This is a genomic window from Micromonospora haikouensis, from assembly GCF_900091595.1.
Classification (GTDB): domain Bacteria; phylum Actinomycetota; class Actinomycetes; order Mycobacteriales; family Micromonosporaceae; genus Micromonospora; species Micromonospora haikouensis.
In genome coordinates this window covers 110,370-167,429 of sequence record NZ_FMCW01000003.1, presented here as the reverse complement: position 1 = coordinate 167,429, position 57,060 = coordinate 110,370, and the positions used below count along the sequence as shown (strand labels likewise).

Sequence of the window (57,060 nt, the reverse complement as noted above, 5' to 3'; positions counted from 1 at the left end):
TCGGCCGCCGGCCGTCCCGGTGTCCGGGACCGTCGGGGCACGGCCGGAGCGCTCGTTGGCGATGAGCTCCTCCAGCCAGCGGACCTCGCGTTCACAGGCGTCGAGGCCGTGGCGCTGAAGTTCCAGGGTGTACGCGTCGAGGCGCTCGGCCGCCCGGCCCAGCACGTCGCGAAGCCCTTCGCGGCGTTCCTCGATCTTGCGGCGGCGGCCCTCCAGGATGCGCAGCCGGGTCGCCTGGTCGGTACGGGCGAAGAACGCGAAGTGCACGCCGAAGCCCGTGTCGTCGTACGTCTCGGGGCCGGCCTGCGCGATCAGCTGGGCGAAGCGTTCCTTGCCCTCCGCAGTGATCTTGTAGACCACCCGCCCCCGGCGGCTGGTCAGTGCGGGGACCTCCTCGGCGGTGGCGGGCGTCTCGTCAGCCTCGGTGATCCACCCGGCCGCCTGCAGTCGGCGCAGGGTGGGGTAGAGCGAGCCGTAGCTGATCGCCGCGCGGATCGCACCCAGCTTGGCCGCGAGCTCCTTGCGGAGTTCGTAGCCGTGCATCGGGGACTCCTGGAGGAGACCGAGGATGGCGAGATCGAGCACGGGCCACCCCTTCTTACCCCCCGACGCGGAGACTCAACCACCGCGATGTATCGGACCGATACATCGCACGTTAGCCGCTCACCAAGGATCAGGGCAAACCCCCACGCCGAATTCTCGGGGTCACCGATTGTGACGGTGGTCGCCTCGCCGCGCCGGACCGCGTACCCTTCTCCGCATGCGTACGCAGCGCCAGGTCGTCGACTACTCGCTCCGGAAGCGGGCGGTGCTGCGTGAACTTCTCGCCGGCCAGGTGGGCACGTACGACGTCTGCGACGCGTCGCCGTACCTGAAGAACGCCGCCCGCTTCCACGGTGAACCCACCGAGGAGCGCTGCCCGATCTGCCGCAGCGAGAACCTCACCCACGTCCACTACATTTACGGGGACGAGCTCAAGCAGTCCGCCGGGCAAGCGCGTACCCTTGCCGAGTTGCCCGTCCTGGCGATGACGCTGCGTGAGTTCCAGGTGTTCGTGGTGGAGGTGTGCCTCGGCTGCAGCTGGAACCACCTCGTCGAGCAGTTCCTGCTGGGCCGGGACGGTCTGGCCGGCGGCGCGGAGAACGGGTCGGACCAGGGCGCGGCTGACGCTTCGGCCGCCACGGCCCCGGGTGCCGGCCCGGCCGTTCGGCGGAGGCGAGAGGCGCAACGGTGAACCCAGCTGACTCGGTTGGCCCGATGTGGAGGAGGCGGGACGGCCGACAGCTCTCAGGACCGATAGGTCCGATTGATCCGGAAGTGATGCCCTCGGCCCGACTCGTTCGGGCGGCGGCGTCCTGTGTTTCAGCTCACGGCAAACCGGTGGCGGCGCGATCGCGTCCCACCGCGACCGGCAGGGTGTGAGGAATGAACTCGTACGGCGATCCCAGCTCCTCGCGCGGGCGGGCCCAGATACCGGGCGCCCACGGCGACCCGGGTGCGGGCCCGGCCGACGCGTACCGTCGCGGCGACGACGCCCGCGGCAGCTGGTCAGAGGGTATGGCACAGCCGGGCCGCGCCTCCGTGCCGCCCCGTGGCCAGGCTGCGGGTGGCCGCGCCTCGGTGGGTGGTTCGGCGGCGGTGCCGCCGCGCGGCACAGGCGCCGCCGGCTCCGCCTCGGTGGGCTCTGCCTCGGTCGGGCGCGCGGGGGCCGGCCGGGCCTCGGTGCCCGTTTCCCCGGCCCCGGGCGGGCCGGCAGCCGGCCGGGCCACCCCGGGCCGCGCCTCGGTGCCGGTCTCCCCGGCACCCGTCTCCCCGGCGGGCCGGGCCTCGGTCGGTGTCGGCTCCGCCGGACGAGCGAGCGTGGGCGCCGCGTCCGTGGGCGCCGCCTCGTACGGCGGCCCCGCCGGCCGCGCCTCCGTTGCCCGCGCGAGCGTCTCCCCGGCCTCCGGCATCGGCGCGCCGCCCGGCGGGGGTGACCGCGGCCCTGGCGGCCGGGGCCCCGATGGCCGGGCGAAGTCGGCGCGGGCCCGCAAGCGCCGGCGGGCGAACATCCTCATCGCCAGCTTCGCCGTCTTTATCATGCTCGCCGGCATCGGCGTGGTCGGCTTCACCTACTACTCGACCAACGTCGTGCTGCCCGAGGACACCACGCCGCCGCAGGCGACGACGCTCTACGCGATGGACAACAAGACCATCATCGCCAAGGTGGGCGAGCAGAACCGCACCCTGGTCACCATCGACCAGATCCCGCAGCACGTGCAGGACGCGGTGGCCGCAGCCGAGGACCGCAACTTCTACCGGCACTCCGGTGTGGACTACAAGGGCATCGCCCGCGCCGCGTGGAACAACGTCTCCGGCGGCGACAAGCAGGGCGCGTCGACGATCACCCAGCAGTACGCCCGCAACGCGTACGACAACCTGAAGGACGACACCTACGCCCGGAAGGTCAAGGAGGCGATCCTCGCCTCCAAGCTGAACGACAAGTACGGCAAGCCGCAGATCATGCAGCACTACCTCAACGTGATCTACTTCGGCCGGGGCGCGTACGGCATCGAGGCGGCGGCGCAGACCTACTTCGGCAAGCCGGCGAAGAGCCTGACCGTCGCCGAGGGTGCGGTGCTCGCCGCGCTGATCAAGCAGCCGGTCGCCAGCGAGACCCACAAGGGGTACGACCCGGCCGTCAACCCGGTCGACGCCAAGTCCCGCTGGGACTACGTCATCAATGGCATGGTCGAGGAGGGTTGGCTGAACGCCCCCGGCAGGCCGGAGCGTCCGACCGAATACCCGAAGAACATCAAGAGCCCCAAGAACGGCGGCGCCGGCATCGACTTCGGCGTGAACACGCCGTACGGCAACGTCATCAACTACGTCAAGGTCGAGATGCGCGAGAAGGGCCTCTGCGTCGACAAGGAGGCGGACGTCACCGACAAGAAGCCGCTCTGCTCGCAGGCGCTGATGGCCGGCGGCTACCGCATCCGCACCACCATCGACACCAAGATCCAGAAGGCGGCGGTCGAGGCCGCCCAGCGCAAGACTAAGGGCTCGGAGCTCGCCGGCCAGCCCAAGAACCTGATGGCGGCGGTCGTCGCCATCGACCCGGAGACCGGGCGCGTCGTCGCCTACTACGGCGGCGACAACGGCACCGGCACCGACTTCGCCGGCAAGAACACCGACCCCAACGGCACCGTCACCGGCGGCCACTCGCCGGGGTCGAGCTTCAAGATCTATACCCTGGCCGCCGCGCTGAAGGCCGGCAAGGCGCTGGAGTCGCGCTGGAAGGGCCGGGGCTTCACCCCCGAGGGCACGAAGTTCAAGGTCAGCAACGCGGGCGTCGACAATCCGTCCTGTGGCAACTCCTGCACCCTGAAGGTCTCCACCCTCAAGTCGCTGAACGTGCCGTTCTACCACGTCACCCAGGAGATCGGGCCGGACAAGGTCATCGACATGGCCAAGCAGGCCGGCGTCACCACGATGTGGCGCACGGACACCGACCCCGCCAAGGCGTACGACCTGACGAAGACCGACCCGAAGGACATCGCGCCGTCGCCGTTCTTCCACGTCGTCGGCTACGGCCAATACCCGATCACGGTCCTCGACCACGCTAACGGCGTCGCCACGTTCGCCAACGAGGGCGTTTACAACAAGGCCCACTTCCTCTACTCGGTGGAGAAGCAGAACGAGACCACCGGCAAGTGGGAGAAGGTCAGCAGCGAGAAGCTCGACCCCAAGCGGCGGATCGACAAGGACGTCGTGGCCGACGTGACCTCGGTGCTGAAGGAATACCCGGGCCAGGTCAACCACCGGCTCGCCGACGGCCGCGAGGCCACCGCCAAGACCGGCACCTGGGAGCTCAAGTCCGACAGCTCGGAGAACGGCGACGCCTGGATGATCGGCTACACGCCGCAGCTCGCCACGGCCGTCTGGGTGGGCAACGTGCAGAAGCGGCTGCCGCTGAAGCTGAAGGACGGCACCAGGGTCAGCGGCGCGAACCTGCCCGGCGGCATCTGGGAGCGGTTCATGAACGACGCCCTCAAGGGCGAGCCGAAGAAGAGCTTCCCGCCAGCCGCGAACATCGGCGACCCGGAGGCGGGCAACGGCGACCCGCCGCCCCCGCCGCCCACCCCGGACCCGCCGGCGTGCAACCCGCTGGACATCTTCTGCCAGAACCCTGGCAACACCCCGACCAACCCGAATAACCCCAACAACCCGGGCGGCGGCCCCGACACGCCGACGAACCCCGGGCCCGGCAACGAGGGGGGCACCGGCGGCGGCCTGCTGCCCACCATCGTGCCCCGCATCCGGGAGTAGCCAGCGCATGTGATGCGAACGGCGGTCGGGCTGGTTGCCCGGCCGCCGTTCGCATGACCCCAGTTTCCCGGTCACCTCGACGATAGGAGCATGACGTGGCAGGTTCAGCACAAACTGCATCGATGATGAACCATGTCACCGTCGGTGTGATGGGCCTGTGACCCGAGTGGACTGGCGGCGTCCGTGAGGAGGGTTCTCCTCGCGGGCGTCGCCCTGCTCTGCCTCACCAGCTGTGGCCTCGACTCGGAGCAGCAGGCGAGAGACGAGGCGACCACCTCGGTCCGGGAGCGCGCCCTGAACGCCCGGCAAGCGGATATGAAACTGCTCACCGATCCGCCCTTCGCGGCGCTGAGCACCGAGAAGCGGTTGAGCGGTCTCGCGGCGGCGGCCGGTGGCGACCGTTACGGAATGGTGTTCGGGCAGCGCGTCACGCAGGGCGGCCGGCTTGAGGTCGATGTCGCCTACGATGCCACCGGTAACGGCGGCGGGTACGTCGCGGCCGTGGTCCACGCCCGGCTCTGCGTCCGGCTGTCGGGCGTGGTGGGCGCCGACCCTCAGGTCGAGATAGCGGACACCCCCTGCGCCGCGTCCTTCGACAGGCAGCTCAACCCGCCTGACCTGATCGTCACCCTGGAGGACTGACCGTTTCGCGTACCGGAATGTTTTGCCCAGGGTGGGACGTGAGGGCCATCGGTACGGGATGATTCCTGTCCATGAGCACCCAGTCGACGGCAGACATGGACGACGCCGGGCCCGGTGACCACCCGTCCCGGTCGGACGGGTTCGTCCGTGGCGCATCCGAGCTGATCGGTGGCCCGCTGGGCGACCACGCGGTGGCGCTGGACCGGCCCGCCGACCGGGAGAGCCGGTTCTGGACGGCCGCCCGGATCGTGCTGGCCCTGGCCTGCCTGACCCTCGCCCTGCACTGGGTGCAGAAGTCCCCCTGTCAGGACGGCGCGTGGCAGAACAACATCCAGTACACGCGGATGTGCTACACCGACGTGCTGGCGCTCTACTACGCCGAGGGGCTCAACGAGGGCAAGGTGCCCTACCGGGACCACCCCGTCGAATACCCGGTGTTGACCGGTTACTTCATGGGTGCCCTCGGGCTGCCGGTGCACGCCCTCGGCGTCGACAACCCGGAGATCAACCAGGGGCAGTGGGCGTACAACGCCAACGCCCTGGTGCTCAGCGCCCTCGCCGTGGCGACCGTCGCGGTCATCCTCGCCCTGCGCCGCCGACGACCCTGGGACGCCGCCCTCTTCGCGCTGGCCCCGGCCCTGTTCCTCACCGCCACCGTCAACTGGGACCTGCTCGCCGTCGGGCTGGCCGCGTTCGGCTTCCTCGCCTGGGCCCGCAGCCGGCCGGCACTGGCCGGGGTGCTGCTCGGCCTGGCCGGCGCGGCCAAGATGTGGCCGCTGTTCGTCCTCGGGCCGATCCTCGTGCTCGCGCTGCGCGCCAACCGGATCCGCGCCGGCCTCACCGCCGTCGGCACGGCGCTCGTCGCCCTCGTCGCGGTCAACCTGCCGGCGGCCGTGCCGTACCGCGACAACTGGGACCGCTTCTTCGAGCTGAACACCACCCGGCCCATCGACTGGGGCACGCTCTGGTACATCGGGCGCTACCTCGACGGCAAGGTCAACACCGGTGGCCCCGGCTCGATGGGGCCCTTCGAGTGGCTCAACGCCAACATCCCCACCCTGAACTGGCTCTCGTACGCCCTGTTCGGGCTGGCCTGCCTCGGCGTCGCGGTGCTGGCCCTGCGTGCGCCGAAGCGGCCCCGGCTGGCGCAGCTCGCCTTCCTCGTCGTCGCCGCGTTCCTCATCTTCAGCAAGGTCTGGTCGCAGCAGTTCGTCCTCTGGCTGCTGCCGCTGGTCGTCCTCGCCCGCCCCAAGTGGGGTGCCTTCATCGCCTGGCAGGTCGCCGAGATCGGCTACTTCGCCGCCTTCTACGGGGAACTGCTCGGCTCGGCGACCAGCCGCCCGGTCTTCCCCGAGGGGGTCTTCGTGCTGGCGGCGACGCTGCGGCTGGGCACCGTCGCGCTGCTCTGCGTGCTGGTCGTGAAGGAGATCCTGCACCCCGAGCGCGACGCGGTGCGGGACACCTACGCCGACGACCCCGACGGCGGGGTGCTCGACGGCGCGCCGGACGCGCCCTGGGTGGACCGGTGGCGACGGCGACCCGAGCCCAGCGAGCCCGCCGCCGTGCCCGCCCCGACGGCGGCCTGACGGCGCTCGGCACGGCCCGGGCTTCCGGCCCGGGCCGGCCGCGTCTCGGGCCCGGCGAGGCAGCCGGGTCCGCCGTCAGAGGCGGAAGACCACCGCGTTGTCGACCTGCTCGCGGGTGATGCCGAGCGCATCGACCGGGGCGTCGATCGTGGTGGCCCACGGCGTGTCGGCGATCTGGTCGCGCAGCACCACCACGTTGCGTACGCCCAGGGCACGCAGGTAGGTCACGCTCGCCTGGTCCGGGAACGTCTCGGTCGCCTTCCGGATCTCGGTCTGCCGCTGCGGGGTGAAGCCGCTGCCGCCGTTGACCACGTCCTGGAACCGACTGGTCGACCACAGCATCACCAACTGGTCCGGGCCCTGGTCGCTGGGCAGCACGAGCAGCGGGCCGTCCACCGACCGCATCGCGGCGGGCTGGACCGGCACCACCGGGTGCGGGGTGACGTTGAGGCCCTCGGCGATCACCAGCAGCAGCGGCAGCACGGTGGCCAGCCGCAGCCACGGGCCCGGCCACGGCGGGACCCGCTCGGCGGCCCACTCGCGCACCCGGATCGCGAAGGCGCTGACCGCCCCGGCGGCGAGCAGCCCGAGCAGCAGCGTCGTCCAGAGCATCATCCGCCCCGGCGTGCGCAGGCCGTTCCAGCCCGGCAGATACTCGAACAGCAGACCGTAGGTGAAGGTGCCGCCGAAGAACCGGGTGCCCATGGCCAGGATCGCCGTCACCACCACCCCGGCGAGCAGCAGCAGCCGGTGCCGCAGCCGCCACACCGAGAAGAACAGCCCGCCCGCCGCCAGCGCGTAGAGCACGAAGCCGGGCAGCAGGGTCATCTCCGGGGAGTTCCAGGGCAACCCGGCGCGCGCCCCCTCGTGCAGCGTGCCCCAGACGCGGGACTCGGCCGGTGCGGTGAAGAAGCCCGCAAGCGGCGGCGAGTAGATGCCGACGTCGTCGAGGGTGCGGGCCGCGTTCGGGTGCAGCTCGGCGACCTTGAAGTAGGGGACGGCCAGCAGGGCGCCCACCCCCGCGAAGAGCAGCGCGCCGACGACGTCGGCGACGAGCAGCCGCACCCCGAACGGCCGCCGCACCGACCGGCGCCGGACGAACCAGGTCACGGTGGCGACGAGCGTCACCACCGCCAGCACGTACGCGAACGGCAGCCCGATGCCGAAGCCCAGGCTGAGCTGCCAGGCGGCCACCACCCACCCGGCGTACGCCCACCCGGCGTGCCGCCGTTCGGGGCGGTAGCCGTCGCGCAGCGACCAGCCGTGCCCGCGGGCCAGCATGGCCAGCGCCAGCGGGATGCCGCCGTTGGAGATGATGTGCAGGTGCCCCGCCTGGGCGAGCAGCCAGGGGGCGTACGCGTAGCCGACCCCGGCCACCGCCGCGCCCGCGCGTCCCGCCCCGAGCTGCCGCGCCAGCGCGTACGCCCCGAGCGTGGCGAGCGCGTGGGCCAGCACGAACATGATGTTGTAGCGGAGCAGGGCCGCCTCGGGACCGGTGCCGATCATGCCGGCCGGGGCGTACCCGAGCAGGGTGTCGGAGAAGGCGAAGCTCCACGGCTCCGGGAAGAACGTGTTGGAGTGCCACAGCTGCGCCGGGTTGGTCAGCAGGATGTGCCCCGACCAGGCCATCTGCCAGGTCTGGAGGCTCGGGTCCCAGTAGTCCTGCGGCAGCGTGTGGCGCGGGTAGCGCAGCGTCGGCCAGGTGAGCGCGACCGCCAGCGCCAGCGAGCCCAGCACGGCCAGGGTCCACTCGTGGACGCCGAAACGGCCGACCGCGCGCAGCCCGCGCCGCAGTCGACCCGGCACCGGCTCCGGGGCGGGGGCGAACGCCTCCCAGCGGTCCGGCTTCCCGCCCTCCTTGCCGCTGCTGTCGTCCTTCGTGCCGTCGCCGTCCCTGGAACCGCTGGCGTCGGCGTCGGTGCCGCCGCCCTTCGCGCTGCCGGCGTCCTCGGTGCCGCCGTCCTTCCCGGGCTCGCCGTCCTTTCGGGCGTCCTGGTCGCCGGAGTTGGTGGCCTTCCCGGTGGTCTCGCCGACGGCCGGCTCGGTCCCGGCTGTCTCGCCCGCGGCCGGCTCCGTGCCGGTGGCGTCCGGCCCGGCCGCGTCCGCCGCGGGGACGCCGGCCGTGGTCGGCTTCGTCGCGGCGGTGGCCTCGTCCGTGGCACCGGACTGCTCGGTCGTCATGCGGTCGGGCTCCCCACGGCGAGTCGGTCGCGTAGGAAGGTGATGTCCGCACCCTGACCGTCCACGCCGCCGGGGGTCTCCACGATCGCCGGGGCGCCCGCCGCGCGGATCACGGCCACCACCAGCTCCGGATCGATGGTGCCGCCGTCGAGGTTGTCGTGCCTGTCCCGCCCCGAACCGAACGTGTCCTTCGAGTTGTTGGCGTGCACCAGGTCGATCCGCCCGGTGATCGCCTTCACGCGGTCGACCAGGTCGAGCAGCTCCTCACCCCCGGCGTGCGCGTGGCAGGTGTCGAGGCAGAAGCCCACCTCGTAGTCGCCGAGCGCGTCCCAGAGCCGGGCCAGCGCGTCGAGGCGTCGGGCGCAGGCGTTGTCCCCACCTGCGGTGTTCTCGATCAGCACCGGCAGGGCGAAGCCCCCGGCGTCCGCCGCGTACGCGAAGGTCTTGCGCCAGTTGTCGAACCCGACCGCCAGGTCGTCGCCCGCGTTGACGTGCCCGCCGTGCACGATCAGGCCCTTCGCGCCGATCTCCGCAGCCGCCGTGGCGTGGCCGAGCAGCAGCTTCCGGCTCGGGATGCGAATCCGGTTGTTCAGCGTCGCCACGTTGATGACGTACGGCGCATGGACGTAGAGGTCGACCTCGGCGGCGCGCAACCGGTCGGCGTCCTCCCTGGGTTTCGGGGCCTTCCAGCCCTGCGGATCGGAGAGGAAGAACTGCACGGCGTCGGCGGCTCGGGCGGTGGCCTCGGACAGCGGGTCGGCGGAATCGACGTGGGCTCCGATACGCATGCAGGCGAGCCTACGTCGAGGCACCGACGTGCGGGGCGACGGAGCGGCCGGGTCGCGGTGTCGGTCGGGTCGCGGTGTCGGTCGGCGGGTCGACCGGTCGTCACCCGGCCGGCCCGCCGGTCGTTGGTCCGGGTGGGATCGACGACGGGCCTTCTGCCGCTCATCGGGCAAAAGTGCTGATTATCTCCACACGTGACGAAATCGTTGTACGGTCGGATAACAACACAAGAAGCTCCGCGGGGCGTTTCGGTCCAACCTCATCGGTGTGGTCGTTCCTCCCCAGGTCCCACCCAAGGAATGCGGACGGGACGCCCCGCGGCCTCGTGACCGGGGGCCAGGGTCGACGCGCGTCGTCGGCCCGGCCCCCGGTTTCCGTATGCGCGCCCCTGCCCGCTGCCGGGTCGCGTCCCGGCGGCGGCGCGGGAACCGCCGACGTCGACCTGCCCGGGCATGATCGTCCGGGCCGGGTATCCTGGTCCGGTTGTCCGCGTCCGGCCGGGTTCCCCCGGTCCGGAGCGGTCACGACGCCAGACCTCCTGCCACGGAAGGACCGTGGCCGCCTAGCCCACAGGAGGTGAGCACGTCTTGCGTCATTACGAGATCATGGTGATCCTCGACCCCAGCCTCGAGGAGCGCACCGTCGCCCCGTCGCTCGACACGTACCTGAACGTGATCCGGACCGCGGGTGGCTCGGTCGAGAAGACCGACGTATGGGGCCGCCGGCGCCTCGCGTACGAGATCAACAAGAAGGCCGAGGGCATCTACGCTGTCGTCGACCTGCAGGCCACGCCTGCGGCGGTGGCCGAGCTGGATCGTCAGCTGCGGCTCAACGAGTCAGTGCTGCGCACCAAGGTCATCCGGCCGGAGACGCGCTAACAGTCCACCCGGTTCACCACCCGGATCAGCCTCATCGAGGTTGTCGTAGGGCCCTGAGAGCCTGTACGGCGAACGATGAGTGCGCGAGGAGATGGTCATGGCAGGAGACACCACCATCACGGTCATCGGCAATCTGACCGATGACCCCGAGTTGCGTTTCACCCCTTCGGGGGCCGCGGTCGCCAAGTTCCGGGTCGCCTCGACGCCCCGGTTCATGGACAAGGCGTCCGGCGAGTGGAAGGACGGCGAGCCGCTGTTCCTCGCGTGCACGGTCTGGCGGCAGGCCGCCGAGCACGTCGCCGAGTCGCTGCAGCGCGGTGCCCGCGTGATCGTGTCGGGCCGGCTGCGTCAGCGGTCCTACGAGACCCGCGAGGGTGAGAAGCGCACCGTCATCGAGCTGGAGGTCGACGAGATCGGCCCGTCCCTGCGCTACGCCACGGCGAAGGTGCAGAAGATGTCCCGCTCCGGTGGCGGCGGCTTCGGCGGTGGCGGTGGTGGCAACCAGGGCGGCGGCGGAGGCAACTTCGACGACCCCTGGGCCTCGGCTGCGCCGGCTCCCTCGCGCGGTGGTTCGGGTGGCGGCAACTTCGACGAGGAGCCTCCGTTCTAATGGCGCCGAGCGCCCGCGATCGCAAACCAGGAGCCCGAGCAATGGCCAAGGCCGCTGCACTTCGCAAACCTAAGAAGAAGGTGAACCCGCTCGACAAGGACGGGATCACGTACATCGATTACAAGGACACCGCGCTGCTGCGCAAGTTCATCTCCGACCGCGGCAAGATCCGCGCTCGGCGGGTGACCGGCGTGACCTCGCAGCAGCAGCGGCAGATCGCCCGCGCGGTCAAGAACGCCCGCGAGATGGCGCTCCTGCCGTACACGGCCACGGCCCGCTGAGAGGAGGCACCGATATGAAGATCATCCTGACTCAGGAGGTGTCCGGCCTCGGTGCCCCGGGCGACATCGTCGAGGTCAAGAACGGCTACGGCCGTAACTACCTGCTCCCGCAGGGCTTCGCGATCGCCTGGACCAAGGGCGCGGAGAAGCAGGTCACGGTCATCAAGCGGGCCCGCTCGGCCCGCGAGATCCGCGACCTCGGCCACGCCAACGAGGTCAAGGCCCAGCTCGAGGGCCTCAAGGTCAGCCTGAAGGCCCGCGCCGGCGACGGCGGGCGGCTCTTCGGCTCGGTCACCCCGGCCGAGATCGTCGACGCCGTCAAGGCGGCCGGCGGCCCGGCCCTCGACCGTCGTCGGCTGGAGACGTCCGGCCACATCAAGTCGCTCGGCGCGTACCCGGTCAGCATCAGGCTGCACCCCGAGGTGACCGCCAAGTTCGACCTGAACGTCGTCCAGGGCTGACACCCGACAGCACCACGCGAAGGGCCCGCACCGGATCGCCGGTGCGGGCCCTTCCGCCTTCGACGGGTGGACGATCCCGCTCGGCCGGCGGACGCAGGCGGACCAGACCGGCCCACCAGGACCGGCGGGCCGCGCCCGGACCGGCTCGACCCGGCGAGCGTGAGCAGACGAACGGCCCGCTCTGCGGCGGAGTGTCGCCGAGGGCCGCGTGCGGCCTCGGTCAGCCGATGGGCTGGCCGGTCACCGCGCTGATCATCACCGTCGACAGCCCGCCGCCGACGACGGCTGCCGCCAGCGCCACCGTCGCCGACCGCCATGTCGTGCCGACGCGCCGCAGCAGCAGCGCGACCAGGAGGCTGCTGGCCAGCGCCAGGCCGAACCGGGGTGCCCCGTTCACCAGCGAGCCGAGGGCGTGCGACCGTGGCGAGTCGCAGCCGCCACCGCTGATGTCCGTCACGCAGCCGGCCGGCACCTGCCCGTCCAGCGTCAGCAGCCAGACGAAGACCAGCACGGCCGGCAGCAGATAGCACGCCGCCGTGTAGACCAACGGCCGGAACGGCCCGCCCGGATCCGGGTCGAGCAGGTCGTCCTCGAGACGACGGCTCCAGGACCTGGCGGGTGCCGACTCCGCCCGCCGACGGGACGGCACGTCCACCGTCCGCGCGCCGCCGACCGGCTCGCCCCTCCGCCGGGCCGGCTCCGCCCGGCGCCGTGGCGCCGACCGCGGCCGGGGGGCGGTGTACGGCACCACCGGTGACCGCGGCGCGGACGCCGGCGCGTCCATCCACCGGGGATCGTCGCCCGCGAGCCGGGTGCCCGACCAGAACCCCTCCACGTGCTCCGGCCAGGACCATCCCTCGATCGAGCCGTCCCCGGACCGGGGCTCCACCGCCCGATCCCACCGCTGCCCGTCGTCGACCCGGCCCCACTGCCCCGTCTCGGTGGTCGACCGTTCCCGCCGCCCGGTCTCCCCGGCCCGGTCCCAGCGGCCGATCTCCCCGGTCTGGTCCCACCGGCCGACGTCCCCGGTCTCCTCCCACCGCCCGGTCTCCCCGGTGCGGTCCCACCGCCCGATGTCGCCGATCTCGCCGGTCTGGTCCCAGCGGGCCGCGCCGTCGGGTGACTCCCACCGGCTCTCGACCGCCGACCGGTCCCACGCGTGCACGCCGGAGGCGTCCCACGGGTCCACCGCCGGCTGATAGGACGGCGCCTCGCCGCTGGTCTCCGGCGCGTCCGCGGAGCCCCGCTCCCACGGATCCACGGCCGGTCGGGCGGACCAGGAATCCGCGCCCGCCCGGCGGCTGCGGCGGGTCCGCCGCCCTTCGCCCTCCGTCGCGTCCGCGCCGGTCGCGGTGCCCACGTCCTCCAGGCCCGACCAGACCACCTGGGGACGGCGCGACGACGACCGACGGGGGCGGGCCGCCCGCGCCGCGCCCGACACCGGATCGTCCTCGTCGGCCCGCCTGCTGCCCACGTAACCCTCGTTGCGGGAAGCCTCGTCGCGCCAGCCACCGGGCCGCTCGGGTTCCGGGGCCGCGCCGATCGCCGGCACGTCCCGCCATCCGCCGGGCCGCTCCCGCTCGGGGGCCGCGCCGATCGCGGGCACGTCGCGCCAGCCACCGGGCCGCTCCCGCTCGGGGGCCGCCTCGATCGCGGGCACGTCCCGCCACGTCGTCTCGCTGACGCGCCGCCAACTGGTGGTCGTCTCGGTGGTGCGCCAGCCCGAGCCCGAGCGGGGCCGGACGTCGTCGTCATCGTCGTCGGGGGCCGCGTGTCGACCCCCGCCGTCGGCCCGCTCGACACCCGAGTCCAGCGCCCACCGCGGCAGGTAGGTCTCGACCGGCTCCTGCTGACCACGGCGCGCGGCCCGGCGGCGGCTCGGGGTGCGGTAGCGCTCGACGGCCGAGCTGGGCGGGTCGACCGGAGGCTGGTCGCCGGAGGCGTCCCACGGGCGGCTCGCCTGCCACTCGCGCGGGCTGCCCTCCCCGCGTCCCCAGTCCCGGTGTCTCACGGCCGGAGCGTGACCCTTCTGAACCGAAAGTGCAATCCGCTGTCCAGGTGTAGCCGTTTGCAGGAGATAGTACGGGACGAAGCGCCCGGGAAGCTCACCAGAAATTTCTCCTCCACAGGGTGGGGACGACGTTCGTGCAGGTCACGGCGTTTCGCGCCAGAATTCCCCAACAGTTATCCACAACCTGTGCACACCCTGCGCACATGTTGTCCACCGGCGTCCACAGGTTGTCCCAAGGCTCGTCCACCGGCCTGGTTGAGTCGCTGACCTCGGGTTCCGTATGGTTGCCTCTCGGCCGACGGTGCGATGACCCCCCGATCGACCCGACCGGTCCGATCGGACGTCGTCGTGCCCGGCGGCGGAGCGGTAGTCCATGCCGACGCAGCGGAGGGGGGATCCCGTGTCGGTCACCGACGACATGCGGACGGAACCACGGGGCGGCGGCCAGCCACCGGCACCCGCGCAGCGGGACGGCCAGTTCGAGAAGACCCCACCCCAGGACGTCGCCGCGGAGCAGTGCGTCCTCGGCGGCATGCTGCTGTCCAAGGACGCCATCGCCGACGTCGTCGAGATCCTGAAGTCCACCGACTTCTACCGACCGGTGCACGCCACGATCTTCGACGCCATCCTCGACATCTACGGCCGGGGCGAGCCCGCCGACGCGATCACGGTGGCCGCCGCCCTGGCCGACTCGGGCGACCTCGCCCGCATCGGCGGCGCGCCCTACCTGCACACCCTCATCGCGACGGTCCCCACCGCCGCCAACGCCGCCTACTACGCCCGCATTGTCGGGGAGCGGGCCGTGCTCCGCCGCCTCGTCGAGGCCGGCACCAAGATCGTGCAGCTCGGGTACGGCACCGGCAACAACGGCAGCCGCGACGTCGACGACATCGTCGACCTCGCGCAGCAGGCGGTCTACGAGATCACCGAGCGCCGGGTCAGCGAGGACTTCGCCATCCTCGCGGACATGCTCCAGCCGACCCTCGACGAGATCGAGGCGGTGGGCGCCCAGGGCGGCGTCATGACCGGCGTGCCGACCGGCTTCACCGACCTCGACCGGCTGCTCAACGGCCTGCACCCCGGCCAGCTGATCATCGTGGCCGGCCGGCCCGGTCTGGGCAAGGCGCTCGCGCTCGACACCCCGCTGCCCACCCCCGACGGCTGGACCACGATGGGCGAGGTGACGGTCGGTGATCGGCTTCTCGCCGCGGACGGCACCCCGACCACCGTCACGGCCGCCTTCGAGGTGCGGCACGACCGCCCCTGCTACGAGGTCGAGTTCTCCGACGGCTCGGTCGTCGTGGCCGACGCCGAGCACCTGTGGCGGACCACCGCCGCCCAGGACGCGGTGACGACCGCCCGGATCGCCGCCACGCTGCACACCGACGCGGCGGGCCGGCAACCCCGCCACGCCGTCGACAACTGCGCGCCGCTGCGGCTGCCCGAGCGGGATCTCGCCGTCGCGCCGTACCCCCTCGGGGTGGGCGTCGGCGAGGGCAGCGCCGAGCCGCACCTCCCGCCGGAGTACCTCCGCGCGTCGGAGGACCAGCGCCGGGAACTGCTCGCGGGCCTGATGGACGCCGCCGGGACGGTGCGCCCCGACGGGACCCTCCGGTACGTTTCGACCTCCCGTCGGTTGACCGGCTGCGTCCGGGAACTCGTGGTCGGCCTCGGCTACCAGTGCACCGTCGACGAGCAGCCGGCACGGGAGGGCTCGCCCGCCGCGTACACCGTGGACTTCTCGACGCCCGACACCGTCTTCCGCCTGGCGGACAGGCGGGCGGCGCACGCCGCGCGGCGGCGGACGGCCCCGGACGCCCGCGCCCGGTTCATCGTCGACGTGCGGCCGGTGCCGAGCGTCCCGGTCCGCTGCGTGACGGTGGACAACCCGGACCACCTCTACCTGGCCGGCCGGTCCATGATCCCGACGCACAACAGCACCGCGAGCATGGACTTCGCCCGGAACGCGGCCATCCGGGCCAACCAGGCGTCGGCGATCTTCTCGCTGGAAATGAGCAAGGTCGAGATCGTCATGCGACTGCTCTCGGCGGAGGCCCGCGTCCCGCTGCACGTGCTGCGCAGCGGCCAGCTCTCCGACGACGACTGGACCAAGCTGGCCCGCTGCATGGGTGAGATCAGCGAGGCGCCGCTCTTCGTCGACGACACGCCGAGCATGAACCTGATGGAGATCCGGGCGAAGGCGCGTCGGCTCAAGCAGAAGCACGACCTGAAGCTGATCGTCGTCGACTATCTCCAGCTCATGACGTCGCCGAAGCGCACCGAGAGCCGGCAGCAGGAGGTCGCGGACCTGTCCCGTGGCCTCAAGCTGCTGGCCAAGGAGGTCGAGTGCCCGGTGATCGCGGTGAGCCAGCTGAACCGTGGCCCGGAACAGCGTACGGACAAACGACCGCAGCTGTCCGATCTGCGCGAATCTGGGTCAATTGAACAAGATGCTGACGTAGTAATACTTTTGCACCGGGACGACTACTACGACAAGGAGTCGCCGCGCGCCGGGGAGGCGGACCTGATTGTTGCTAAGCACAGGAATGGTCCTACGGACACCATTACTGTTGCTGCTCAGTTGCACCTCTCGCGATTCGTTGATATGGCTATAGTGTGACCGAGTTGATTGTCCGCCTGACCGAGTCGCAGAAGGTCGAGTTGGTCAATAGGGCGGCTTCGGGTGAGAGTCTCACAAGCCTGGCCGAGTGCTATGGCATAAGCCGGCAGGCGGTGCGAGGGATTCTCCGGCGCCGGGGCGTGCCGCCCCGGGTGGTCGGCAAGCTCAGTGAGGCTCAGCGAAGTGAGGTCGTCCAACGGTACCTGGACGGCTCTTCAATTGCGAATATTGCAGCTGCTTTCGGTGTGAGTGAGCCTGCCGTGCGAGGGCTGCTGGTTCGCCGCAATGTATTACTTCGCAAGGTTGTGCATGCGCTTCGACACGATGCTTTCGACTACCTGAACCCGGATGCTTGTTACTGGATTGGGTTTATCTTTGCTGACGGGTCGGTGGGATACCGTCCTGGCTACTTGCCTCAAGTCTCGGTGGGACTTGCTGAGCGCGACCGCAGGCACCTGGTCGCCCTGCGTGAGTTTCTCGGCTCCACCGCCAGCATCTCCGGACCCAGCATCACGCATGGATCGTGCCAGTTCTCCGTTCGGTCGGCTCGACTGGCGGATCGTCTCATCGAGCTCGGCAGGTATCAGGGAGGTGTTGATCAGCGTCTGGTTGAATCCCGTGACTTCTGGCGGGGTGTGGTTGATGGGGACGGTTCGATCGGAATCTATCAAACGGCACGGGGTCCCTTGGCTCAGTTTAGGTTGGTCGGATCGCGCCGAATCCTCGAACCGTTCACGGAATTTGTCCTGTTGCGAGGGTTGAGCCGTCTCTCCGTGCGACCCCATAAGGCGATCTACACGGTTGGCACAACTCGCGGAGGGGCTGAAAGGATAATCCGCCTACTGTACGAGGATGCAAGATTGGCGCTTCATCGTAAGGCGGAGATGGCTGCCCGGATTTTGGACGGAAGATCCCGGAGTGAGTGAGCGGCGAATCGCCGCTGTGTAATGAGCAGGGGGCTTCTTGGAATCGTCGGACGGGCGTGTTCGGCGGAGCGGGGTCACGACACGGTGATCCCCGCGCACGCCTGCGCCAGCGCCTCGGGGGATGAAACGGCCGTCTGACGGCAGCCTCGCACGCCGGGCGGTGAACGGCAGGTCGGCGACGTGGGGCGCTCACCGGGATCGGATCTGCCCCCCACGCCGCCGACACGGCGGTCGCCTGAACGGGTCAGTCGAAGAGTTCGCCGAGGAAGCCGCCGTGGTGCTTCTTACGGCGGTAGTGGCCGTGGTAGCCGTAGTGCGGCTGGGCGTGCCCGCCGTACGCGGGGGCGGGCGGCGGGTAGCCGTGCGTCGGGGGCGGCGGCGGGGGCGGGGGCACCGCGCCGTAGCCCGGCTGGGGGGCGGGAGGTGGAGGCGGCGGGTATGCGCCGGGCGCCTGCGCCGGCCGGGCCTGGTTCGGGGCGCCCGCCGACTGCTGCCGGTTCCAGTTCGCCTCGGCCTCGAACAGCTTCTCCAGTTCGCCGCGGTCGAGGAAGATCCCCCGACATTCGCCGCACTGGTCGATGACGACTCCGCTGCGCTCGTACTGGCGCATGTCTCCGTGACACTTGGGACAGGTGAGCTGCATTACCCGAAGGTACCCGGTCAGGTCACCCGATCGCCGCTAGCGCGTTGGTCACCTCGTCGTCGGACACCTCGTGGAAGTCGAAGTAGTAGGCGCCGACCGCGCCGAAGTCGGCAGGCCGCTCGGCGCAGACGACCTCGTCGGCCTCGGCGGCGAGCATCTCGTACGCCTGCTGCGAGCCGACGGGCACCGCGACGACCACCCGGCGGGCGCCGAGGTGCCGGGCCACCTGGACGGCGGCGCGAGCGGTCGCCCCGGTGGCCAGGCCGTCGTCGACGACGACGGCGGTGCGGCCGGTCAGGTCGAGCGGGGGGCGCCCGGCCCGGTAGCGCTGCTCGCGGCGTTCCAGTTCCGCCTGCTCACGGCGCTGCACCTCGGCCACCTCCCCGGCGTCGAGCCGGGCGGCCACCGTCTCGTTGAGCACCCGCACGCCGTTGGGGCCGAGCGCGCCGAAGGCGACCTCGGGGGCCAGGGGCAGGCCGAGCTTGCGGACCACCAGCACGTCGAGGGGGACGCCGAGCCATTCGGCGACCACCCGGGCCACGGGCACGCCGCCCCGGACGAGCCCGAGCACGGTGACGTCGGAGTGCCCGACGAGGCCGGCGAGCCGGTCGGCGAGGACCCGGCCGGCGTCTTCCCGGTCGTGGAAGGTCTTCGTCATACCTCAGGTGTACGCCGTGCCGGTCGACCGCGCGGGCCGTCGGGGCGAAGCCCCCCGGTCAGGGGGCGGCGGGGCCCGGCTCGGGGCGGGCCAGGGCGGGTGCCCAGGCGAGCAGGGCCACCGGGTAGAGCAGGTAACCGAAGCGGGTGGTGGGCATCAGCAGGATCGCCGCGAGCAGCCCGTACCCGCAGATCAGGGCGGCTGCGGCGGCCGTGCGGGGCGGGCGGCGCAGGAGCCGGACGGCGATCGCGGCCCCGGCGGCGACGAGCAGCGCGGCGGCGACGACCCGGCCGGCGGGCAGGGCGGTGGCGATGAGGTGACCGGGGAACGGGGACTGCGCCGGGCTGGTCACCAGGCCGTGGCCGAGCGGGAAGCGCAGCACGTTCTCGACCAGCGCGTCGCGGTCGACGAGCAGGGCGGGGAGCAGGGCGAGCGCCGGCACGCCGAGCGCGCCGGCGGCGAGCCGCCCGGCGCAGCGGTGGGTGGCCGCCCAGGCGATCAGCACGAGGGCGACCGGCCAGGCGAAGAGCTTCAACGCGCCCGCCACGCCGATCGCGAGGCCGGCGCGGCCCGGCCGCCCGCTGGCGGCGAGGGCGAGGGCCAGCAGGCAGGCGGCGAGCACCGGCAGGTCGTCGCCGCCGGTGGCGAGGGTGAGGGCGCAGACCGGCAGCACGGTCGCCGCCTGGATCCCGCGCAGCACGGCCGCCGCCCGGTCGCCGTCGCCCGCCGGGCCGCCGAGGGCGGCCGGGGCTCCGGTGCGCAGGGCGGCCACCGCCAGGGCGAGGAGCAGCGCGGTGGCGACGGCGAACCAGACCCGGGCGTCCGTCCACCAGCCGTCCGCGACGGCGCGCGGCAGGCCGAACAGGGCCATGCCCGGCTGGTACGGGGTGTAGCCGAGCAGCCGCTCGTCGGCGGGGAGCGCGGCGATCGCGTCGTGCCCGAGGTAGGGCGTGCCGGTCTCGACGAGGCGGTTGCCGCTGTGCTCGACGACGACCACCTCCTCCTGCGCCCGGTCGGTGCGGCCGGCGGCCCGCTGCGCGCTCTGCGCCAGCAGCGGCAGCAGCGTGGTGGTGACCCAGGCCAGCCCGGTGACCGCCCAGCGGGCCGGCAGGGCGGCGAGCGGCGTGGCAGGGTCCCGGCGGCGGGCGGCGAGTTGGCCGGCGACGGCGAGCGCGGCGAGCAGGTAGCCGAACGCGGCGACGGTGCCCCAGGCGCGGTGCGGCGGGAGGGTGGAGGTGCCGGCGGTGACCGCCGCGAACGCGGCGGACGCACCGTAGAGGCCGAGGTCGAGGGCGAGCCCACCGGCGGCCCGGTCGATCCTGCGCCACAGTGCGGGTGCGCGGGTGGCCCGGTCGGCGGCGGCGGTCACGCGGGCAAGTGTGGCAGACGCTCTCCCCGGCCGCGGCTGCCCTGCCGCCGCCCGGCGGGGAGCCGGACCACGGTGCCCGCGTCGTGCAGCGGCGGGGCGAGGGTGCCGGTGCGACCGCCGAAGCCGCGGTGCAGGGTGGACAGGAGCGTGCCGGCCGGCACCGGCCGGCCGAAGAGGTGGCCCTGCCCGGCGGTGCAGCCCAGCTCCCAGAGGGCGCGGCGCTGCGGTTCGCTCTCCACCCCCTCGGCGACGACGGTGAGCCCGAGGCTGCGGCCGAGGTCGAGGGTGGACCGGATGACGGCGGCGGCCTCGGCCGACCCCTCCATGGCCGACACGAAGCTGCGGTCGATCTTGAGCTCGTGGACGGGGATGCGGGAGAGCAGGGACAGCGACGAGTAGCCGGTGCCGAAGTCGTCCAGGGCCAGCCGGACGCCCTCGTCGCGCAGCCGGCTGAGCACCCGGTCGACCACGTCGAGCTGGCTGAGGGTCAGCGTCTCGGTCAGCTCCAGGACCAGCCGGTCCGGCGGCAGGTCGTGGGCGCGCAGCCGGGCCAGCACGGAGCCGGGGAAGCGGGCGTCGAGCAGGCTGCGCGGCGACACGTTGACCGCCACGGGCAGGTCGAAGCCGGCGTCGCGCCAACTGTTGGCGGCGATGAGCGCCTGGTCGAGGATCGCCTCGGCGAACGCGGGGAGCAGGCCGGAGCGCTCGACGGCCTCCAGGAAGCGCAGCGGGTCGATGATGCCGTGCACCGGGTGGTGCCAGCGGGCCAGCGCCTCCGCGCTGGTCACCTCGCCGGTGCCGAGGTCGACGATGGGCTGGAAGTTGACGGTGAACTCCTGGTCGGCGACCGCCCGGGGCAGCTCACCGCCGAGGGTGAGCCGGCCGAGGTCGGCGGTGTCCCGGGCTGGCGCGTAGGTGGCGATCCGCTGGCCGGCGCGCTTCGCCTGGTACATCGCGACGTCGGCGCGGCGCAGCAGCTCCGGCATTCCGCCGCTGGCCGGCGCGATCGCGATGCCGCCGCTGGCCTCCACGCTGATCCGCATGCCGTCGACGTCGAGGGGCTCGTGCAGCGCGGCGAGCAGGGCCTCGGTGCGGTGCGCGGCCACCGCCGGGGCGGGCAGGCCGCGCAGGAGCACGGCGAACTCGTCGCCGCCGAGGCGGGACACCAGGTCGCCGCCCTGGGCGGCGCCGCGCAGCCGGTCGGCGACCTGCAGGAGCACCTGGTCGCCGGCGGCGTGGCCGAGGGTGTCGTTGACCTCCTTGAAGTGGTTGAGGTCGATCAGCACGAGCGCGGTCACCCCGTCGGCGTGCCGGGCGTTGAGCTGTTCGCTGCCCTGGTCCAGCAGGTGCCGCCGGTTGGCCAGGCCGGTGAGGGTGTCGTGGGTCGCCGCGTACGCGTGCTCGTCGGCGACGCGGGCCAGCTCGGCGTACGCCTGGGCGTTGCGGACGGCGGTGCACAGCGCCGAGGTGAAGGTGCGCAGGGTGTACTGCTCGCGTTCGGAGAACTGGACGGGGCCGTGGAACCGCAGGCGGAGCGTGCCGACGTCGACGGTGCGGTCGTGCCCTTCCAGGCGGGCGGAGATCACCGACCCGTGGGCCGTGCCGCCGGGGCCGGTCGGCCCGTCGTAGGTGAGGGTGCCGGCGGAGCCGCGGACCGTCCGGCCCGTCCCGCGCAGGAAGATCTCCACCTCGTCGGCGGAGAACAGCTCGGCGGCCTGGGTGACGGCGGTGGTGAGGACCTTGTCGAGGTCGACGACGTTGAGCGCGTCGGTGGTGCGGGCCAGGCGCTGCCACGCCTGCTGCTCGGTGCGGGTGCGGACCCGGTTGCTGTAGAGCAGGTGCAGGCTCAGCACCAGGGGCGGGACGGCGAGCAGGAGGCGGCTGTCGGCCCGGAGGATGAAGACGGTGCCGATGATCACCAGGAGCCGGGCGGCGGCGGTGGCGGCCCGCAGGCCCCAGTCCTCCCGGAACAGGTCCCGCAGCCGCTCGCCGGTCGCCATCGCGATGACCGGGAGGGTGACCAGCTCGTCGAGGACCACGGCCGCCAGGTAGGCGACGGAGAGCGGCAGGACGAGATGGACGATCAGGTCGTCACCGGTGCGCCAGCCGGCGGCGTGCAGGGTCGCCCCCGCGACGGCGGCGACCAGCGTGTTCTTGCCGATGCCGAACAGCGTCTTGAGCGTGGTCTTCCGGTCCAGCCAGGTGGTGATCGCGATGCCGAGGGCGGTGGCGAGGACCACCATGGGGGTTGAGGCGACGGCCAGGCCGATGAGGATGGCGGTCTCGGTCCAGGCGATGTCGTGGTTGGTGGCTCTGATCCGGACCCGGACCTTCACCGTGACCCCGATGGCGACCAGCGAGACGAGCGCCGCCCAGAGTGCCAGGTTGCCGGGGTCGCTCCCGGCCAGGAGTTGGTCGGTGGAGACGACGAGGGCGGCGGACGCACAAACGACGACGAGACCGACTAGCGACTGGAGTCGCCGATCGGTCTCGGTCCGTCGATTCGTCGGAGCGGCCACCCATCGTCCTCGCGTTGTCACCGATGGCTATGCGTTCCTCAGGGTACTGGCCTTTATCCGCTCCGAGAAGTGCTCTCAACTCCACTCGTGCGACTTCATCACAGCCCCCAGCCTTTCTGCCGTTCCTGTCTGACGGAGGAAAGCTTAAGGCCGGTCCCGTCCAATTCTGTACTGATAAATGTCGGTATGCGCAATATAAGCCAACCCGGGGATGATTTGTCACGGTGTGTTTACGGAACCTGTGCGGAGCGCTCTACAGGGAATTGCGTCGCGCTTGTCGTTTCTGTGTCGCGCGGCTACGTGGTCGGCAAAGAGTACGGCTCGTCCCCGTACCCAGTCTGGCGAGGTCCGCCTCTCGGCTCATCCGCGCTTCGGGTGTTTCTTTCCCGCTCGCCCCGGAAGTGGCGGTGTCTCCCGTCGCAGCGTGACGCACCGGGACGGACCGACTCCCGGCAGTCGCGCCGAATGCCCCCGGCGGGGAAACGCCGTCTCGTCGATGCAATTCCTTTGTCCGCCCGGACGCCCGTCCACGGGACCGCCCCGCGCCGGGGAAGGCGGGAACCGGGGCCGGGCGTACCGGAGGATAGGCTCGCGACCGTGACGGATCCCGCCCAGCTCACCCATGTCGACGCGGCGGGCGCGGCTCGCATGGTCGACGTCTCCGCCAAGGCGGTCTCCGGCCGGCTCGCGGTGGCCGCCGGCCGGCTGCGGACCACCGCCGAGGTGGTCGACCTGCTGCGCCGCGACGGGCTGCCCAAGGGCGACGCGCTCGCCGTCGGTCGGCTCGCCGGCATCATGGGGGCCAAGCGGACCCCGGACCTGATCCCGCTCTGCCACCCGATCGCGCTGCACGGCGTGACGGTCGACCTGGCGCTGACCGACGACACCGTCGAGATCACCGCCACGGCGCGGACCGCCGACCGCACGGGCGTGGAGATGGAGGCGCTGACCGCCGTGGCGGTCGCCGGCCTCGCCCTGGTCGACATGGTCAAGGCGGTCGACCCGGCGGCGTCGGTCGACGCGGTGCGGGTGCTCCGCAAGGAGGGCGGCAAGACGGGCCTGTGGCAGCGGCCGGCGGACCGGCCGTGATCCGCGCCCGGGTGGTGGTCGCCTCCAACCGCGCCTCGGCCGGGGTCTACGCCGACACCAGCGGCCCGCTGCTCGTCGCCGGCCTGCGCGAGCTGGGCTGCCAGGTCGACGACCCGGTGGTGGTGCCCGACGGCGAGCCGGTCGGCGCGGCGCTGCGGGCCGCCCTGGCCGACGGGGTCGACGTGGTGCTGACCAGCGGCGGCACCGGCATCACCCCGACCGACCGCACCCCCGACGTGACCCGCGCGCTGCTCGACCACGAGATCCCCGGCATCGCCGAGGCGATCCGGGCGCACAGCCGGGACCGGGTGCCGACGGCGGCGCTGTCCCGGGGCGTCGCCGGGGTCGTCGGCCGGATGCTGGTCGTCAACCTGCCCGGCTCCACCGGCGGTGCCCGCGACGGGCTCGCCGTCCTCGGCCCGATCCTCACCCACGCCGTCGACCAGCTCCGCGGCGGCGACCACTGAGCGACCGGCACCCGGGACGGCCCGCCACTGGCCGGGTGGGTCCCGCCGGCCGACGATAGGCTCGGCCGGTGAGCACGGAAACCGCGTCCGCCGCGGAACAGGTCGCCGTACCGCCGCCGGCCGGCTGGGAGGAGGCCCGCTCCCGGGTGTACGCCGTCGGCCGCGCCGCCGCGCTGCCCGCCGTCGGCCGGCCGCTCGCCGACACCGACGGGCACACCCTCGCCGAGCCGCTGACCACCCGCACCGACCTGCCCGCCTTCCCCACCTCCAGCGTGGACGGCTGGGCGGTGCGCGGGGACGGTCCGTGGCGGGTCGTCGGCCGGGTGCTGGCCGGTGGCAGCCCGGCCCCGTTGACCGACGACGGCACCACCGTCGAGATCGCCACCGGCGCGATGGTGCCCGAGGGGGTCACCGCGATCCTGCGGGTCGAGGAGTCCACCCGCACCGCCGACGGCCGGGTCGCCGGCACCCCCCGGCCGAGCCCCGAGTGGCGTGAGCCCGGCGAGGAGGCACGCGCCGGTGAGGAGCTGCTCCCGGCGGGCACCCCGGTCGACCCGGCGGTGATCGGCCTGGCCGCCTCCTGCGGCTACGACACGCTGCGGGTGCGCCGGTCGCCCCGCGCCGCGCTGCTGGTCTTCGGCGACGAGCTGTTGACGTCGGGGCCGCCGGCCGCCGGCCGGGTGCGGGACGCCCTCGGGCCGGCCGTGCCGGCGTGGCTGCGCCGGTACGGCTGCCAGGTGCGCCCGGCCGACGTCGTCGGCCCGGTGGCCGACACGCTGCCGGCGCACGTGGCGGCCCTGCGCGCGGCGCTGGCCACCGCCGACCTGGTCTGCACCACCGGCGGCACGATGCACGGCCCGGTCGACCACCTGCACCCCACCCTGGAGGCGCTCGGCGCGGACTACGTGGTCAACACGGTCGCGGTCCGCCCCGGGTTCCCCATGCTGCTGGCCCGGCTGGTCGACCCGGACGGCCGAGTCCGCTTCGTCGCCGGCCTGCCCGGCAACCCGCAGTCCGCGATCGTCGCGCTCGTCTCGCTGGTCGCGCCGCTGCTGGCGGGCCTGCAGGGCCGGCCGATGCCGGTGCTGCCGCACGCCACGCTGGCCGAGGCCGTGCCGGGGCGGGGCGACTACACCCACCTGGCCCTGGTCCGGCTGGACCGGGTCGCCGGCACCGCCCACCCGGTCCGGCACGTCGGGTCGGCCATGCTGCGCGGGCTGGCCGGCGCGGACGGCTTCGCGGTCATCCGCCCCGGCAGCACCGGCGAGCCGGGCGCGCGGGTGCCGGTCGTGCCGCTGCCGCTGCTGCCCGGGGAGCGGTCGTGTCCGTGAGAAGGGTGCACCCGGTGACGATCGAGGAGCCGACCGTCTTCGGCACGGTCACCACCGAGCCGCTGGACCTGGCGGCGCACGAGGCGGCGGTCGCCGACCGGCGGGCCGGGGCGGTGGTGTCGTTCCAGGGCGTGGTCCGCGACCACGACCACGGTCGCGCGGTGCTCAGCCTGGAGTACGAGGGGCACCCGAGCGCCGCCGCCGTGCTCCGGGAGGTCGCCGCCGAGATCGCCGCCGACCCCGACGTCTACGCGGTCGCCGTGTCGCACCGCGTCGGCCCGCTCGTCATCGGCGACGCGGCCCTGGTGGCGGCGGTGAGCACCGCGCACCGGGCCGCCGCGTTCGCCGCCTGCGCCCGGCTCGTCGACGAGGTCAAGGCGCGGCTGCCGATCTGGAAGCGGCAGGTGTTCGCCGACGGCACCGAGGAGTGGGTCAACTGCCCCTGACGGCGCTCGCGGCGCGGCCGAACCGGTCGGCGTAGAAGGCCGGCTCGGCGCCCGGCCGCCACGGCAGCGCGGCGACCAGCACGATCAGCGCCACGGCCAGCGAGTTCTCCATCAGCGCGCCGAACAGGCCGTCCTGGTAGTGCGACACCTCGGGGAGCTGGTGCTCGTACGGCCAGATGGGCGAGATCAGGAACAGCAGGTAGAGCCCCACCGCCGCCACGCCGTGGCGTAGGCCGGTCAGCGTCGGATACCAGATCGGCGGGCGCAGCCCGTTGACCCCGGGCAGCCCGCCGTAGGACGACGCCTGGCCGGGCCGCTGCGCCACGCCCCGGCTCGCCTCGCGGCGGCGCAGCGCGGCGTCGGCCAGGACGATGACCGCCGGGATGACCCAGACCAGGTGGTGCGACCAGGAGATCGGGCTGACCACGTTCGCGGTGAGCCCGACCAGGGTGAACGCGGTCAGCTCGTCGCCGTCGGCGCGCGCGCTGACGGCCCGGGACAGCCCGAGCGCGAGCACCAGCACCGAGAACGACAGCCAGAGCAGCCCCGGGGTCTCGATCGAGTCGTAGAGCCGGGCCAGCAGGCCGGCGAGGGACTGGTTCGGGGTCATGTCGGCCGCGCCGACCCGCTCGGTCTGCCAGAGCACGCCGCCGAAGTAGGCCCGCGACTCGGTGCCGACCAGCGCGAAGCCGGCGAGGGTCACCCCGATCGTGGTGCCGACCGCCGTGGCCGCCGCCCGCCACTGCCGGGTGATCACGAGGTACGCGACGAAGAGCGCCGGGGTCAGCTTGACGGCGGTGGCCAGGCCGATGCCGACCCCGGCCCACGCCCCGCTGAACACGAACCGCCGCAGCGGCCCGGCCGCGTCGTCGAACCGGGTGCCCCGCCGGGCCCGCCAGCGCAGCCCGATCAGGTCGGCCATGATCAGGGCGAACAGCAGCAGGTTGACCTGCCCGTAGCCGAGGGTCTCGCGCCCCGGCTCGATGGCGATCGCCATCGGCGTCGCGATGCCCACCGTGTACCACAACGGCCAGCCCAGCCGGTCGACGATCGGCCGCAGCAGACCGGCCAGGACGAGGGCCAGCGCGCCGATGCTGGCCACGGCGTTCAGCCAACCGGCGACGTCCACGGGCACCAGCGCCATGGGCAGCATCACCAGCGCGCCGAACGGGGGGTAGGTGAAGCCGAGCGTGGTGGAGGGGGCGATGAACTCGTACAGCTCGTTGCCGTTCGCCCACCACACCACCGCGCCGTGGTAGATCTTCATGTCGAAGAAGTTGTACGGCCGCCCGAAGGCGCCGATCGCGAGCCACGCCGCGTACGCGACGGTGGCGATCACACCGGCGCGCACCGCCGTCCTGCGGTCCACCCCACGGGTCGCGCGACGGACCGGAGCGAGGCGGTCCATCCGTCGTCCGACGGTCGCCGGCACGTCGTGGCCACCCCCATACCAAGGTCGTCCTGCCCGTCCAGGTCCAGCACGGAGCCTAGAACGGCGCCTCACGTTGATGCCTCCCGCGTTATGCGACCGTGTCCGATCCCACACTGGTTTTTTACATTTCCACCGCGTTAACGCCTACCGGGCGGTTCAGGTAATTCGTGGCGTTGGTGGGGGCGGGCCAACGCCGGGAGGGGTCGCGCCGCAGGTCAGCCCGGCAGTCGACGGGCGGTGGCGGCCGAGCGTACGGCGATCCGGGCCTCGCGGCGGGCCGTCCGGACGGCCCGGGCCACCGACCGTCGCGAGTGGCCGAACCGGTGACCGGCGCGCCACCGCAGGCCCGGCTTGCCCTCGGTGTCGGCGGCGGCCAGCAGCAGCCCGCCGAAGAGCCCGAGATTCTTCAGGAAGTGGACCTGGTTCTGCATGCGTTCGGCCGGGTCGGTGCTGTTCCAGAAGGGATGGCCGGCGGCCGTCGTCGGGATCAGCGTGCCGGCGAGCAGCAGCGCGGCCGGGCGGGTGAACTTCCCGGTGGCCAGCATCAGCCCGCCGACGAGCTGGGTGGCAGCGTTGGCGCGGATCAACGTCTCGGTGTCGGTGGGGATGCGCGGGGAGACCTGCTGGAGCAGCGGGGTCACCCGGTCGGTGACCGGCTTCGCCGCCGGCACCAGCCGCCCCGGATGCTGAAAGTTGCGGGCGCCGCTGACCACGAAGATGCCGCTCAACATGACGCGGGCGAGGGAACGCACGGGTGTCATGGGTCAGTCATACCCCGTCGCGGGCACCGCTACCCCTGCAACGGCCCGATCCGATCGGTGAACGTGGACGTCGCCGCCGGGCCCGTGGCCCGCGGGTCGGCGCGTCGATCGAGGCCCGTCGCGCAAGGGAACGCCACGCCGATGCGGGCCCGTCGCGGCGGGCAGCGCCACGCCGATCGGGGCGACCGTCGGTGGTGGAACCGGCCCGGCGGGTAACCTCGCCCGGGTGACGACTCTGCGGCTGCGGCCCGAGGGCCCGGCGGACACCGGCCCCGTCCGGCGGGTGCTGACCGCCGCGTTCGCCCGCCCGGACGTGTCGACCCCGCCCGAGGTGGGGCTGGTCGAGGACCTGCGCGGCACCGACGCCTGGATCCCCGAGCTGGCCATGGTCGCCGAGTACGGCGGCGAGGTGGTCGGCTATGCCCTGCTCACCCGGGTCCACGTCCGCGACGACGGCGGGAGCGCCCCGGCGCTGGCCCTCGGCCCGGTGGCGGTCGCCCCCCACCGGCAGCGGGTCGGGCACGGCACGGCCGTCGTGCAGGCCGCCCTGGACGCCGCCACCGAGCTCGGCGAGCGACTCGTGGTGGTGCTCGGTGACCCGGGCTACTACCGGCGGTTCGGCTTCACCCGCGCCGACCGGATGGGGCTGACCAGCCCGTGGTCCGGCCTGGGCGAGCCGTGGCAGGCGCTGGTCCTGCCCGCCAGCACCAGCGGGGACGGCCCCGTGCCCCGGGGCGAGGTGCTGTTCCCGCCGCCCTGGTCGAAGGTCTGACCACCCGGCGCGTGCTCAGGCCGGCTGGGTGCGCAGGTAGCGGCCGAAGTGCGGGACGGTGAACGCGACCGTGCCGCGTTCCCCGGAGTAGATCAGCCCCTTCTTGATCAGCGCGTCCCGCGCCGGGGAGAGGCTCGCCGGCTTGCGCCCGAGCGCGCGGGCGATCTCGGCGGTCGGCACGGCCGCGTCCATGTCGTCCCGGCCGCCCGCGTCCCCCTCCACCAGGGACAGGGTGGCCATGGCGCGCATGTACTCGCGCTCGGCCGGCGTGGCCCGCTCGAACCGGGAGCCGAAGAAGCCCACCGCCAGCTCGGCCTCCGCCTCGGGGGCGGCCACCCGCACGTCCGCGTCGGTGATCGGGGACCGCGGCGCGTGGTCCCAGGTGGCCTTGCCGTACGCCTGGACGAAGTACGGGTAGCCGCCCGACTTCTCGTAGAGCAGGTCGAGGGCCTTCGGCTCGTACTCGACCTCCTCGCGCTCGGCCGGCGCGCAGAGCGCCTGGTCGGCGGCGATCCGGTCGAGCCGGTCGATGCGCTGGTAGCGGAACAGCCGCTCCGAGTACGACTTGGCGGCGCTGAGCACGGCCGGCAGGTGCGGCAGGCCCGCGCCCACCACGATCAGCGGCGCGCCGAGCTGCGACAGCTCGTGGCAGGCGGCGCAGAGCGCCGAGACGTCCTCGGGGCCGAGATCCTGCATCTCGTCGATGAAGACGGCGATGCCGGTGCCGACGTCGGCGGCCACCGCCGCGGCGTCGCTGAGCAGCTCCACCAGGTCGATCTCGATGTCGCCCGAGTCGGCCCGGCCGGTCGCGGCCGGCACGTCGATGCCCGGCTGCCACCGGTCGCGCAGCTTCGGTGCCGTGCCCGCCCGGCCGGTCGGCGCGGACCGCTGGGCGAACGCCTTGAGCACCCCGAGGAACGCGTCGATCCGGTCCGGGGCGCGGTGCCGGGGGGCCAGCTCCCGCACCGCCATGTGCAGCGCGGCGGCGACCGGGCGGCGCAGCGACTGGTCGGGTCGCGCCTCGATCTTGCCGGTGCCCCAGAGGCGGGTGATCGCCTGCGAGCGCAGGGTGTTGAGCAGGACGGTCTTTCCCACGCCGCGCAGGCCGGTGAGCATCAGGCTGCGTTCGGGGCGGCCCCGCGCGATGCGCTCCAGCACGACGTCGAAGACGTCCAGCTCCCGCCCCCGCCCCGCGAGCTCGGGCGGGCGCTGGCCGGCGCCCGGGGCGTACGGGTTGCGGACCGGATCCACGAATTGCACAGTATCGGGCCGTCTAGCTGCGGGGCTAGACATCCGTAGAGGACCCTACCGGCGTGTCGTCGGCCGTCGAGGCAAAACTAGGGCTGTCTAGCGTCCACGCTAGACAGCCCTAGTTTCGGGTAGCGGGCCCGCTCTCAGCGGGTGCGCTTCTTCAGGCAGAGCACGTAGTCGAGGGCGTTGACCGGGTTGTCGCTGACGAAGTTGGCGGTCGCGTCCGGCGACGCCGTCTTGCACCGGTCGCCGTCCGTGGTGCCGGGGATGCGCAGCAGGACCTCGTACGTGTCCGGTCCGCACGGGACCTTCCGCAGGTCGGCGTTGGCGTCCGTGCCGTCGTTGACCACGCAGTCGCCCCTCGCGAAGTCCCGGTCGTCGTCCTCGGTCGGGCTCGGCTCGGCCGTGGTCGGTGCGGCCGTCGGGACATCGCTCGGCTCGCCCGTCGGCACCGTCGGCGCGGCGGAGCCGCCGTCGTCGTCGGCCGCCTGCCAGATCCCCCACCCGGCCAGGGCGAGGCAGGGGCAGAGCAGCAGCACGACCACCAGGGCGATGATCAGGGCGATCCGGCCGCCCCGGCGCGGCGCGGGCGGGACGACGGGCGGTGGCCCGTACCCCGGGGGCGGGGGCGGGCCCCACGGCCCGGCCGGCCCCGGCTGGTTGACCGGCGGGAAGGGGCCAGGGGGCGGGTACCCACCCGGCTGGCCGCCGGGCGGGAACGGGCCGGGCGGCGGATACCCCGGCTGCTCCGGCGGGTAGCCCGGCTGGCCCGGCGGGTACCCCGGCTGGTCACCGGCGGGTGCCGGCCCCCACTGCGGCGGGGCCGGGTCGACCGGAGGGCCGGCGGGCGGCCTGGCGTACGGGTCGTCGGGTGCGCCGGAGCCGGGTGGTCCGAAGGATGACATCTCTCCCCCAGGGGTGTGGCGGACGGAGGGCGTGGCACCGGATGAGCGGCGTCAGCGCGGCTTCGGCGCGGATCAGCGGAGCTTCAGGCAGAGCACGAAGTCCAGGGTGTCCAGCTGGCTGTCGAAGAAGTACCAGTTGGTGTAGCCGGTCACCTTGGCGCACTTCGCCTCGGCGTCCTTCTCCCCGCTGGTCTGCCCGTCGAACCGGCGCAGCACCTCGTACGTCTTCGGGCCGCACGGGCTGATCAGCAGCTTGGGCTTGCCGCCCGCCGGCCCCTCGTTGCGGACGCACTGCCCCACCTTCACGAACCGGGGATCCGCCGACGACTCGGGTGCCGGGGCGGTGGGCGCGGTCGTCGGCGCCGCCGGGGTGTCCTCCGCCGTCGGAGCGGCGCTGGGCGCGGCGGGGCCCGCCGCGGGCGGCGGATCGTCGTCCTGCCGCAGCAGATACCACACGGCCGCGCCGCCGACGAGCGCGAGCACGACCAGGGTGGCCAGCACGGCGGTCAGCGGACCGCGTCCGCGCTTGCGGTCCGCCGGCGGCCCCGCCTCCCCGGGGTACGGCGGCAGGGGCCGCCCGGGATACGAGGGCGCACCCCCGGCGGGGTACGGGGGCGCAGGCTCCCCCGGGTACGGCGGCGCTCCGCCCGTCCTCGGGTACGGCGCGGGGGCCTGCCGGTCGTCGGCGTACCGGTCCCCGGGGTGCGCCGGGCCGACCCCGGCCGGCCGGTAGGCGTCGGTGTGCCCCGGATCGTGGGGACCCGGCCCGCCCCACGGGCCCGGCTGCGGTTCCCGGGCACCGGCCGCGGACCGGCCGGGGTCACCCGGCCACGGTGCCCGGTCAGCCGGGTGGGGCCCGGGCTGCGGGGGACCGTACCGCCCGGCGGGACCCGGCTCGGGCGGCTGCCCGGCATACGTCGGATACGGGCCCGGCTCGGGCCGATAGCCCGGATACGGGCCCGGCTCGGGTGGACGGCCGGGGTGCGGGCCCGGCTCGGGCCGGTGGCCGCCCTGCGGGTAGGGGGCTGGCTCGGGCCGGTGGCCGCCCTGCGGGTGGGGGGCCGGCCCGGGACGGTAGCCGCCCTGCGCCGGGTACCCCGGCTCCGGCGCGCCCGGGCGGCGGGATGGATCCGCCGGATCCGGATCCCCCCAGGCTTCGTCCGCCCACGGCTCGGCCGGCGTGCCGTACCCGTCGTCGGGCCGGCGCCCGGGCCACGCCCCGGCGGGACCCTCACCCGGTGGTCCGTAGTTCGACATGCACACCCTCCTACCCCGAGCGGTGAGGCCGGCCACCAACCAGGGACGCCGACGCCGTGGTCACCGTAGCGTGGCGAACCGATGACATCACCACCCCGGCGGGTTACGCCACCCCTACCGAACGTGCCGGAGCCGACCGGCGCAGCCGCCGCGCCGTCGGCCCGACCGGCGCTGATCTGGGCGGCGCTGGCCGTCGTCTACGTCCTCTGGGGCTCCACCTACCTGGCCATCCGGGTCGCGGTGGAGTCGCTGCCGGCCCTCGCGTCGGCCGGCCTCCGGTTCGGCGCTGCTCGTCGCCACGGTTCCGCTGCTGGTCGTCCTGCTCCGCACGCTCGGCGGCGACCGGCCCCGGGTGTGGACCTTCGCCGGGGTGACGCTGGGCTTCCTCGGCCTGGTCCTGCTCGTGCTGCCGACCGGCGGGTCGGGCGCGGCACCGCTGGCCGGCGCGCTGACCGTGGTCGCGGCGGCCACCTGCTGGTCGGTCGGGTCCTACCTGGCCGGGCGGCTGCGGATGCCCACGGATCCGTTCGTCGCCACCGTCTACGAGATGGTCGCCGGTGCCGTGGCGCTGACCGTGCTCGCCGCCGCCCGGGGCGAACTGCGGGACCTCGACCTCGGGCAGGTCACCGGCCGGTCCTGGCTGGCCCTCGCGTACCTGATGGTCGCCGGCTCGCTGGTCGCCTTCACCGCGTACGTCTGGCTGCTGCACCACGCGCCGATCTCGCTGGTGTCCACCTACGCGTACGTGAACCCGGTCGTCGCGGTCGCGCTCGGCGCGCTGCTGGTCGCGGAGCCGATCACCGCCCAGGTGCTGCTCGGCGGCGCGGTGATCGTCGCCGGGGTCGCGCTGGTGGTCAGCACGGAACGCCCCGGACGGCGCACCGGGACGGCGACCCGACCCGCCCGGCGGTAGCGTCCGGCCGGTGCCCACCACCGGCGTGCTCGTTCTCGCCCTGACCAGCCGGCCGACCGTCGGAGTCCTCGCTCTCGCCCTGACCGGAGCGGTCACCGGGGCGTTCGTGCCGTGGCTGGCGGGGCGCTTCACCGGCGTACCCCGGCCCGGTCCTGCCCGGGTCGGTGCTGGTCGACCCGCTGCGGGCCGGCGCGGGGCGGCCCGGGGGAGGGCGGTGGCCTGGGCGGCGGTGGCCGCCGTGGTGTTCGGCGGGCTGGCCGTCACGCCCGGCGTCGGCCCGGCGCTGCCGGCGTTCCTCGCGGTGGCGGCGGTCGGTCTGGTGCTCGCGGCGGTCGACCTGGCCTGCCTGCGGCTGCCGGACCCGCTGGTCGGCCTGGCGGCGCTCGGCGCGGCGGCCGGACTCGTCGCGGCGGCGGCGGTCGACGGCCGGCCCGGCCGGCTGCTCGCGCCGCTGGCCGGGGCGGGGCTGTCGTTCCTCGGGTACGCGCTGCTCGCCCTCCTGCCCGGCTCGCGGCTCGGCTTCGGCGACGTGAAGCTGGCCGCCGTGCTGGGGCTGCCGCTCGGCTGGCTGGGCTGGCCGGCGCTGCTGACCGGGCTGGCCCTGCCGCACGTGCTGCACGGGCTGGCCGTGCTCGGCCTGCTGGCCGCCCGCCGGGCCCACCGGGACACGCTGCTGCCGCTCGGGCCGGCCCTGCTCGCCGGTGCCTGGCTGGCGGCCCTCACCGCCTGACCCGCTCCGCCCCGCCCCCGTGCCGTGAGAAGGGGACCCTTCTCTACCTCAGGCGTTAATAAGGGGCCCTTCCTTTCACAGCAGGCGGAGCTGGCGGTCCTTCGGGCGGCGGGGCTCCGCCTCGCCCAGGCGCTCGAACAGCCCCGGGTCGATCACGTCGAGGAACGGCGTCGGCCGGCAGTCCCGCTCCGCCCCGTGCCGCGTACGCCGGGCCGCGTGGCTGACGTAGAGCCGGTCCTGGGCGCGGGTGAGGCCGACGAAGAACAGCCGCCGTTCCTCGGCGATCGCGTCCTCGTCGGGCGTCGAGCCGGGCCAGCGCAGCGGGAGCAGCCCGTCCTCGCAGCCGACGAGGAACACGACGGGGAACTCCAGCCCCTTCGCGGCGTGCAGGGTGAGCAGGGTGACCGCCTCGGCGCGCGGGTCGAGGGCGTCGACCTCCGCGCCGGTGGCGAGCTGGGACAGGAACAGCTCCAGGTCGTCGCCGCAGCGGCGGGCCAGCGGGGTGAGCAGGTCGACGGCGGCGCGGACCTCCTCGGGGCGTACCACGCCGGAGCCGTCGAGGGTGGGTGCGGCGAACCGGTCGGCGACCACCTGCGCGGCGAGGCGCAGCCGGGCGGGCAGGCCACCGGAGCCGTCGGCGTGCCGCAGCTCCCGGGCGATCGCGGCCACCCCGGGCCGGTCGCGCAGCCGGTCGTGCGAGCGCTTCTGCACGGGCACGTTGGCGCGGGCCAGGGCGTCCACGATGGGGGCGGCCTGCGCGTCGGTGCGGTACAGCACGGCGATGTCGGAGAAGGACAGCGAGGTGGACCGGCCGTCGATGCGCCCCGAGTCCAGCGACCGGTGGGACAGGCCGCCGACGAGGTCGTCGACGGTGCGTACGACGAAGTCGGCCTCGTCGGCGACGGACGCGGCGGCGTACCGGCCGACCAGCGGGGCCTCGGGGTCGAGCCGGGCCGGGTCGAGCCGACGGCCCCGGACCAGCGACGACGGCGCGATGGCCTGGACGGCGGCGGCGAGGATCGGCGCGGACGAGCGGTAGTTGCGGTTGAGCCGCACCAGCCGGGCGTCGGTGAAATCCTGCGAGAAGCGCAGGAAGTAGCCGACGTCCGCGCCCCGGAACGAGTAGATCGCCTGGTCGGGGTCGCCGATCGCGCACAGGTTGCCGTCGGCGGGGCTGAGCAGCCGCAGCAGCTCGTACTGGACGGCGTCGACGTCCTGGTATTCGTCCACGAAGATCCACTGCCAGCGGTCCCGGTAGCGCTGCACCAGCTTCCGGTCCGCGCGCAGCAGCTCCACCGGCAGCGTGAGCAGGTCGTCGAGGTCGACCAGGTCCCGCTTGCGCAGCAGCGCGGTGTAGGCCGCCTGGTCCTCCCCCGCCTCCGCCTTGGCCGCCGTCCGCTCGGCGTCGTCGGCGATGCGGAAGTCGGCCGGCAGCCCGGCCGTGCCCGCGTTCTCCCGCAGGATGGTCAGGCCCAGCGAGTGGAACGTGCCGACGGTGATGTCCTCGGCGACGGGCCCGAGCAGCCCGTCGAGGCGGTGCCGCAGCTCCTCGGCGGCCCGCCGGGTGAAGGTGATCGCGAGGCAGCGCTCCGGGAACACGTTCAGCTCGGCGCACAGGTAGGCGATCCGGTGCGTCAGCGTGCGGGTCTTGCCGGTGCCCGGGCCGGCGACGATCAGCAGCGGCCCGCCCGGCGCGGACGCGGCCACCCGCTGCATCGCGTCCAGCCGGTCCAGCAGCCCGGTGCCGACCTCCTCCATGCCGGCGAGCATCGGCTCGAACGGCTCGTGCGGGGAGGGCTGCGGCGGGATCGGCGGCGGCGGGGCCGGCGGGGCGGGCTTCCGCTTCGGCTCGGCCTTCGCGGCGGCCGGCCGCTTCGCCTTCGCCGCCGGCTCCGCGGCCGGTCGCTGCGCCGGCACGGGTACGTCGAACAGCGTCTCCGCCTGCGCCCCCGTCCCCTTCCCACCCAGCTCCGCCGGGTCGAAGAGGGTGATCACCCCGTACTCGCCGTCGTAGCCGGGCACCCGGCGCACGTCGCCCCGGCGCAGCCGGCCGATGCCCTCGGCGAGCAGCTCCCCGCCGACCCGGCCGATCTCGTCGAGCGGGGCGCGGGTCAGGATCTCCAGCTCCGGGCCGAGCGCGGCGACGAGGTCGTTGAGCTTCCCCTCGACCTTCTTGGACTTCGGGCCCACGTGGTTCAGCTCGCCGAGGATCTCCGCCAGCGGCACCAGGTGGGTGACGTCGCGGGCGTGGGCCGGCCGGTGCCCCTCGGGCCGGTCGGCCAGCTCCTCGACACGGCTGAGCACCCCGACGGTGAGCGGCTTGCCGCACTCGGGGCAGCGACCGCCGGCCGCCCGGGTCCGCTCCGGCGACCAGTTGACGCCGCAGAGCCGGTGCCCGTCGGCGTGGTACTTGCCCTCCTCGGGGAAGAACTCGATGGTGCCGGCGAGCCCGTCGCCGGTGCGCAGCGCCTCGCGGATCGCGAAGTAGTCGCGGCCCGTGGCGAAGACCGTCGCCTCGCGGGCCAGGGCGGGCGGCGAGTGGGCGTCCGAGTTGGACACGAGCTGGTAGCGGTCGAGGCTGCCGACCCGCCAGTTCATCTCCGGGTCCGACGACAGCCCGGTCTCCACCGCGAAGACGTGCCCGGCCAGGTCGGCGTAGCAGTCGGCGATCGCGTCGAAGCCGGACTTCGAGCCCAGCGCCGAGAACCACGGCGTCCAGATGTGCGCCGGCACGAGGTAGCCGTCCGGGCTGGCCTCCAGGGTGATCTCCAGCAGGTCCCGGGAGTCGAGGCCGAGGATGGGCCGCCCGTCGGAGGCGATGTTGCCGATCCGGCCGAGGGTGGTGTTGAACCGCTCCACCGCGTCGAGGTCGGGCAGGTAGACCAAGTGGTGCACCTTGCGGGTGCGGTCGTCCCGCTTGTAGATCGTGGAGATCTCCACGCTGAGCATGAACCGGACCGGGTCCGCCTCCGCCTCGCTGGCCAGCCGGGGCGGCAGCCGGCGGGCGACGTCCCGCTCCGTCTCGGGGGAGAGGCGGTACAGGCCCGGCTCGGCCGGGTGCAGCGTCTGGCGCAGGTGGTCGTACCAGGCGGGGTGGGTGAAGTCGCCGGTGCCGAGCACCCCGATGCCCTTGCGTCGGGCCCACCAGGCGAGGTTCGGCGTGGTCAGGTCGCGGCTGCACGCGCGCGAGTACTTCGAGTGGATGTGCAGGTCCGCGACGAACGGCGAGGGGCCGGCCGGGGGTACGGCGCTGAACGGGAGCACGCCGCATCCTGTCACGCCCGCCCCGACGCCCGCCCGCCGCCACGCGTACGCGTGACCTGAGCAATCCTTGTCTGGACACCGGGGCGAGGGCGCGCTAAGCCCTTCAGGGGGTGCGCAGCTCCACAAGGGTGATCTGCGGGTTCGCCCCCACCCGCACCGGCGGCCCCCAGAAGCCGGCGCCGTTGGTGACGTACACCTTCGTGCCGTCGACCTCGCCGAGGCCGGACACGACCGGCTGCTGGAGCCGGACGGCCAGGTTGAACGGCACCATCTGGCCGCCGTGGGTGTGCCCGGACAGCTGCAGGTCCACGCCGAACTTCGCGGCCTCGACGGCCGCCACCGGCTGGTGGGCCAGCAGCACCACCGGGCGGCTCGGGTCCCGGCCGCCGAGCGCGGCGGCGAAGTCGGCGGGGGCGGCCAGCCCGGTCCCGGCGGCGGTGACGTCGTTCACCCCGGCGAGGTCGAGCACCCCGGCCGGGGTGCGGATCTCCTGGCGGACGTTCTGGAGCACCCGCAGGCCGATCCGGTCCACCTCCCGCACCCACTCCTCCACGCCGGAGTAGTACTCGTGGTTGCCGGTGACGAAGAAGCTGCCGTAGCGGGAGCGCAGGTCGCCCAGCGGGGCCGCCGCCTCGCCCAGCTCGGCGACCGACCCGTCGACCAGGTCACCCACGACCGCGACGAGGTCGGCGTCCAGCCGGTTGATCATCGCGACGATGCGCTCGGTGTGCGCCCGGCCGCGCAGCGGGCCGAGGTGGATGTCGGAGACGGTGGCGATGCGCAGCCCGTCCATGCCGCGCGGGAGCTTCGCCAGCGGGATCTGCACCCGGTCCAGCCGGGGCGGGCCGAGGGCGTTGCGCACCCCGTACCCGACGGTGCCCGCGGCCGTGAGGCCCGCGAAGATCGCCGCGCTGCGGGCCAGCAGCAGCCGGCGGGACGGGTCGTGGTCGGGCTGGTCGACGGCCTCGGCGGCCGGCGGCTCGGCGGCACCGGACGCCCCGACGAGCACCGGCTCGGGCGCGGCGGCGGCCGGCTCGGCAGCGACCGCCCGGCGGCGCAGCATCCGCCGGGCGACCAGCATCGGCACCTCCAGCACGGCCAGCGCGACCAGCAGGTAGAACATCAGGGCCAGCCACACGTACCCGGGCCAGGCCAGCCAGTACAGGCCGTTCTGGGTGCCGGCCATCGTGGCGGGCACGAGCAGCGTGAGCAGCGCCGCCGCGATCACGCCGGCCCGGCGCAGCCGCCGGGACGTGGTGGTGTCCGCGACCAGGCGCTTCCACAGATAGAGGTGGATGAGGCCGATCACGACCAGCACGAAGCCCACCAGAGCCACAACCGCCAACACCGAGCCTCCTCAGCCGCCCGCGAACGGCGGCAGCACGTCGATCGTCGCCCCTGCCGGCAGCGGTGTCCGGCGATCGTGACAGGTCACGCCGTCGACCAGGAAACTCGCCACCCTCAGCACGGCGGCGAGGCGCTCGCCGTGCCGTCGTGTCAGTTCGTCCGTGAGTTCGTCCAGGCTGCGGCCGGCGGATGCGGTCTCCTCGGCCGTGCCGGCGGCGGCCCGCGCACCGGCGAAGTAACGGATGGTGAGCTGGTCGGGCACGTCGTGGCGCACCGGTCACCCGCCGATCGCGGACATCGGCCGGGCCGGCTGGAGGAACGTCGGGTCGTCGATGCCGTGCCCGGCCCGCTTGCCCCACATCGCCGCCCGCCACCGCCGGGCCAGCTCGTCGTCGTCCGCCCCGGCCCGCAGCGCGCCGCGCAGGTCGGACTCCTCGGTGGCGAAGAGGCACGCCCGGACCTGCCCGTCGGCGGTGAGCCGGGTGCGGTCGCAGTCGCCGCAGAACGGCCGAGTGACGCTGCCGATCACCCCGACCCGGGCGGGACCGCCGTCGACCAGCCAGGTCTCGGCGGGGGCCGCGCCCCGCTCGGCCGGGTCGGGGGTCAGGTCGAAGCCGGTGCCTGCATCGCCTCCGGAGCGTGCGTTGCCTTCGGTGCTCGCGTCGCCTCCGGTGCGCAGGGTGGCGAGGATCTCGTCGGCGGTGACCATGGCGGCCCGGTCCCAGCCGTGCTGGGCGTCCAACGGCATCTGTTCGATGAACCGCAGCTCGTAGCCGTGGGCCAGGGCGAAGCGGAGCAGCGCGGGGGCCTCGTCGTCGTTGACGCCCCGCATCAGCACACTATTGATCTTGACCGGGGTGAGCCCGGCGGCGGCGGCCCCGGCCAGCCCGGCGAGGACGTCCGCGAGCCGGTCGCGCCGGGTCAGCCGGGCGAACCGAGCGGCGTCGAGGGTGTCCAGCGACACGTTCACCCGGTCCAGGCCGGCGGCCCGCAGCGCCGGGGCCAGCCGGTCGAGACCGAGCCCGTTCGTGGTCAGCGAGATCCGGGGCCGGGGCTCCAGCGCGGCCACCGCCGCGACGATGCCGACCACCCCGGGACGGATCAGCGGCTCCCCGCCGGTGAACCGCACCTCGGTCACCCCGAGCCGCTCCACCGCCACCCGCACCAGCCGGACGATCTCGTCGTCGCTCAGCAGCTGCGGCCCCGCCAGCCAGGGCAGCCCCTCGGCCGGCATGCAGTAGGTGCAGCGCAGATTGCACTTGTCGGTCAGCGAGACGCGCAGGTCCCGGGCGACGCGGCCGTACCGGTCGACGAGGACGCCGTCGGTCCCTCGCGCGGCGGTCACCGTTCGACGGTAGCGCGCCCCGCCCCGCGCAGGGTGTCCCGGGCGGCGGCACCGACCGCATCGCGGTACGCCGCGCCGAACAGGGCGGTGTGCACCAGCAGCAGGTGCAACTGGTGCAGCGGCACCCGCTCGCGCCACCCGTCGGCCAGCGGCCACGCCTCCCGGTAGGCCGCCATGATCCGCTCGTGGTGCGGCGGGCCGCCGAAGAGCGCCAACTGGGCCAGGTCGGTCTCCCGGTGGCCGCCGTGCGCGGCCGGGTCGACCAGCCACGCCCGTTCGTCGGCCCCCCAGAGCACGTTGCCCGGCCACAGGTCGCCGTGCACCCGGGCCGGCGGCTCGTCGCCGCCCAACTCGCCGACCCGCTCGACGACCTGCTCGACCAGGGCGGTCTCGGCGGCGGTGAGCGCGCCGGAGTCGACCGACATCCGCAGGTACGGCAGCAGCCGCCGACGGGCGAACCACGCCGGCCAGGGGCCGTCGTCGGGCGTGTTGTCCTGGGGGAGCGCGCCGACGAAGCCGGCCCACTCCGCGCCGAACGCGGGGGCCCCGGCGCGGTGCAGCGCGGCCAGCTCGCGGCCGAACCGCTCGGCCGCCTCCGGCGTCGGCTCGCCGGGCTCCACCCAGTCGAGCGCCAGCAGCTCCGGCAGCGCCACCACCACCTCCGGTACGGCCACCGCGCCGGCCTCCCGCAGCCAGCGCAGCCCCGCCGCCTCGGCCGCGAAGAAGCCCTCCGGCGCCGGCCGCCCCGCCCGCCCCGCCCGCTCCGCGGGCCACGTCTTCGCGAAGACCGAGTGCCCGTCGTCCAGGGTCAACCGGGACGCCGCGCAGACGTCCCCGCCGGCCACCGGGGTCTCCCGGATCCGCTGGTGGGTGAGGAACGTCGGGAGGTGCTCCGGATGCGCCCGCAGGTACGCCAGGTCCATGTGCGCAAGGTAGCCGCTGCCCCGTCCCGCCGTGCGGCCTGCCTCTCCTCCGCGCCGTCGAGACACCGCTGGCACACCGCCCTGAACTGCTCGAATACTGTGAGTAGTGTGGACAACTCGGCGTGTCGTCCACAGGCCCCCCGGAGGGGATCCCGCCCGGCCCACGCTGCCTGCATGACCCGCACCGATCCCGCCCGGCTCACCGTCCGCTCCCCCGCCGACCTCATCGCCGCCGTGCCCTACCTGCTCGGCTTCCACCCCGCCGACAGCGTGGTGGTGGTCGCCCTGCAGGGCCGGCGGATCGTCTTCGCCGCCCGGGCCGACCTGCCCGGCCCCGGCGACGACCCGCTGGACCCGGCCGTCCACCTGGCCGGCGTGATCGCCCGGCAGGGGGCCGAGTCCGCCACCGTGCTCGGCTACGGCGACGCCTCGGGGGTCACCCCCGCCGTCGACGCCGTACGCGACTCGCTGACCGCGGCAGGGCTGGCCGTGCTCGACGCGCTGCGGGTCACCGGCGGCCGCTACTGGTCGTACCTGTGCGACGATCCGGCCTGCTGCCCGCCCGACGGCACCCCGTACGACACCGGCACCAGCGAGGTCAGCGCGGCGGCCGTCTTCGCCGGCCAGGTGGCGCTGCCCGACCGGGCGGCCCTGACCGCGCAGGTGGCCCCCTTCGGCGGTCCGGCACGGGTGGCGATGCGCCACGCGGTCGACCGCGCCGAACGCAAGCTGGACGCCCTGATCACCGCAGCCGGCGAGGCCGACCTGCTCGGCGGCCGGGCACTGCGCCGGGCCGGCGTCGACGCCGTCCGTGGTGCCCTGCGGGGGAGCCGCCGGGGCGAGCGGCTCACCGACGACGAGGTGGCCTGGCTGACCCTGCTACTGACCCACCTGCCCGTCCGGGACCACGCCTGGGAACGCACCGACGGGCGGGACCGGGACATCGCCCTCTGGACGGACGTCCTGCGCCGCGCCGAGCGGGACCTGATCGCCGCCCCGGGCTCCCTGCTCGCCTTCGCCTGCTGGCGGGCGGGGCAGGGGGCGCTGGCGGCGGTGGCGTTGGAACGGGTGCTGGAGGCGCATCCGAACTACTCGCTCGGCCTGCTCCTCGACGACCTGCTGCGTCGCGGGGTGCCGCCGTCGCAGCTCGACGGCTGGCCGGCGAACCGTCCCCCGGGGGTGCTCCGTCGCCGTCGACGTCGCCGTGATCCCTGATTCGTCAGGCGGATGCTGGTCGGCTCGCTCGTCGTGTCGTCTGGTCGGCTCTGTTGGTTCTTGCTGGCCTGCTCCGTGTGCATGTCGCGGGTGTGGGTGGGGGTTCGCCGGGCCCCGCCCAGCCCCGGCTCGCTTCTCAAGCGGTAGATCTTGGTGAGAAACGGCCCCTCTGGGGTCCGAAATGCACCAAGATCTATGCGTGGCTCGGATTCATCGTCTGTCTGAGAGGGGGGCGGTGGCTGTTGCTGCGCGTTTGTCTGTCGCGGAGTGGTGTCGTGTTCTCAGGCTTTGCGGCACACCCGCATCGATTCGGTTCCGCCGTATGCTGTGCGCGGCCCGAAGCGGCCGAGAATGGTGTGAGGCAGCAGCCGATCTTGCGCAGGCAAGTGAAGGAAGACTGCACGCTTGATCGTTAGCGCTCCAAGCCAAGAAGTCTGCTCCCCGCGCACGCGGGGGTGGTCCGGGCGCGGCAGGGGGTTGGTGTGGATGCTCTTTGCCCCTGCTCCTGTCGGTATCCCGCGATGGCGTTGGTGCAGGTCGGTGTGGACGGCCTGTTGGCTTGTATCCGGTGTAGAGGGTCGTCGATCGATAGGGTTCGAGGGTGACTCCGGACGAGTTGGTAGGGGCCGCGCTGGAGGTCGCCGAGGAGGGGCTGGCTGCCGGCGACTCGTGCACGCCGATCTGCTCGCCATGATGCAGGCCGACGAGGCGTTGGGCTGGCGTCGCCGTCCGTGCCCGGTGCGACTCGCGGTGAGCCTGGAGCCCTGCGTGATGTGCCTGGGCGCGGCCATGGTGATGAGGGTGGACGAGTGTTACTTCGCGTTGGAGTCGCCGAGTGACGGCGGGGCCGCGCTGGCGGCTGCCTGGCGGCCGAGCCCCGACCTGCCCTGGTTCGCCCCACCGAAGTTGTTCGGCGGCATCCGCCGCGAGGAGAGTCGCAGTCTCTTCCGCCGCTACTGCGATACCGCCCCGGAATCCGGCGCGCGTCGTTGGGCCCAGTCCCTCCTGACGGTGTCGTCGCCGTCGGCGGGTCCTTGATCGTCTGCTGAAGGGTGAGACGACACGCCGGCGGGAGTGTCTGAAAACGACAGACGATCATGAAAGTGCTCGTCGGGTGAGCCGTGGAGGCGGCCGGCAGGACGGGCGGCAGGAGCCTTCTGCCGCCCGTCCTGCCTGGTTCGGGCGTACCGTCGTGGGTTTACTCTCAGTCATGAAACGAACCTGGAAGGTGACCTCTCGCCTCCTCGCCGCAGGGGTCCTCGCCGGTGCCACGGCGTTGGCCGGCCCGGCGGCGGCCCCCGCCCCCGCGCAGGCCGCCCCCGCCCCGGGTGCGGGCGGCACGACGATCCTCGACCTGATCCCGGGCGGCACCCGGGACCGGATGATCGCGCAGGTGCCGCTGGTCGACGCGGCGACCGGGCTGCGGGCCGCCGTCGAGCGCGCCCCCTCGCGCGGGTACACCGGGATCGGGCTGGTCGGCGACCACGTCACGCTCTGGTGGAAGGGCAATCTCCCGGCCGACGTCGCATCGGCCGTCGCCGTCGCCCGCCGGATCGCGCCGGTCGAGGTCGCCAAGGCGGCGTACGCCAAGACCGAGCTGGCCGTCGCAGCCGCGCGGATCGCGCCCGTGGTGGACGGCGACGCGCGCGACTCGGCGCACGACGTGCGGTTGCGTACCGACGGTTCGGGCATCGAGATCGCCGTCGACGACGCCGACGCGGCGCTGCCGAAGCTGCCGGCGACCGGGGTGCGCACCACGATCGTCGAGCGGGACCCGCTGGTTCCCCGCTCGCGTGAGGACGACTCCGCGCCCTGGAACGGCGGGGCCCGGATCTGGAACGACTCCGGTGCCGGCTGCACCGTCGGCTTCGGCGTGCGCGAGGTGGCGACCGGCACCAACCACCTGCTCAGCGCCGGGCACTGCGGCTCGGTGGGGTCGCAGTGGAGCGACGGTCAGGGCGAGCCGATCGGCGTGCAGACCCACAAGAACACCGACCACGACACGATGCTCATCAGCACCCCGTCGGCCGGCGGCTGGCTCTACGTCGGCGGCTCGAACGACGAGGTGAAGGCCCGGGTGGTCGGCTGGACCGAGGTGTTCCCCGGCCAGATCCTGTGCCAGTCCGGGGCGACCTCGGCCTGGGAGATCGGCGTCCCGGTCTGCGACCTTGAGGTGCAGTTCCACTACGACGACCGGGAGGACCTGGTCGAGGCCACCCAGCTCGACGGCGACGAGTCGGCCCGCAGCGGTGACAGCGGCGGCCCGGTGTACGCCGTCAACGCCAACGGCACCGTCCTGGCCGCCGGCACCACGACCCGCTCGGCGGGGCCCGGCTTCGGGTTCCAGGACTTCGCCACCGCCCGGGACGACTTCGGCGACATCGTGCCGGTCACCGGGGCGGCCGCCACCTGCCGGGTGTCCTTCGCCGTCGTCAACTCCTGGGGCACCGGCTACGAGGCGGCCGTCACCGTCTACAACGACGGCCCGCAGGTCACCGGCTGGAACGTGGGTTGGACGTTCGGCGGGAGCCAGGTCGTGCAGGGGCACTGGAACGGCGTCTTCCAGCAGACCGGCGCGACCGTCACGGTCAGCAACGAGAACCACAACGCGACGATCGCGTCCGGTGGCTCGGTGAGCTTCGGCTTCACGGCCGACGGGGCCCCCACCAACCCGACCCCGTTCACCCTGAACGGCGCCACCTGCTCCTGACCTCAGCTTCCCACCACGGGTGGGTCCCATCGGGCGGGCACCCGGTGGGACCCATCGCTCTGCCGTCCACGCCCAGCATGCCGAGCTGAGCCCACCGCGCCCGCCTGCGTCGCGCCCGCCCGGGTGTGAGAAGGGGACCCTTCTCTACCTCAGGCGTTAACAGGGGGCCCTTCCTTACTCCTCCAGCGCGAGGCGTTCGCGGGCGTAGATGCGGGTCAGGCCGTGGAAGGCGTACCGGTCGCCCCGGGGCAGCAGCAGGCCGGCGTCGACCAGTTCCTCGGCGGCGGCCGCCGCGCTCTCGACGTCGACGTGCGTGACGGCGGCGAGCAGGCCGGCGTCGAACTCCGCCCCCGGCACGAGGGACGCCCGCCGGAAGACCCCGGCGATCGTCGCGCCGAGCCGGCGGTACGACACGTCGAACGTCGCCCGGACGTCGAGGTCCCCGGCGGTCAGCGCGGTCAACCGGCGGCGTGGGTCGGCGAGCTGGGCGACGAGTTGGGCGACGGGCCAGCCCGGCCGGCTGGCCAGCCGGTTCCCGGCGACCCGGATCGCCAGCGGCAGCCGGCCGCAGAGTTCCACCAGTTCGGCCGTGCCCGTCGGGTCGGCGGCCAGCCGGTCCTCGCCGGTGATCGAGGCGAGCAGCCGCCAGGCGGCATCCGGGGCGAGCAGCCCGACGGGGACGCGGACGGCGCCGGTGAGCCCGGTCAGTGGTCGCCGGCTGGTGACCAGGGTCAGGCAGTGCCGCCCGGCCGGCAGGAGCGAGCGTACCTGGGCCTCGTCGGCGGCGTCGTCCACCACGATCAGCAGCCGCCGATCCCGGGTGAGGGTGCGGAACAGCCGGCCGCGCTGCTCCGGCTGACCCGGGATCACCTCCTCGGGCACTCCGAGCGAGCGCAGCAGCCCAGCCAGCGCCTCGGCCGGATCGACGATGCCGGCGAACGCACCGCCGGTCCGCCCGGTGTCGACCCGCCCGGTGTCGACCCGCGCGCCGTCGGCCCGCCCGGTATCAGCCCGCGCGCCCACGGCCCGTCCGCCGTCGGCCCGCCCGGTGTCGGTGGGCGCGGTGCCGTGCAGGTCGAGGAAGAGTTGGCCGTCGGTGAACGCGGTGCCGAGGCGGTGGCCGGCGGCGACGGCGAGGCTGCTCTTGCCGGTGCCGGGCGGGCCGTGCAGCACGACGACGGAGGCGGTCGTGGCGCTGCCGTCGGTGACTCCGGTGGTGAGCCGGGCCAGCACGGTGAGTTCGGCCTCCCGGCCGACGAGGTTCGGCACGGCGGCGGGTAGCTCCGAGGGGAGCACCGGGGCCGCGGCGACGACCCCTGGGTCGGGCTGCGGGCGGTGCCCGGCGCGGGCCAGCCCGACGAAGCGGTCGCGGTCCGCGCCCGCCAGGCCGAGCGCGTCGGCGAGCAGTGCGACCGTACGACGTTGGGGTGTGCGGACCCGGCCGCGTTCCATCTCCCGGATGGTGCGGACGCTGGAGCCGGACGCCTCGGCCAGCTCCTCCTGGGTGAGGCCGCGGGTGTCCCGCAGCGCCCGGAGCCACTGCCCGAAACCAGCTCGATGCTGCATGCCGACGCGCATGTCCCCCCACAACCGCTGACACGTCTGCGCTCACTGAGCGTGTGTCGATCGTGGCACGGCGCGATGGGGCGACGATATCCACAGTGGCGTGAGCATCGCCATAACAACTGGTGAGTAACCGGCCGCCGCCATCGCCGGTCGTCGCCGCGTGCGGATAGGTCCGCCTGCGACGGACTCCGGCTCGATACGATGACCCGTCCGGATCCCGGCACCGCAGGAGCCGCACATGCACCACACCGCACCGGCGCCGATCGCGGCACTGCTCGCCGGCTACCGGCCGCGCACCGCCGCCGAGAGCGCCGACGTGCGCCGGGTCCTGGACCTCGTGGCGGCCGGTGACCCCTGGTCCCGTGAGCTGCCGCTGCACGTCACCGCGTCGGCGTTGGTCGTCCATCCGCCGACCAGGCGCGTGCTGCTGCGGTGGCACGTCCGGATGCGGTCCTGGTTGCAGATCGGCGGCCACGGGGACCCCGGCGAGCGTGACCCGCTCGACGTCGTGCTGCGCGAGGGGGCGGAGGAGACCAGCCTCGACGACCTGGTGTGCTGGCCGGACGGCGCGGTCCGGCAGGTGGTGGTCCTGCCCGTGCCGGCCAGCGCCACCGAGCCCGCCCACGAGCACGCCGACCTGCGGTTCGTGCTGGCCACCGGGCAACCCGAGCGGGCCCGGCCCGAGCAGCCGGCCGCCGCGCTGCGCTGGCTGAGTCTGCCCGAGGCACATGCCCTCACCGCCGAGCCGAACCTGCGCGAGCTGTTCGCCCGCGTCGAGGAGTTGCTCGACCAGCACGGTTGACCTCAGCCCGGACCGCTCAGCCCCTGCTGACGCCGCCCTGCCCCGCCGCCGCGATGCGGTGGGCGCCCGTGTAGACGTTCATGGTCCGGCCGCGCAGGAAGCCGACCAGGGTCATGCCCGCCTCTTCGGCCAGGTCACCGGCCAGGGTGCTGGGGGCCGAGACCGCCGCGAGCAGCGGCAGCCCGGCCATCCACGCCTTCTGGGTCAGCTCGAAGCTCGCCCGGCCGGAGACCAGCAGCAGGTGCCCGGCCAACGGCAGACGGCCCTGCCGGACGGCCCATCCGACGACCTTGTCGACGGCGTTGTGCCGGCCGACATCCTCGCGTAGCACCACCAGCTCCCCGTCGCCGGTGAACAGCCCGGCCGCGTGTAGCCCGCCGGTGCGGTCGAAGTGGCGCTGGGCGGCACGCAGCCGGTCCGGCAGCTCGGCCAGCAGGGCGGCCGGCACGGTGAGCGGGTCGTCCGCGACGGCGTACGGCGAGCGGGTCCGCACCGCGTCGATGCTGGCCTTGCCGCAGACCCCGCAGGAACTGGTGGTGTAGAAGTTGCGGGTCGGGTCGGCGGCCGGCTCGGGCACGCCCGGTGCGAGCACCACGTCGACCACGTTGTAGGTGTTCGGCGTGTCCGGGCCGGCGCAGAGCTGCGCGGTGCGCACGTCCGCGTCGCCGCGGATGAGCCCCTCGGTGAGCAGGAACCCGATCGCCAGGTCCAGGTCGTCGCCGGGGGTGCGCATGGTCACCGCCAACGGCCGCCGCCGGCCCGGCCCGGCGGGCCCGACCCGGATCTCCAGCGGCTCCTCGACGGAGAGGCTGTCCGGTCGGCGGGTCGCGACGCGGGCCGGGTCGGCCGCGTCGAGGTCGATCCGCAGCACGTTCCGCCGGTCAGTCGCCCGTCCCATCCCGCCATCCTGCCCGACCGGTGACCCGGGCGAGGTCTCAGGCCCTGCCTGCGGCGGCCACAGGCGCCCGCGCCGTCAGACGCGCACGTGGCGACTTGACGGACTCGCGCACTCGGTCAGGCGGCCGGCTCCTCGGAGTCGCCGGCCAGGCTGCTCTCCAGCCAGCTCACCACGAGTTCGGCGACGGCGTCCGGCGGGGGCATGGCGATGCCGAGGGCGTTCTCCCGTCGCCACAGCTCGAAGATCACCCGCTCCTGCGGTTCGACGACGGTGTGGCCCTCGTCGCGCAGCGCCTCCACATGCCGCCGGGTGGTCTTCTTCGTCCACATCGACCTGTTCATGCTCGGGAAGAAGATCGCCGGGCGTTCGCTGGCCAGCAGGGCGGTCTGCGCGGGGGTGCCGGCCAGGCCGAGTGCTGCGGCGGCGATCGTGGCGGCGGTCGCCGGCAGGACCACGATGCCGAGCGAGCGCCGGGCGAACTCGGTCGGGTTCAGCGCGGGGTCGCCGCTGGCGTACACCTCGTCGGCGTACCAGGCGGCGACCTGGGGCTGCACGAACCGCTCGGCGCTGGCGGTGAGCAGCACCCGCAGCGGCAGGTCGATCTCCTGGCGCAGCCAGGACAGGTAGCCGGAGGCGGCCATGGCGGCGCTGGAGCCGCAGATGATCACCGAAAGCGCGTCGTCTCGCATCCGGACAGCGTCGCGGCGCGGCGACGCCGGGGACATGGGGGAACGGCCCCATCTTCGCCCCCGCCGCGGAGCGGGAGTTTGGGTGTCGCTCCCCATGCCGCCGGGCGCGCCCGGCTGGCAGGTTCGTCCTCAGCCGGCCGCCCCAACGACCAGCCGGCCGAGGAGGTGAACGGAAATGAAGAAGATCACGATCCGCAAGACGGGCTCCATCAAGCTCACCACGTCGGCGCCGCTGTACTGCACCGACTGCTGCTGACCGGTCCGGCCGTCCCGGCTCCCGAGCCGGGACGGCCGTCGCCGGGTCCACCCCTGGGAGGCCACCCCGAAAGGCCCGGTCCACGCGCTGGAGGAGCGATGTCAAGCACCCGCCTGGAGTTCCATCCGCTCACCTACGTGCCGGAGCGGGACGGGGTGACGGTCGGCCGGGTCGACGCCACGTCCTTCGCCCTGCTGCCCGAGGACGGCGTCGCGCTGCTGCGCCGGCTCGCCGACGGGATGCCGGTCGGTGAGGCGGAGCAGTGGTACCAGCGCACCTTCGGCGAGCCCGTCGACATGGCCGACTTCGTCGACACGCTGCGCGAACTCGGCTTCGTCCGCGCCGCCGGGGAACCGCCGGCCACCGCGCCGAAGGTACGCTTCCGCCGGCTCGGCCGGGCCGCCTTCTCCCCGCCGGCCTGGGCGGCGTACGCGCTGATCGTGGTCGCCGCCGCCGTGGCCATGGTGTCCCGGCCGGAGCTGCGACCGCACGCCTCGAACGTGTTCTTCGTCCCGTCGCTGCTGGCCGTGCAGCTCGGGCTGGCCCTGTGCCAGTCGCCGGCCATCCTGTGGCACGAGTGGTACCACCTGCTCGCCGCCCGCCGGCTCGGCCTGCCGACGAAGATGCGGGTCGGCCGCCGGCTCTACTACGCGGTGGTGGAGACCGAGCTGGACGCCCTGCTCACCGTGCCGGCCCGGCAGCGCTACCTGCCGATGCTGGCCGGGCTGCTGGCCGACGCGGTGCTCTTCGGCGCGCTGGTGCTCGTGGCCTGGGCCGGCCTGTCCGACGGCCTGTCCTGGCCGGGGCGGCTCGCGCTGGCGGTGGCGTACACCGTGCTCCTGCGGATGTCCTGGCAGTGCTACGTCTTCCTGCGCACCGACCTGTACTACGTGGCGACCACGGCGCTGGGCTGCACGAACCTGGACGAGGTGAGCCGCGCCTGGCTGCGCGACCGGCTCGCCTGGCTGCCCGGGGTGCGCCGGGCGGACCTGGCCGACGCCGACTGGTCCCCGCGCGACCGGCAGCTCGCCCCCTGGTTCGCGCTGATCACCTGCGGGGGAGTGGCGGCACTGCTGATCACCGTCACCCTGTGGACCGCGCCGCTGGTGCTGGAGTTCGCCTCCCGGGTCTTCACCGCCCTGGCGCACGGCTCGCCCACCGGCCCCGGCTTCTGGGACTCGGTCGGCTCGCTGCTGCTGGTCGCGTTCGAGATCGTGCTGCTGCCGCTGCTCGCCGGGCGTACCCGACGGCGGCCCGCCCCCGCCACGGAGCCGGCAGCGGCCGGCTGACGGCCCCGCCCGGCCCACCTCCCCCGACACCCACCGCGAACAAGGCCCACCAAGCGAGGAGCAACGGCATGACTGCACATCAATGGCGGATCGGGCCGGCGCCGGTCGACGGCGAGCAGGTCGATCTCGCGGTCGACTCGCACCGGGGCCTGCGCGGCCCCTACACCGGGCTGGGCAGCGTGCTGCGGCAGCTCGTGCCGCAGGCGTACGAACGCTGGCCCGACCTCGTGCAGCGGCACCTGACCGAGATCCTGTCGGCGGCCCCGGAGCTGCGCGGGACGCTCGACGCGGCCCCCGAGACGCTCACCTCGCTGGCGGTGCCCGAGGAGCGGACCCGGATCTATCCGGCCAACCGCACCCGCCGGCTGGCCCACGGCGCGACGGAGTTCCTCGCCGGGTACGCCACCCGCGCCGGCCGCCTCCCGCTGCGGCTCGCGTTCGACCGGGTGGACCAGGCGGACCCCACCGACCAGGAGTTCCTGGCCATCTTCCTGCGGCGGGTGCGACCCGACGTGGTGCGGGTGCTCGTCGGCACCGACGGCGCACCGCTGGAGCCGGAGCTGACCGGTGCCCTCGACCGGTACGCCGACCGGCTGCCGGAGCTGCCCCGCGCCGCCAACCCCGCCGGGCGCGGGCCGGAGGCGCTGCTTCGGGCGTACGTCGACGCCGACGGCACCTCCACCGACCCGGCGGAGTCGGCCGCGTACCAACAGGCCGACCCGCAGGTGCGGGCGGCGCTGCACGACGCGCGCGCCGCGCTGCTGCGCGAGCGGGGCGAGTGGAGCCTGGAACTCGGCGCGATCCCCTGGCACCTGGAGCGCGGCAGCGACCCCGCCGGGGCCGGCGCGGAGGCGCTGTACGAGGCGGCGCGGCACTGCGGCGCGCTGGGCTACTACCACGCGGTGATCGACTACGGGACCCGTGGCCGGGCGATCGTCGACCCGGACACGCAGATGGAACGGTTCTGGCTGCTCAGCACGCGGGCGAGTTCGGCCATGGTGGTGCTCGGCCGCACCGTCGAGGCGGAACCGACGTACCTCGACCTGCGCAGCCGGTACGCGGACCCCGAGCTGCAGATGTCCACCGGGTACGCGCTGGCGATGCTCTACACCCGTTTTCATCCCGAGGAGCTGAAGGACCACCACCTGGCCCGGGGTTACATCAACAACTCCATCGCGCTCGCCTCGCTGCTGCCCGACCCGCAGAAGCGCGCCTTCCACTCGGTGTTCCAGAACAACGGGTTGGCGCTGATCGAGATGCGGCTCGGCCGGGTGGCGGCGGCGCTGCGGCTGGTCGACGACGGGCTCGACCGGCTCGACCGCGAGCTGCCCGGCGACAAGCACCGGCTGCACCGCTCGGTGCTCGTGCACAACCGGGGCAAGGCGTACCTGGCCCTGGGCCGCCTGGACGAGGCCCTCATCGACCTGACCCGGGTCATCGAGCTGGACCCGAACTACGCCGACTACTACTTCGACCGGGCCGACGTGCGGCGGCGCCTCGGCGACCTCACCGGCGCGGTCGCCGACTGCGACACGGCGATCAGCCTGTCGCCGCCGTTCTTCGAGCTGTACTACAACCAGGCCGACCTCAAGGCCGAGCTGGGTGACGTGGCCGGGGCGATCGCCGACTTCGGCTACGTGGTGGAGCTGGAGCCCGACCAGCTCGACGCCCGGGTGAACCTGGTCAGCCTGCTGCTCGACGACGGGGCCGTCGACGCCGCCCGGCCGCACGTCGAGGAGGGCCTGCTGCGCCACCCCGCCGACGCCCGGCTGCTGCACCTGCGGGGTGTGCTGGCGCTGGCCGACGGGGTGGAGGCGGACGCCCGCCGCTACCTCGACGAGGCGCTGGCGGCCGACCCGGGGCTGGTCGCCGCGCTGGCCAGCCGGGCCGCCCTGGCGTTCGACGGCGGGGACCACGGGAGGGCCGTCGCCGACCTGACGACCGCGCTCGCGGTGGACGGCGACAACCCGGACCTGCTCTACAACCGGGGGTTCGTCCACGAGGCGGCGGGCCGGTGGGCGGAGGCGGTCGCGGACTACGGCCGGGCGCTGGAGCTGCCCGGCGCGGACCGGGCGGAGCTGATCGGCCGCCGCGCCCGCTGCCAGGCGGAACTCGACGGGACGGCCGCCGGAGGGCCCGGCGGGGCGGCCGGGCGGCCGGACCTGGCCGGCGCGCGATGACCACCGTGGTCCCCCGGCACGCGGTGACCGGACCGGAGCGGGCCACCCCCGCCGACGGCGCGGGGCCGGACCGGGCGGCTCCGCGCGGGTCGGGTCCGGAGCGGGCCACCCCCGTCGGCGGGCCGGAGCTGCGGGAGTTCATGCGCAGCTGGGCCACCGGCGTGGCGGTGGTCACCAGCCGCGCGGCGGGGCACCCCGTCGGCTGCACCGTGAACGCGTTCACGTCCGTGTCCCTGCATCCGCCGCTGCTCCTCGTCTCGCTGGCCCGGACCAGCCGCACCCTCGCCGCGATCACCGCCGAGGGCGGGTTCGCGGTGAACCTGCTGGGCCGCCGGCAGCGCGCACTGGCCGACCGGTTCGCCACCGGCGCCGTCGAGGACCGGTTCGCCGGGGTGGCGCACCGTGCCCTCGACGGGATGCCGCTGCTCGACGGGGCGATGGCGGCGGCCGTGTGCGCGGTGACCCAGCTGATCGCCGTCGCCGACCACGTGCTGGTGCTCGGCTCCCCGTACTGGTGCGAGGCCACGGACGACGCCGACCCCGCCGTCTTCCTCGGCGGCCGCTACCGGACGGTCAGTCCGGCCTGACCTCCTCGCGGACCCGGGCGGCGTAGCGGTTCAGCGCCGCCCGGTTGGCCTGCTCGGTCTTGGCGATCAGGCTCGCCACGTGCTTCTCCACCGTGCGTGGGGAGATGAACAGCTCGCTGGCGATGCTCCGGTTGTCCGACCAGTCCGCCATGAGCTGGAGCACCTCGTATTCCCGCTCGGTCACCCCGATCATCCGTAGCGGCTTTGGGACCCGGCTGTCGGTGCGCCGGTGCGGCACCACCACCCCGAGGTCGCGCAGCTGGGCCCGGCAGGCGCGGGCCGGTGCCGGCACCCCCGCCAGCCGGAAGTATTCCTCCGCGCCGCGCAGCCAGTCGACCGGCTCACCCCACCGGTCCGCGTGGGCGCAGGGCGCGACGAGCCGCAGGCCGAGGTGGAGCGCCACGGGGTGGGCGGGGGTCCGGCGGAGGGCCGCCACCGTCGCGCCGGCCGCCTCCCGGTCACCCCGCCGCCCCAGCAGCACCGCCCTCGCCAGCAGGGCGAACTGCCGGTTCCAGTGCAGCCGCCCGGCGGGCGTGCCACCGGCGTCGTCGCCGAGCCGCCGGTCGGCGTCGCCGGGCAGCACCGCCAGGAGCAGGGCCAGCCCGTGCTGGCCGGCGAGCGGATAGGGCGCGGGACAGCCTGCGTCGTACGCCGCCGCCCGGTCCAGCTCCCGGCGCGCCCGCGCCGGGTCCTCCTCCAGCAGCGCGCACACCGCTGCGGCCATGCCGTGGGCGAGGGCCGCCACCGGCTCGCCGTCGCCCGACAGGCCGGTCAGGGCCGCGTCCAGCTCGTGCCGTCGCCCCCGGTGCCCCGCGCAGACGGCCCGGACGAGCGACAGCAGCGGCGCGGACTCGCCCAGCCCGAGCCGCTGCGCGTCGGTCGTGCACTCCTCGACGAGCCGTTCGGCCTCGGCGTACTCGGCCCGCAGCGCGTGGTCCCAGGCGAGCCGGACGTCGACCGCGTGGCGCAGCGCGTGGGCGCCGAGCTGCCGGGCCCGTTCCGCGCTGCGGGCCAGCGCGTCGGCGTCACCGGTGAGCAGCCACCGCTGCTCGGCGAGCAGGGCGGCGGCCCGGGTGCGCCACAGCGGCAGGTGGTGCCGCTCGGCGATCCGGCGCATCCGGGTGAAGCAGGGCTGGGCCCCCTCCGGCCCGGTCCGGCGGGCCAGCACCCCCCGCGCCTGCCAGCTGAGGCAGGCGACGCCGGGCAGCCCGGCGCTCTCCGCAGCCGCGGCGGCACGCGTGGCGAGCCGGGTGGCCCGCCCCGGGGCGTCCAGGCCCAGGTGGGCGGAGACGGCGTCGACCGGCGCGGTCTGCCGCTCGGACGCGCCGGGGCCGAGCAGCGTCCGGGCGGAGTCGAGCTGCGCGGCGGCGTCGGTACGCCGCCCGGCGAGCAGGGCGAGCCGGGCGAACAGGACGTGTACGGCCGCCAGCCGCTCGGGCGGGACCGCCGGGTGGCACAGGTCGTCGAGGCTGTCGAGCAGCCGCAGCCCGCGTCCGGCCTCGCCGCTCTCCAGCAGCGCGCACAGCAGCTCGTGCAGCACGTCGGCGCGCAGCGCGACGTCGACCCCCGTCGCCGCCAGCCGCCACGCCCCGTCGAGGGTCTCGGCGGCCGACCGGAGCCGCCCGGCGTTGAGGTCCCGGCGACCGGCGAGGGCGAGCAGCCGTACGGCGCCCGGCACGTCGCCCGCCAGCCGGGTGAGCCGGGCCGTGAACCGGCACCAGTCCCCGGGCAGGCCCGGGTGCGACTCGTTCACCGCGTCCACCGCCTGGTGCGCCAGAGCGGCCCGGTCGGTGGGGGTGAGCTGGCCGAGCAGGGCGACGGCGGTGGTCATGGTGCGGAACGCGTACCAGTCGTGGTCGCCGCCCTCGGCGGTGACGAGTCCGGCCGTGACCGCCGCGCGTAGGTGTCGGAGCAGGTCGTCCTGCCCCATCTTCAGCGCCAGGCCGAGCACGGAGACCGGGAACCGCTCGCCGATCACGGCCGCGGCGGTGAGCAGGTGCCGTCCGGCGGGGCCGAGCCGGTCGGCCTGGTCGGTGACGCTGCGCCGCACGGTCGGCGGCACCTCGGTGCGGACGCCGTCGACCAGCCGGCACCCGTCGCCGTGCACCGCCAGGTTGCCGCTGTCGAGCATGGCGCGGAGCAGCTCCGCCGCCAGGAACGGGTTGCCGGCGCTGTCGCGGCAGAGCCGGTCGAGAACCGCCTCCGCGATCCGCTCGGGGGCGAGGCCCAGCCGGGACGCCACCAGCAGGCGCACGGCGCGCCGGCTCAGCGGTTCGAGGCGCAGGACGGTGCCGCTGCACCGCCGGCCCAGGGCCTGCGCCAGGTCCCACGCCGGCCCCGGCTCGGCGCGGAGGGTGGCCAGCAGCAGCGCGCCCTGGTCGGCGAGGTTGTCGGCCAGGTACTCCACCACGGCCAGGGTCGCCGGGTCGGTGTCGTGCAGGTCCTCCAGGGCGAGCAGGCAGCCCCGCCCGGCCCCGGTGACCGAGAGCAGCCGCAGCACCGCCTCGGCGAGCAGCACGGGCGACGGTGGACCCGCCGTCCCCACCGACAGGTCCTGGGGGATGAGCCTGCCGAGGGCGGACCGGTAGGGCCGCAGGCTCGCGTGTTCCAGGGCGGGCTCGGTGCGGGACAGGGGGGCGAGCGCCTCGGTCAGGGGGCGCAGGGCCACCGCCGGGCCGGTCGAGCCGGCGCGGCCCACCAGCACCGCCATGCCGGCCTGCCGCCCGTGGTGCGTCGCCTCCAACGTCAACCGGGACTTCCCCAGGCCGTCGCCGCCGACCACGAAGATCGCGCCGCCGCATCCCGCGCGGGCCTGGTCCAGCGCCTCGCGCAGCAGCGCGCGTTCGGAATCCCGGCCGACCAGGACGGGCAGCTCGGTGTGGTCACCTGCTGGCATGTGGCACCTCCGTCCACCTCGAAGAACGTCACGCCCGGCTGAAGGAGCGGTCGTGATCGGCCGGACCCGACGAGTGGGGCGGACTTCGAAACGTAACGTTCCTGAGTCGTCACCTTAGGAAGTAAGCAACAAGATTTACAGGCCCGCCGGATCGACCTGCGGCGCTCCGCCTGTCGACTGCGCGACATGCCCCCTCGGCCCCACCGGGCGGTACGGTGGCCGCATGGGGGCCTGGGCGGCGGTCGTGCTGGCGGGCGGGGCCGCGCGCCGGATGGGCGGCGTGGACAAGCCCGGGGTGCCGGTCGGCGGCCTGCCGATGCGCGACCGGGTGCTCGACGCCGTCGCCGACGCCGACGTCCGGATCGTGGTGGGCCCGGCCGGCCCGGTGCCGCCGGGCGTCCGGTCGACCCAGGAACGCCCCCCGGGAGGCGGGCCGGTGGCCGCCGCCGCGGCCGGCGTGTCCCTGCTGCCCGTCGGCACGACGACCGTGGCGCTGCTCGCCGCCGATCTGCCCCTGCTCACCCGCGACGCGGTACGCCTGCTGCGCGACCACCTCGCCGACCCGACCGTGGACGGGGTGTGCCTCGTCGACGGCGACGGCCGGCGGCAGCAGCTCTGCGGGGTGTGGCGGGTCGCGCCGCTGCGGGCCGCGTTCGGCCGCCTCGCCTCCGCCCGGGGCGGCTCGCTCGGCGGCGCGGCGGTGCGGGCCCTGCTCGCCGGGTTGACGGTGCGCGACGTGCCCTGGTCCGGGACGGGCCCGCCGCCCTGGTTCGACTGCGACACTGACGAGGACGTACGCCGGGCGGAGGAGTGGACACGGTGACGACGCTGGAGGACTGGGTGACGGCGGCCTGCGCGGAGCTGGGCCTCGACCCGGCCGAGGTGCCGGTGCCGGTGGTGCTCGACCTGGCCCGGGACGTCGCGCACCAGGTGCTGCGGCCCGGTGCGCCGGTCTCGGCGTACCTGCTGGGGGTGGCCGTGGGACGCGGGGCCGATCCGGTCGCGGCGGCCGACCGGCTCAGCGCGCTGGCGGGCGGTTGGCCGGTCGAGCTGGGGGAGCGGCCCCCGGCCTGACGGCTGTCCCGGCGCGTCGATGTCCGATCCCGGTCCGGCCTGATCCGGGTTCCGGGCGGCCTGGGTAGGGTGACCGCAACGGACGGAGGCGATCATGACGGTAGGCCACCCCTCGACGCCGGCCTCGGACCCGCCCGGCGGCACCCCCGGGCACGACGGCGAGCCGGAGCACGGCGGCCCGTCGGC

Annotated in this window: 49 protein-coding genes (2 of these 49 running past the window's edge); 27 read left to right on the top strand and 22 right to left on the bottom strand. The window is 74.1% G+C overall.

Annotated features, from left to right (window positions below; genetic code table 11):
* A protein-coding gene (locus GA0070558_RS04280; protein WP_043960972.1) for a PadR family transcriptional regulator crosses the window boundary here: on the bottom strand, window positions 1-585 show its 5' portion. 54 nt of this gene lie to the left of the window's left edge; the window shows 585 of its 639 coding nt (coding positions 1-585); the start codon lies at window positions 583-585; its stop codon lies beyond the left edge, outside the window.
* A gap of 175 nt (window positions 586-760) precedes the next feature.
* Between GA0070558_RS04280 and GA0070558_RS04275 the strand changes: the two genes are divergently transcribed.
* The 4 genes from GA0070558_RS04275 (at window position 761) to GA0070558_RS04260 (ending at window position 6,536) form a co-directional block, all read left to right on the top strand.
* Window positions 761-1,234 carry a DUF5318 domain-containing protein gene (locus tag GA0070558_RS04275; protein WP_091275953.1) on the top strand — a complete coding sequence of 158 codons (474 nt, stop codon included), beginning with the start codon at window positions 761-763 and terminating at the stop codon, window positions 1,232-1,234.
* A 191-nt stretch (window positions 1,235-1,425) separates the two neighbouring features.
* Window positions 1,426-4,308, top strand: coding sequence for a transglycosylase domain-containing protein (locus tag GA0070558_RS04270; RefSeq protein WP_091275950.1), 2,883 nt, complete (start codon window positions 1,426-1,428; stop codon window positions 4,306-4,308).
* Between the two features lie 315 nt (window positions 4,309-4,623).
* On the top strand, window positions 4,624-4,950 hold the full coding sequence (locus tag GA0070558_RS04265; protein WP_141722159.1) for a hypothetical protein: 327 nt from the start codon (window positions 4,624-4,626) through the stop codon (window positions 4,948-4,950).
* Between the two features lie 71 nt (window positions 4,951-5,021).
* A complete protein-coding gene (locus GA0070558_RS04260; protein WP_091275942.1) occupies window positions 5,022-6,536 on the top strand; it encodes a glycosyltransferase family 87 protein in 1,515 nt (504 codons plus the stop codon).
* 75 nt (window positions 6,537-6,611) lie between these two features.
* Here GA0070558_RS04260 and GA0070558_RS04255 read toward each other — a convergent pair whose 3' ends face one another.
* Window positions 6,612-8,717, bottom strand: coding sequence for a hypothetical protein (locus tag GA0070558_RS04255; RefSeq protein ID WP_256091761.1), 2,106 nt, complete (start codon window positions 8,715-8,717; stop codon window positions 6,612-6,614).
* On the bottom strand, window positions 8,714-9,505 hold the full coding sequence (locus GA0070558_RS04250) for a deoxyribonuclease IV (protein WP_091275939.1): 792 nt from the start codon (window positions 9,503-9,505) through the stop codon (window positions 8,714-8,716). The genes GA0070558_RS04255 and GA0070558_RS04250 overlap by 4 nt, the downstream gene beginning before the upstream one ends.
* Before the next feature lie 585 nt (window positions 9,506-10,090).
* Here GA0070558_RS04250 and rpsF point away from each other — a divergent pair.
* The 4 genes from rpsF to rplI all read left to right on the top strand — a co-directional run bounded on the left by rpsF (window position 10,091) and on the right by rplI (window position 11,733).
* The gene (gene rpsF / locus GA0070558_RS04245) at window positions 10,091-10,381 is read left to right on the top strand and encodes a 30S ribosomal protein S6 (RefSeq protein ID WP_043960965.1); all 291 of its coding nucleotides are present in this window, start codon (window positions 10,091-10,093) and stop codon (window positions 10,379-10,381) included.
* A gap of 79 nt (window positions 10,382-10,460) precedes the next feature.
* Entirely contained in the window at window positions 10,461-10,991 is a 531-nt protein-coding gene (locus tag GA0070558_RS04240) for a single-stranded DNA-binding protein (protein WP_176734099.1), read from the top strand.
* A gap of 41 nt (window positions 10,992-11,032) precedes the next feature.
* Window positions 11,033-11,272 carry a 30S ribosomal protein S18 gene (gene rpsR, locus GA0070558_RS04235; RefSeq protein WP_007073789.1) on the top strand — a complete coding sequence of 80 codons (240 nt, stop codon included), beginning with the start codon at window positions 11,033-11,035 and terminating at the stop codon, window positions 11,270-11,272.
* A 14-nt stretch (window positions 11,273-11,286) separates the two neighbouring features.
* On the top strand, window positions 11,287-11,733 hold the full coding sequence (rplI, locus tag GA0070558_RS04230) for a 50S ribosomal protein L9 (protein WP_077935333.1): 447 nt from the start codon (window positions 11,287-11,289) through the stop codon (window positions 11,731-11,733).
* 220 nt (window positions 11,734-11,953) lie between these two features.
* Here rplI and GA0070558_RS33260 read toward each other — a convergent pair whose 3' ends face one another.
* The gene (locus GA0070558_RS33260; RefSeq protein ID WP_091275936.1) at window positions 11,954-13,744 is read right to left on the bottom strand and encodes a hypothetical protein; all 1,791 of its coding nucleotides are present in this window, start codon (window positions 13,742-13,744) and stop codon (window positions 11,954-11,956) included.
* 400 nt (window positions 13,745-14,144) lie between these two features.
* Here GA0070558_RS33260 and dnaB point away from each other — a divergent pair, with 400 nt between their 5' ends.
* Window positions 14,145-16,364, top strand: coding sequence for a replicative DNA helicase (gene dnaB / locus GA0070558_RS04220; RefSeq protein WP_218106961.1), 2,220 nt, complete (start codon window positions 14,145-14,147; stop codon window positions 16,362-16,364).
* Window positions 16,361-17,290: a sigma-70 region 4 domain-containing protein gene (locus tag GA0070558_RS04215; protein ID WP_091275932.1), complete on the top strand. Its 930-nt coding sequence runs from the start codon at window positions 16,361-16,363 to the stop codon at window positions 17,288-17,290. Before dnaB ends, GA0070558_RS04215 begins: the two co-directional genes overlap by 4 nt.
* A 244-nt stretch (window positions 17,291-17,534) precedes the next feature.
* Here the strand turns inward: GA0070558_RS04215 and GA0070558_RS04210 are convergent, their stop codons facing one another.
* Genes GA0070558_RS04210 through GA0070558_RS04195 form a run of 4 tightly spaced genes read right to left on the bottom strand, consistent with a single transcriptional unit; the run spans window position 17,535 to window position 22,479 of the window.
* Window positions 17,535-17,933, bottom strand: a complete 399-nt coding sequence (locus tag GA0070558_RS04210; RefSeq protein WP_091275929.1) for a TFIIB-type zinc ribbon-containing protein — start codon at window positions 17,931-17,933, stop codon at window positions 17,535-17,537.
* Window positions 17,934-17,955: 22 nt separating this feature from the next.
* Window positions 17,956-18,591, bottom strand: a complete 636-nt coding sequence (locus GA0070558_RS04205) for a phosphoribosyltransferase (RefSeq protein ID WP_091275923.1) — start codon at window positions 18,589-18,591, stop codon at window positions 17,956-17,958.
* 58 nt (window positions 18,592-18,649) lie between these two features.
* Window positions 18,650-19,960, bottom strand: coding sequence for a glycosyltransferase 87 family protein (locus tag GA0070558_RS04200; protein ID WP_091275919.1), 1,311 nt, complete (start codon window positions 19,958-19,960; stop codon window positions 18,650-18,652).
* Window positions 19,957-22,479 (bottom strand): putative bifunctional diguanylate cyclase/phosphodiesterase, encoded by a 2,523-nt coding sequence (locus GA0070558_RS04195; protein ID WP_176734098.1) that lies wholly within the window; start codon window positions 22,477-22,479, stop codon window positions 19,957-19,959. The genes GA0070558_RS04200 and GA0070558_RS04195 overlap by 4 nt, the downstream gene beginning before the upstream one ends.
* Before the next feature lie 597 nt (window positions 22,480-23,076).
* Between GA0070558_RS04195 and moaC the strand changes: the two genes are divergently transcribed.
* The 4 genes from moaC (at window position 23,077) to GA0070558_RS04175 (ending at window position 25,812) form a co-directional block, all read left to right on the top strand.
* Complete coding sequence (gene moaC / locus GA0070558_RS04190) at window positions 23,077-23,568, top strand: cyclic pyranopterin monophosphate synthase MoaC (RefSeq protein WP_043960949.1); 492 nt, start codon at window positions 23,077-23,079, stop codon at window positions 23,566-23,568.
* The gene (locus GA0070558_RS04185) at window positions 23,565-24,035 is read left to right on the top strand and encodes a MogA/MoaB family molybdenum cofactor biosynthesis protein (protein ID WP_043963628.1); all 471 of its coding nucleotides are present in this window, start codon (window positions 23,565-23,567) and stop codon (window positions 24,033-24,035) included. Before moaC ends, GA0070558_RS04185 begins: the two co-directional genes overlap by 4 nt.
* Before the next feature lie 68 nt (window positions 24,036-24,103).
* A complete protein-coding gene (locus tag GA0070558_RS04180; protein WP_091275917.1) occupies window positions 24,104-25,366 on the top strand; it encodes a molybdopterin molybdotransferase MoeA in 1,263 nt (420 codons plus the stop codon).
* A 20-nt stretch (window positions 25,367-25,386) separates the two neighbouring features.
* Window positions 25,387-25,812: a molybdenum cofactor biosynthesis protein MoaE gene (locus GA0070558_RS04175; protein WP_091276250.1), complete on the top strand. Its 426-nt coding sequence runs from the start codon at window positions 25,387-25,389 to the stop codon at window positions 25,810-25,812.
* Here GA0070558_RS04175 and GA0070558_RS04170 read toward each other — a convergent pair.
* Both GA0070558_RS04170 and GA0070558_RS04165 read right to left on the bottom strand, forming a co-directional pair.
* Entirely contained in the window at window positions 25,799-27,244 is a 1,446-nt protein-coding gene (locus GA0070558_RS04170) for a glycosyltransferase 87 family protein (RefSeq protein ID WP_091275914.1), read from the bottom strand. The genes GA0070558_RS04175 and GA0070558_RS04170 overlap by 14 nt on opposite strands.
* Window positions 27,245-27,459: 215 nt before the next feature.
* The gene (locus GA0070558_RS04165; RefSeq protein WP_091275912.1) at window positions 27,460-28,005 is read right to left on the bottom strand and encodes a DoxX family protein; all 546 of its coding nucleotides are present in this window, start codon (window positions 28,003-28,005) and stop codon (window positions 27,460-27,462) included.
* A gap of 226 nt (window positions 28,006-28,231) precedes the next feature.
* Here GA0070558_RS04165 and GA0070558_RS04160 point away from each other — a divergent pair, with 226 nt between their 5' ends.
* Window positions 28,232-28,777 carry a GNAT family N-acetyltransferase gene (locus tag GA0070558_RS04160; RefSeq protein WP_043960943.1) on the top strand — a complete coding sequence of 182 codons (546 nt, stop codon included), beginning with the start codon at window positions 28,232-28,234 and terminating at the stop codon, window positions 28,775-28,777.
* Between the two features lie 15 nt (window positions 28,778-28,792).
* On the opposite strand, the gene GA0070558_RS04155 is transcribed toward GA0070558_RS04160, so the two are convergent.
* The 3 genes from GA0070558_RS04155 to GA0070558_RS04145 all read right to left on the bottom strand — a co-directional run bounded on the left by GA0070558_RS04155 (window position 28,793) and on the right by GA0070558_RS04145 (window position 31,503).
* Window positions 28,793-30,028, bottom strand: coding sequence for an ATP-binding protein (locus GA0070558_RS04155; protein WP_091275909.1), 1,236 nt, complete (start codon window positions 30,026-30,028; stop codon window positions 28,793-28,795).
* Window positions 30,029-30,171: 143 nt separating this feature from the next.
* Window positions 30,172-30,594 carry an LppU/SCO3897 family protein gene (locus GA0070558_RS34935; protein WP_439709563.1) on the bottom strand — a complete coding sequence of 141 codons (423 nt, stop codon included), beginning with the start codon at window positions 30,592-30,594 and terminating at the stop codon, window positions 30,172-30,174.
* 411 nt (window positions 30,595-31,005) lie between these two features.
* Window positions 31,006-31,503, bottom strand: a complete 498-nt coding sequence (locus GA0070558_RS04145) for an LppU/SCO3897 family protein (protein WP_091276244.1) — start codon at window positions 31,501-31,503, stop codon at window positions 31,006-31,008.
* A 1,039-nt stretch (window positions 31,504-32,542) separates the two neighbouring features.
* Between GA0070558_RS04145 and GA0070558_RS04140 the strand changes: the two genes are divergently transcribed.
* Both GA0070558_RS04140 and GA0070558_RS04135 read left to right on the top strand, forming a co-directional pair.
* Window positions 32,543-33,103 carry an EamA family transporter gene (locus GA0070558_RS04140; protein ID WP_256091759.1) on the top strand — a complete coding sequence of 187 codons (561 nt, stop codon included), beginning with the start codon at window positions 32,543-32,545 and terminating at the stop codon, window positions 33,101-33,103.
* A gap of 10 nt (window positions 33,104-33,113) precedes the next feature.
* Window positions 33,114-33,833, top strand: a complete 720-nt coding sequence (locus GA0070558_RS04135) for a prepilin peptidase (protein ID WP_256091758.1) — start codon at window positions 33,114-33,116, stop codon at window positions 33,831-33,833.
* A 75-nt stretch (window positions 33,834-33,908) separates the two neighbouring features.
* Here the strand turns inward: GA0070558_RS04135 and GA0070558_RS04130 are convergent, their stop codons facing one another.
* From GA0070558_RS04130 to GA0070558_RS04110, 5 genes are all read right to left on the bottom strand, one after another.
* Complete coding sequence (locus tag GA0070558_RS04130; protein WP_091275906.1) at window positions 33,909-37,097, bottom strand: UvrD-helicase domain-containing protein; 3,189 nt, start codon at window positions 37,095-37,097, stop codon at window positions 33,909-33,911.
* A 103-nt stretch (window positions 37,098-37,200) separates the two neighbouring features.
* Window positions 37,201-38,445, bottom strand: coding sequence for a metallophosphoesterase (locus tag GA0070558_RS04125; RefSeq protein WP_077935320.1), 1,245 nt, complete (start codon window positions 38,443-38,445; stop codon window positions 37,201-37,203).
* A gap of 9 nt (window positions 38,446-38,454) precedes the next feature.
* Entirely contained in the window at window positions 38,455-38,718 is a 264-nt protein-coding gene (locus GA0070558_RS04120) for a MoaD/ThiS family protein (RefSeq protein WP_077935319.1), read from the bottom strand.
* Window positions 38,719-38,721: 3 nt separating this feature from the next.
* On the bottom strand, window positions 38,722-39,789 hold the full coding sequence (moaA, locus tag GA0070558_RS04115; RefSeq protein WP_091275903.1) for a GTP 3',8-cyclase MoaA: 1,068 nt from the start codon (window positions 39,787-39,789) through the stop codon (window positions 38,722-38,724).
* Window positions 39,786-40,712 carry a fructosamine kinase family protein gene (locus tag GA0070558_RS04110; RefSeq protein ID WP_091275899.1) on the bottom strand — a complete coding sequence of 309 codons (927 nt, stop codon included), beginning with the start codon at window positions 40,710-40,712 and terminating at the stop codon, window positions 39,786-39,788. The genes moaA and GA0070558_RS04110 overlap by 4 nt, the downstream gene beginning before the upstream one ends.
* Before the next feature lie 174 nt (window positions 40,713-40,886).
* Between GA0070558_RS04110 and GA0070558_RS04105 the strand changes: the two genes are divergently transcribed.
* From GA0070558_RS04105 to GA0070558_RS04095, 3 genes are all read left to right on the top strand, one after another.
* Window positions 40,887-41,927 (top strand): DUF4192 domain-containing protein, encoded by a 1,041-nt coding sequence (locus GA0070558_RS04105; protein ID WP_091275896.1) that lies wholly within the window; start codon window positions 40,887-40,889, stop codon window positions 41,925-41,927.
* 486 nt (window positions 41,928-42,413) lie between these two features.
* On the top strand, window positions 42,414-42,965 hold the full coding sequence (locus GA0070558_RS04100) for a tRNA-specific adenosine deaminase (RefSeq protein ID WP_141722158.1): 552 nt from the start codon (window positions 42,414-42,416) through the stop codon (window positions 42,963-42,965).
* A gap of 172 nt (window positions 42,966-43,137) precedes the next feature.
* The gene (locus tag GA0070558_RS04095; protein WP_091275888.1) at window positions 43,138-44,637 is read left to right on the top strand and encodes a cellulose binding domain-containing protein; all 1,500 of its coding nucleotides are present in this window, start codon (window positions 43,138-43,140) and stop codon (window positions 44,635-44,637) included.
* Between the two features lie 174 nt (window positions 44,638-44,811).
* On the opposite strand, the gene GA0070558_RS04090 is transcribed toward GA0070558_RS04095, so the two are convergent.
* Window positions 44,812-46,203: a helix-turn-helix domain-containing protein gene (locus GA0070558_RS04090; RefSeq protein ID WP_176734096.1), complete on the bottom strand. Its 1,392-nt coding sequence runs from the start codon at window positions 46,201-46,203 to the stop codon at window positions 44,812-44,814.
* A gap of 238 nt (window positions 46,204-46,441) precedes the next feature.
* Between GA0070558_RS04090 and GA0070558_RS04085 the strand changes: the two genes are divergently transcribed.
* Window positions 46,442-47,005, top strand: a complete 564-nt coding sequence (locus tag GA0070558_RS04085) for an NUDIX hydrolase (protein WP_077935313.1) — start codon at window positions 46,442-46,444, stop codon at window positions 47,003-47,005.
* A 16-nt stretch (window positions 47,006-47,021) separates the two neighbouring features.
* Here the strand turns inward: GA0070558_RS04085 and fdhD are convergent, their stop codons facing one another.
* On the bottom strand, window positions 47,022-47,903 hold the full coding sequence (gene fdhD, locus GA0070558_RS04080; RefSeq protein WP_091275882.1) for a formate dehydrogenase accessory sulfurtransferase FdhD: 882 nt from the start codon (window positions 47,901-47,903) through the stop codon (window positions 47,022-47,024).
* Window positions 47,904-48,019: 116 nt separating this feature from the next.
* Window positions 48,020-48,592 (bottom strand): flavoprotein, encoded by a 573-nt coding sequence (locus GA0070558_RS04075; protein WP_256091757.1) that lies wholly within the window; start codon window positions 48,590-48,592, stop codon window positions 48,020-48,022.
* Between the two features lie 354 nt (window positions 48,593-48,946).
* On the opposite strand from GA0070558_RS04075, the gene GA0070558_RS04065 reads away from it, so the two are divergent.
* The 3 genes from GA0070558_RS04065 to GA0070558_RS04055 all read left to right on the top strand — a co-directional run bounded on the left by GA0070558_RS04065 (window position 48,947) and on the right by GA0070558_RS04055 (window position 52,904).
* Window positions 48,947-50,137 (top strand): hypothetical protein, encoded by a 1,191-nt coding sequence (locus GA0070558_RS04065; RefSeq protein WP_091275875.1) that lies wholly within the window; start codon window positions 48,947-48,949, stop codon window positions 50,135-50,137.
* 68 nt (window positions 50,138-50,205) lie between these two features.
* Window positions 50,206-52,317 carry a tetratricopeptide repeat protein gene (locus GA0070558_RS04060; protein WP_091275873.1) on the top strand — a complete coding sequence of 704 codons (2,112 nt, stop codon included), beginning with the start codon at window positions 50,206-50,208 and terminating at the stop codon, window positions 52,315-52,317.
* The gene (locus GA0070558_RS04055; RefSeq protein WP_077935305.1) at window positions 52,314-52,904 is read left to right on the top strand and encodes a flavin reductase family protein; all 591 of its coding nucleotides are present in this window, start codon (window positions 52,314-52,316) and stop codon (window positions 52,902-52,904) included. The genes GA0070558_RS04060 and GA0070558_RS04055 overlap by 4 nt, the downstream gene beginning before the upstream one ends.
* On the opposite strand, the gene GA0070558_RS04050 is transcribed toward GA0070558_RS04055, so the two are convergent.
* A complete protein-coding gene (locus GA0070558_RS04050; protein ID WP_091275870.1) occupies window positions 52,891-55,800 on the bottom strand; it encodes a helix-turn-helix transcriptional regulator in 2,910 nt (969 codons plus the stop codon). The two genes, GA0070558_RS04055 and GA0070558_RS04050, sit on opposite strands and share 14 nt — an antisense overlap.
* A gap of 223 nt (window positions 55,801-56,023) precedes the next feature.
* On the opposite strand from GA0070558_RS04050, the gene mobA reads away from it, so the two are divergent.
* The 3 genes from mobA to GA0070558_RS04035 form a co-directional block, all read left to right on the top strand.
* The gene (gene mobA, locus GA0070558_RS04045) at window positions 56,024-56,623 is read left to right on the top strand and encodes a molybdenum cofactor guanylyltransferase (protein WP_091275866.1); all 600 of its coding nucleotides are present in this window, start codon (window positions 56,024-56,026) and stop codon (window positions 56,621-56,623) included.
* Window positions 56,620-56,874, top strand: a complete 255-nt coding sequence (locus tag GA0070558_RS04040) for a DUF6457 domain-containing protein (protein WP_077935307.1) — start codon at window positions 56,620-56,622, stop codon at window positions 56,872-56,874. Before mobA ends, GA0070558_RS04040 begins: the two co-directional genes overlap by 4 nt.
* Window positions 56,875-56,968: 94 nt before the next feature.
* On the top strand, window positions 56,969-57,060 hold the 5' end (the start) of the coding sequence (locus tag GA0070558_RS04035) for a T3SS (YopN, CesT) and YbjN peptide-binding chaperone 1 (RefSeq protein ID WP_091275861.1). Its footprint extends 1,063 nt past the window's final position; 92 of the gene's 1,155 nt are visible here — the first part of the coding sequence; its start codon is at window positions 56,969-56,971; its stop codon lies beyond the right edge, outside the window.

Excerpts from the sequence above, each read along its gene's own strand:
- GA0070558_RS04275 (WP_091275953.1), top strand. The coding sequence starts at position 761 with ATGCGTACGCAGCGCCAGGTCGTCGACTACTCGCTCCGGAAGCGGGCG.
- GA0070558_RS04270 (WP_091275950.1), top strand. The coding sequence starts at position 1,426 with ATGAACTCGTACGGCGATCCCAGCTCCTCGCGCGGGCGGGCCCAGATA.
- GA0070558_RS04265 (WP_141722159.1), top strand. The coding sequence starts at position 4,624 with ATGAAACTGCTCACCGATCCGCCCTTCGCGGCGCTGAGCACCGAGAAG.
- GA0070558_RS04260 (WP_091275942.1), top strand. The coding sequence starts at position 5,022 with ATGAGCACCCAGTCGACGGCAGACATGGACGACGCCGGGCCCGGTGAC.
- GA0070558_RS04255 (WP_256091761.1), bottom strand. The coding sequence starts at position 8,717 with ATGACGACCGAGCAGTCCGGTGCCACGGACGAGGCCACCGCCGCGACG.
- GA0070558_RS04250 (WP_091275939.1), bottom strand. The coding sequence starts at position 9,505 with ATGCGTATCGGAGCCCACGTCGATTCCGCCGACCCGCTGTCCGAGGCC.
- rpsR (WP_007073789.1), top strand. The coding sequence starts at position 11,033 with ATGGCCAAGGCCGCTGCACTTCGCAAACCTAAGAAGAAGGTGAACCCG.
- rplI (WP_077935333.1), top strand. The coding sequence starts at position 11,287 with ATGAAGATCATCCTGACTCAGGAGGTGTCCGGCCTCGGTGCCCCGGGC.
- GA0070558_RS04210 (WP_091275929.1), bottom strand. The coding sequence starts at position 17,933 with ATGCAGCTCACCTGTCCCAAGTGTCACGGAGACATGCGCCAGTACGAG.
- GA0070558_RS04205 (WP_091275923.1), bottom strand. The coding sequence starts at position 18,591 with ATGACGAAGACCTTCCACGACCGGGAAGACGCCGGCCGGGTCCTCGCC.
- GA0070558_RS04165 (WP_091275912.1), bottom strand. The coding sequence starts at position 28,005 with ATGACACCCGTGCGTTCCCTCGCCCGCGTCATGTTGAGCGGCATCTTC.
- GA0070558_RS04110 (WP_091275899.1), bottom strand. The coding sequence starts at position 40,712 with ATGGACCTGGCGTACCTGCGGGCGCATCCGGAGCACCTCCCGACGTTC.
- GA0070558_RS04105 (WP_091275896.1), top strand. The coding sequence starts at position 40,887 with ATGACCCGCACCGATCCCGCCCGGCTCACCGTCCGCTCCCCCGCCGAC.
- GA0070558_RS04100 (WP_141722158.1), top strand. The coding sequence starts at position 42,414 with ATGCTCTTTGCCCCTGCTCCTGTCGGTATCCCGCGATGGCGTTGGTGC.
- GA0070558_RS04095 (WP_091275888.1), top strand. The coding sequence starts at position 43,138 with ATGAAACGAACCTGGAAGGTGACCTCTCGCCTCCTCGCCGCAGGGGTC.
- GA0070558_RS04090 (WP_176734096.1), bottom strand. The coding sequence starts at position 46,203 with ATGCAGCATCGAGCTGGTTTCGGGCAGTGGCTCCGGGCGCTGCGGGAC.
- GA0070558_RS04085 (WP_077935313.1), top strand. The coding sequence starts at position 46,442 with ATGCACCACACCGCACCGGCGCCGATCGCGGCACTGCTCGCCGGCTAC.
- fdhD (WP_091275882.1), bottom strand. The coding sequence starts at position 47,903 with ATGGGACGGGCGACTGACCGGCGGAACGTGCTGCGGATCGACCTCGAC.
- GA0070558_RS04075 (WP_256091757.1), bottom strand. The coding sequence starts at position 48,592 with ATGCGAGACGACGCGCTTTCGGTGATCATCTGCGGCTCCAGCGCCGCC.
- GA0070558_RS04065 (WP_091275875.1), top strand. The coding sequence starts at position 48,947 with ATGTCAAGCACCCGCCTGGAGTTCCATCCGCTCACCTACGTGCCGGAG.
- GA0070558_RS04060 (WP_091275873.1), top strand. The coding sequence starts at position 50,206 with ATGACTGCACATCAATGGCGGATCGGGCCGGCGCCGGTCGACGGCGAG.
- GA0070558_RS04055 (WP_077935305.1), top strand. The coding sequence starts at position 52,314 with ATGACCACCGTGGTCCCCCGGCACGCGGTGACCGGACCGGAGCGGGCC.
- GA0070558_RS04050 (WP_091275870.1), bottom strand. The coding sequence starts at position 55,800 with ATGCCAGCAGGTGACCACACCGAGCTGCCCGTCCTGGTCGGCCGGGAT.
- mobA (WP_091275866.1), top strand. The coding sequence starts at position 56,024 with ATGGGGGCCTGGGCGGCGGTCGTGCTGGCGGGCGGGGCCGCGCGCCGG.